This window comes from Luteimonas galliterrae, assembly GCF_023374055.1.
GTDB classification, from domain to species: Bacteria; Pseudomonadota; Gammaproteobacteria; order Xanthomonadales; family Xanthomonadaceae; genus Luteimonas_C; species Luteimonas_C galliterrae.
In genome coordinates this window covers 285,300-341,199 of sequence record NZ_JAMBEP010000002.1, presented here as the reverse complement: position 1 = coordinate 341,199, position 55,900 = coordinate 285,300, and the positions used below count along the sequence as shown (strand labels likewise).

The following is a 55,900-nucleotide window of genomic DNA, read 5'->3' as shown; positions in this document are numbered from 1 at the left end:
GAGCACCACCTACACCGGCGCTTCGGCGGCGGTGGTGGAAAGCCGCATCACGCAGGTGCTGGAGGACGCGATCAGCGGCATCGAAGGCGTCGACCTGATCACCGCGGACAGCCGCAACGGCCGCTCCAACATCAATATCGAGTTCAACCTGTCGCGCGATATCGAAGGCGCGGCCAACGACGTGCGCGATGCGGTCAGCCGCGTCGCCAACCGGCTGCCGACGGAGATCGATCCGCCGCAGGTGTCCAAGCAGGAAAGCGATTCCGCGCCGATCATGTTCTTCAACCTCAGCGATCCGGCGATGAGCGCCGAGGAGCTGACCGATTACGCGGACCGCTATCTTTCCGACCAGTTCTCCTCGATCGACGGCGTGTCCTCGATCAACATCGGCGGCGGCCAGCGCTACGCCATGCGCGTCTGGCTGGACGACAAGGCGATGGCCGCGCGCGGGCTGACCGTCGACGACATCAACGGCGCGCTGCAGCGCGAGAACGTGGAATTGCCCGGCGGCAGCCTGGAATCGACCGCGCGCGAATTCGCGCTGCGGGTGATGCGCGGCTACCAGACCCCGGAAAGCTTCGCGGGCCTGGTGGTCGGCAAGGGCAGCGACGGCCACGTCATCACCCTGGGCGAGGTGGCGCGGGTCGAGCTCGGTTCGGAGGACCGCCGCGCCTATTACCACGGCAATGGCGTGCCCCAGGTCGGCATCGGCATCGTCGCCACTTCGACCGCGAACCGGCTGCAGGTCGCGCACGACGCCAAAGCCTTGGCCGAACGCATGGCGACGACCCTGCCGCAGGGCATGCGCATCGCCCTCGCATTCGATTCCACGGTCTTCGTCGATGCGGCCGTGGAAGAGGTCTACAAGACGCTGGCCGAAGCGATCGCGCTGGTGTTGGTGGTGGTGTTCGTGTTCCTCGGCAGCGTGCGCGCGTCGCTGATCCCGGCGGTGACGGTGCCGATCTGCATCACCGCGGCCTTCATCGCGCTGTACGCGTTCGATTTTTCGATCAACCAGTTGACCTTGCTGTCGCTGGTGCTGTCGATCGGCCTGGTGGTGGACGATGCGATCGTGGTGTTGGAGAACTGCCAGCGCCGCGTCGATCTGGGCGAGCCGCCGCTGTTGGCCGGCTTGCGCGGCACGCGCCAAGTGGCGTTCGCGGTGATCGCCACCACCGTCGTGCTGATCGCTGTGTTCCTGCCGATCGCGTTCATGGAAGGCAACCAGGGCCGGCTGTTCCGCGAGCTCGCCGTGGCGGTGGCCGGTGCGGTGCTCATCTCCGGTTTCGTCGCGCTCACCCTGACGCCGATGATGTGCTCGGTGCTGCTGCGGCCGCATACGCACAAGCGCGGCTTCAACAACTGGGTCAACGATCGGCTCGGTACCCTGACGCGCTGGTACCGCAATCTGCTCGGCAAAGTGATCGGACGCGGGTGGCTGCTGGCGGCGGCGATGCTGACGACGTTCGCGATCAGCGGCCTGCTGTTCAAGCTCGTGCCGTCGGAACTCGCCCCAGTTGAGGACCGCGGCAACTTCACCGTCAGCATGACCGGACCGGAAGGCGCGGGCTACGATTACATGGTCGAGCAAGCAGCGCAGGTCGAGAAGCGGTTGCTGGCCTACACCGGCGACGACAAACCGGTCAACCGCGTGATCATCCGTGTGCCCGGCGGCTTCGGCGGCAGCGGCGGCGTAATGAACAGCGGCCGCGCCATCGTTTTCTTGAAGCCCTGGGACGAGCGCGAAATCACCACGCAGGACTTGGTGGAACAGGTGCGCAAGGATCTGGCGGACATCCCGGGCGTACGCATCACCACCGAAGTCCAGCAAGGCCTGGTGCGCGGCGGCGGCCGGCCGGTGCAGTTCGTGCTGCGCGGCCCCACCTACGAAACGCTGGCGCAATGGCGCGACCGCATGCTGCAGCGCATGGACGAGAATCCCGGGCTCGTCAACGTCGATTACGACTACAAGGAAACCCTGCCGCAGATCCGGGTCAACATCGACAAGGCGCGCGCCGCCGATCTCGGCGTACCGGTGGAGGCGATCGGCAACACGCTGCAGACCATGCTCGGCTCGCTGCGCACGGGCACCTACGAGAAGGACGGCCAAGAGTATTACGTGATGACCCAGGCCAGCCTGGAGAACCGGCGCAGCCCGAGCGACATCACCGGCTTGTACGTGCGTTCCACTACCACCGACCGGCTGATCCCGCTGTCGAACCTGGTGAAGCTGGAGGAGATCGCCGAGGCCGGCACGCTCAGCCGCTTCAACCGGATGCGCGCGATCACGCTCACCGCCGGCTTGGCGCCGGGCTATACGGTCGGCGAGGCGCTCGAATACCTGCGCGGCTTGGCCGCGCAGGAACTGCCGCCGGAAGCGCAGATCGACTACAAGGGCGAATCGCGCGAATTCCAGAAATCCAGCACCGCCGTGTTCTTCACCTTCGGCATGGCCTTGCTGGTGGTGTTCCTGGTGCTCGCGGCGCAGTTCGAGAGCTTCCTGCATCCGATCGTGATCATGCTGACGGTGCCGCTGGCGATGCTCGGCGCCTTGATCGGCCTGTCGGTGTGGAGCACCAGCTTGAACCTGTACAGCCAGATCGGCATCGTCATGCTGGTCGGCCTGGCGGCCAAGAACGGCATCCTGATCGTCGAATTCGCAAATCAGTTGCGCGACGAAGGCCGCAGCGTGGCCGAAGCGATCGTGGAATCCGCCACGGTGCGCCTGCGGCCGATCCTGATGACATCGGTGGCGATGATCTGCGGCGCGATGCCGTTGATGCTGTCGACCGGCGCCGGCGCAGCCAGCCGCTCGTCGATCGGCGTGGTGATCGTGTTCGGCGTCGCGTTCTCGACGCTGCTGTCGCTGTTCGCGGTCCCTGCGTTCTACAGCCTGCTGGCGCGCTTCACCCATTCGCCCGAAGCCGTGGCGCACGAACTGGCCAAGCTGGAAAAGGAAGTCCCGCCTGTCGGCGGCCATGCCTGACCGCATAATCCACCCATCGAAGCGGATGCAGGAGACGGGCGTGGATTGGCGCAGCGCCAAAATCGAAGTCGGCGACGGCATACGCCTGCGCGCCTGGCGCGCGGACGATCTGGACGCGCTGGTGCGCCATGCCGACGACGAACAGGTCTCGCGCGGCGTCAGCGATCGTTTTCCGTTCCCTTACACCCGCGCCGACGGCGAGGCTTTCCTGTCCGGGCGCGTCGTCGATTTCCACCATCCGGTGTTCGCGATCGAGATCGGCGGGCAGGCCTGCGGCGGGATCGGCGCGCGGCCCGGCCAGGGCGAACATGCGCACACCGCTGAGTTCGGCTATTGGCTGGGCCGGGAATTCTGGGGCCAGGGCCGCATGACCCGGGTCGTGTCGGCGTTCGCGCCGTGGGTCATGCGCGAGTTGCGGCTGTACCGGCTGCAGGCCACCGTGCTCGACTTCAACACCGGTTCCGCGCGGGTGCTGGCCAAATGCGGCTTTTCGGAGGAAGGTTTGCAGCACAATGCGGTCTTCAAGCGCGGCAGGCTGCACGACCTGCGCGTTTTCGCCAAAGTGCGGAGCGTTCTCGACGATGCCTAAGCCTCCTTCACCTTGGGACAAGCGCGGCGCGCGCCACAGGCCCGAGCGCGGCGACCGCGAACCGGCGTCCGCACCGGCCAGGCATGCCGGGGCCAAAGCGGAGTTGCGCATGTACGGCCTGAACGCGGTTCGCGCGGCGTTCGCGCGGCGGCCGGAAGCGATCCGCAAGGTGTATCTGGCCGAGACGCGCATTCCGCAGCTGCAACCCTTGTTGAAGTGGTGCGTCGCGCACCGCATCGGCTATCGGGTGGTCGACGAGGGCGACCTGCAAAAGCTCGCCGCCAGTTCGCATCATGAAGGCGTCGTGGCCGATGTGTTGCGCGAAGAGCCGCTGCCGCTGTCCGCATGGTTGCAGGGCCTGCCGGCAGGCAGGCAGTGCGCGCTGTGGCTCGATGGGGTGGGCAATCCGCACAATCTGGGCGCGATCCTGCGCGCATCCGCGCATTTCGGCGCGGCGGCGATCCTGTTGCCGGCGCATTCGACGCTGGCGTTGTCCGGCGCTGCGGCGCGCGTCGCCGAAGGCGGCGCCGAAGCGGTGCCGTTCGTGCGTCTGCCCGAAGCGGCAACTGGCATCGCTCAATTGCGCGACGCCGGTTTCGCGCTCGCCGCAACGGTAGTGGGCGGTGGCGGCGACCTTTTCGCGGCGGAGCTGCCGGAACGCCTGGTGTACGTGCTGGGCGCAGAAGGCGAGGGCATGGATCGCGAACTGGCCGCGGCGTGCGACCTACGCTTGTCGATTCCGGGCAGCGGCGCAGTCGAAAGCCTGAACGTGGCTTCGGCCACGGCCGTATTGCTGGCGCAGTGGGCGCAAGGCGGATGAACGCAGACGCGTGGCCGGCATGGCGCACGCTGGACGCGTGGCAGCAAGACGCCGAACGGATCGTCAGTGGCGAAGCCGCGACCCTGCCCGATGTCGCGGAGGTCGTCGCCGGCGAATGCGGCTTGTGCGGTTCCCGTCTCGGCTTTCGGAACGCTGCGGCCGGCGCCGATCTGCGCGAACGGCTGCATTGCCTGCACTGCGCCTGCAATTCGCGCCAGCGCGCGGCTGGCATGGCGCTGCGTGCGGCCGTGGCCGAGGCCCGGTCGGCGCGCGTCTATGCGACCGAACAGGCCAGCCCGTTCTTCATCGCGCTCCGAGGCCGGTTTCCCCGTTCGCGCGGCAGCGAGTTCGTATCCGGGCTGGAAAAGCGCCTGCGCCTGTCGCTGTGGCTGCTCAGGCAGGGCGCGCCGGGATGGGTCCATCGGCAGGACATCACCGCGCTGAGCTTCGCGGATGCGTCCCTGGATGCCGTCGTCAGCCTGGATGTGCTGGAGCACGTACCGGATTACGACAAAGCGTTGCGCGAGTTCGCGCGCGTCCTGCGCCCCGGCGCGATACTCGTGCTGACGGTGCCCTTCCACGAGCGCCATCGCGACAGCCGCGTGATCGCGCGCCTGCGCGACGACGGCGGCATCGACCACGTCGGCGAGCCCGAATTCCACGGCGATCCGCTCAGCGGCGGCGTGCTGTGTTTCCACCATTTCGGGTGGGGCCTGATCGAAAGGCTGCGTGCGGCAGGATTTTCGGACGCGGACGCGTGCCGCGTGCACGACCCGGCACGCGGCCTGCCGCAAGGGCAGTGGGTGTTGCGCGCGCGGCGTTGACGTCGCGTCGCGCTACGAAGCCTTATCTTTCGCGCGGCTCTGCAGCCTTGGGCGCACTGCCGAAATCGCCGTCCGACTGCGCCGTCAGATAGGTGAACACGGCGTACGCGGCCACGTTCTGCGCCAGCGCCTTCGGGTCGATCTTGTCGAGCGTGTCGTCGGCGTTGTGGTGCAGGTCGAAATAGTCGGTGCCGTCGTGTCCTAGGTAGCCCCAGGCCATGCCGCGCGCGGCCAGCGCGCCGATGTCGGATTCCGGGCCGCCCGTGCCGGGCGCGTATTCGATGCCCAGCGGCGCCAGCGCCTTGGCGATCTGCTCGACCGCGGGCTTGGCGTAATCGGGCGCGCTGCTGCTGAAGGCGTAGATGCGGCCGGCGCCGAAATCGCTTTCCGCCGCGATGTGGTGCTTGCTCACGTCCTTGAAGTATTTCTCGGCATAGGCGCGGCCGCCGTACAGGCCTTGTTCTTCGTTGGAGAACGCGACCACGCGGATCGTGCGCTTGGGCTTGAGCGGCTTGACCAGCACGGCGGCGGCCATGCTCAGGCCGATCCCCGCGCCGTCGTCGATGGCGCCGGTGCCGTGGTCCCAGGAATCGAGATGGCCGCCGATCAGCACGACCTCGTCGGGCTTGCCGCTGCCGCGGATTTCGCCGATCACGTTCTGCGAGGTGTATTCGCCGTCGAAACCGCAATCCAGCGCGACGCGCACTTTGGTCGGGCCGAGCGCGACCAGCCGCGCCAACTGGTCGGCATCGGGAATCGACAGCGCCGCGGCAGGAATCGGCTTCAGGCCATCTTCGAAACGCGTGGCGCCGGTATGCGGCACGCGATGGTTGTCGGTGCCGGCCGAGCGCATCAGGAAGGCGACTGCGCCCTTGCGCACCGCCGCCGACGGGCCGCGGCCGCGGATGCCGCCGCCGTTGCGGTAGTCGCTGCCGTCGCGCATTTTTTTCATCTGGTAGTCGACGAAAGCGATCTTGCCGGCCAGCGAACCGTCCGGCGCGGCCTGCAATGCCGCCAGATCCGGGAAACGCACGACTTCGGCCTCGACCGTGCCGCCGGGGCTGCCGCCTAGCGCGGTGAGATAGAGTTTCTGCGCATGCGCGCCGACTACTTCGCCGTGTTCGCTGCGGCGTACCCATTTGGGGAACGTGACCGGCTCGGTCCAGACCTTGTCGTAGCCCAGCTGCTTGAACTTGGCCACCGCCCAGGCGACGGCGCGCGCATCGGCTTCGCTGCCGGCCAGGCGCGGGCCGACTTCGGTGGTCAGCGATTCGGTGATCTTCCAGCCGAGATCGCTGGCCAAAGCTTTTTCGCGCAGCGTCGCGGCGTTGGCGACTGCGGATTCGGGGATCGTGGTCGCCTTCTGAGCGACGGCGGGAGTGGCGGCGATGGCAAGCGTCAACGCGGCGATCGACAGCGAAAAGCGCATTGCAGTCCCCCCGGACATGGCGAAACCCCGAGCTTAGCAGCCCGCGGCTCGGCGTCTTTGTGCCACTCGTCATGGCTGCTGCTTTTCGTAGGAGCGGCTTTAGCCTCGAGCTCTTCCTCGCACGCTTCATGTGCTGGAAAAAGCTCGCGGCTAAAGCCGCTCCTACAAAAGCGGAAGCGGCTCCTACGAAACCTGGGGACGCGAAGCGAATCAGCGCTTGAGGTTGTCGCGGATCTCGCGCAGCAGCAGCACCTCTTCCGGCGGCGCGGCGGGCGCCTCGGGCGGCTTGCGGTTCATGCGGTTGATCGCCTTGACCACCATGAAGATCGCAAACGCGACGATGACGAACTGGATGACGGTATTCAGGAACTCGCCGATGCCGAGCACCACCGCCGGGATCTCCTTGCCGGCCGCATCCACGCCGGCTTCCTTCAGCGTGATCGCCCATTTCGAGAAGTCGACGCCGCCGACCAGCAGGCCGATCGGCGGCATGATCACTTTGTCCACCAGCGCGGTGACGATCTTGCCGAAGGCCGCGCCGATCACGACGCCGACGGCCAAGTCGACGACATTGCCGCGCATCGCGAATTCCTTGAATTCACCGATCATGCCCATCGCGTGTCTCCTTTCCGCTGGCGCCGCCGATCGCGGCGGGTTTTAGCCTACACCAGTGCCGGTGGGCATCACGATCTCGCCGCGCAGCTCGGCGATGCCGTCCAGACGGGCGACGAACGCATCGCCGACCTGCAGCGGCCCGACGCCGGCGGGCGTGCCCATGAAGATCAGGTCGCCCGCGCGCAACGCGTAGAGCTTGGACAATTCGTGGAGGATGTCGCCGACGTTCCAGATCAGGTCCGACAGCGCGCCGCGCTGGCGGGGCTCGCCGCTCACCAGCAGCGTCAGCGTGAGCGTGTCGAGATCGCCCACGGCTGCGGCCGGCACCAGTTCGCTGACCGGCGCGGAGTGGTCGAAGGCCTTGCCGGTGTCCCAGGGCAAGCCTTTGGCCTTGGCCGCGGCCTGCAGGTCGCGGCGGGTCAGGTCCAGGCCGACGCCATAGCCGTAGACCAGCTTCTCGGCGTTGTGCGGATCGAGCACGCCGGCGGGGGCGTCGCGGCCCAGCGCGACCACCAATTCGATTTCGTGATGCAGGTCGTGCGTACCGTGCGGATAGGGCACCACGCCGTCGGTGACGATGGCGTCGGCGGGCTTGAGGAAGAACACCGGCTGTCCGCGTTCGGCTTTCGACGCCGGCGCGGCCGCGCCCATCTCTTTGGCGTGGTCGGCGAAATTGCGGCCGACGCAGTAGATGCGGCGCACGGGAAACATGCCGCCGCCACGCACGGGTATGCGCGATGGCGTCGGCGCGGGGATCGCGTCGGTCGTCGCGGGATCGGTCATCGCAAGGATCAGCGCAGCAGCGGTTTGCCGACGACGCGGTATTCGCCCTCGACCACGTTCTTCTCGGCCGCAATGGGCTTGCCGCGTTGGCGCCAGAACTTCAGCAGCAGGCCGGCGGCGACCATCGCCGCACCGACGAACAGGCCCAGCACCAGCAACACCACCAGCAAGGCCAGGCCGACCAGGCCGAACGCGATCCGCAACAGCGGATGGCGAGGTTTGCGCGGAGCGAAAGCCCAGCGCAGCGAATCGCGGTGAAAATGGAATGCGGGCATCGGCGGCGGTCGTGACAGAATGCAGGCCCAGGGTCGGGCCGGGGGGCAAGTATCGGACAGGCCCAGGACGCATTTGTAAGGAGTTCGTTAATGCGCGGTTACAGCCGGCAGCCGCTGATCGCGCTCGCCGATATCGCCGACGGCGGCTTCGCCGAAGTCGAAGCCGCGCTGGACGGCGATGCCGAGTCGCTGATCCTCTACCGCGACGGCCAGCGGGTGCGCGCATGGCTCAACGTCTGCCCGCACGCCGGCCGGAGGCTGGACTGGGCGCCGGGCAAGTTCCTCAAGAGCAAGGAAGGCCTGTTGGTTTGCGCGGCGCACGGCGCGAGCTTCGAGCTGGCCGAAGGATTATGCGTGGCCGGGCCGTGCCGGGGTTCGCATTTGCGCGTGGTTCCGGTATCTGTCGTCGACGGCGATGTCTGGCTCGGCTCTTGTGGGAGCGGCTTTAGCCGCGAGCTTTTGCAAGACTCATCTGATCCGTAAAAAGCTCGCGGCTAAAGCCGCTCCCGCAAAAGCGGCGGCTCACTTGCCCCAAAACATCACATTCACCGCAGCCACCGCGATGACCACGTAGATCAGCGACAACGGCCCGCCGATGCGCCACAGATCCCGGGAGGTATAACCCGCCGGCCCGGTGATCATCGACATCACCGGATTGGATGCGGTCATGAAGTTGTTGGACGCCGACAGTGCCACGATCAGCGCGAACGCCACCGGATTGCCGCCCGCCGCCAACGCCAGGTTGACCGCCATCGGCACCATCACGATGGTCGCGCCGACGTGGCTGATCACCAGCGAGAACAGCGTAGTCAATATCGCGACCGCCAATTCCAGCACCCAGATCGGCAAACCTTCCGGCAAGCGCGCCAACGTATGCCCGGCCACCCAGGCCGCGGCGCCGCTGGAATCCATCGCCCAGCCGAGCGGGATCAGGCAGGCCATCAAAAATACGGTTTTCCAGTTGATCGCGCCGTAGGCCTCGTCCATGTTCAGCACGCCTGCGATCAGCATGCCGGCCACACCGGTCATCAGCGCGATCGACACCGGGATGCGCGAGCTCAGCGCCAGCAGCATGGTGATGGCGAAGATGGTCATCGCGATCTTGAACTTGTGCGGCCGCTGCTCGCCTTTCGGATAGTCGGTGACGACCACGAAGTCCTTGGCCGACGCGGCCTCGCCCAGGTCCTGCCAGATGCTGTGCAGCACCAGCATGTCGCCGGCGCGCAGCGGCACCTGGCGCACGTTGTCGCGCAGCACTTCCTTGTCGCGGTTGATCGCCAGCAGGCTGATGCCGTACTGCTTGCGCAATTGCAGTTCGGCCGAGTTCTTGCCGATGAACTTCGAAGTCGGCGGCACCACCGCTTCGGAAATGCCGGCGCGGCTGGGGTTGAACAGATCGCGGAATTCGCGCAAGCGCGTGCTCATGCGCAGGAAGTTGTTCTGCGCGAAATCGGCGACCTGCTGGCGCGGGCCCATCGCGCCGAGCACGCTGCCGACCCAGATGCGCGCATCGGCCGGCGGCGCCAGCCGCGATTCGTTGCCGGTCTTCAGCGCCAGCAGCAGCGGCGCGCCGCGCAGGGCTTCGGCCTCGCCCAGCGCCATGCCCACCAGCGGACTGTCGGCGCTGACGGTGAGTTCGAACACGTCGCCTTCGATGCCGTAGGCGCGCGCGAAATAGCTTTCGGTGCGCGCCGGTGTGACGCCGCCGGCGACGTCGTCGCGCAGTTCCTTGTCGCCGAAATAACGGAAATACAAGAGCGAGGCGCCCAGCAACGCCAGGCCGATCGGCAGCGGGGCGAACATGCGCAGCGGCTCGATGGTGGCCGCGCCCGACGGCAGATTGCTGTTGGCCGAGATCAGCAGGTCGTTGAGCAGGATGAGCGGCGAGTTGCCGACCATGGTCAGCGCGCCGCCCATCACGATCGCGGCGGCGATCGGCAGCAGCAGCCGCGATAGCGCCAGGCCGGTGCGCGAACTCAGGCGCGAAGCGACCGGCAGGTACAGCGCCATCACCGACGGGTTCTGCATGATCGACGAGTTGAGGCCCGCCACTGCGGTCGTCAACAGCAATAATCGTTGTTCGACGCCGTGCGCGCGCCGCAGCAGCCACGCGGCCAGCCGGTTCAGCGCGCCGGTACGTTCCAGGCCCGCGCCGAGGATCATGGTGGAAATGACGCTGATCACCGCGCCGCCGGAGAAACCGCCGAACAGGTCTTCCGGCGCGACCAGGCCGGTCAGGCCCAGCAGCACCAGCACCACCAGCGCGACCACGTCGGCGCGGATGCGGTCGAACAGGAACAGCGCCATCGTCAGTCCGACCAGCCCGAGCACGAGCTTCATGTCGGAGGTGAGGGTCAGCGCGCTGTCCATGTGTCCGCGGTTATCTCAAGTCCGTTGTGGGAGCGATGCGTTCGTAGACCAAGTCGAAAACTTCGTGGCCCAGGCGCTGGCCGCGCGATTCGAAATGCGTTTGCGGCCGCCACGGCGGCCGCGGCACGTGCCCGCGCGGCCCGGCGGGGTTGCGCAGGCCGGCGGTGGCGTCGAGTACGTCCCACATCTGTTCGGCATAGTCCCGCCAATCGGTCGCCAGGTGCAAGCGGCCGCCGGGCGCGAGCTTGCGCGCCAGCAGGCCGGCGAACTCGGGTTGCAGCAGCCGGCGCTTGTGGTGGCGTTTCTTGTGCCAGGGGTCGGGGAAGTAGATGCGGATCTCGTCGAGCGAGCCGTCCGCTAGCTCCTGGGTCAGCACTTCGACCGCATCGTGATGATAGACGCGGACATGCTCGCTGCCGTCTTGCGCCAATGCGTTCAACAGCCGGCCCACGCCGGGCGCGTGCACTTCGATGCCGATGTAGTCGCGCGCCGCGTCGCCGGCCGCGGCGAAGCGCAGCGCCTCGCCGTTGCCGAAACCGATCTCGAGCACGCGCGGTGCGCTGCGGCCGAACGCCGCGTCGAAATCGCGCGGCCGGCCTTGGTAGTCCAGCCCGAAACGCGGCCACAGTTCGTCGAACGCGCGCTGCTGCGCCGGGGTGAAGCGTCCCTGCCGCAGCACGAAGCTGCGCACGCTGCGGCGGCCTTCCTGCTGGGTGTAGGGCTTCTTTTGCAGCGGCTCGGTCATCGGCGTCGCGCGGCCTAACCGATGAGCCCGTCGACCGGCGACGAAGCGCTGGCGTAGCGTTTGCGCGGAATGCGCCCGGCGCGGAACGCGGCGCGGCCGGCTTCGACGGCGAGCCTCATCGCCTGCGCCATCAGCACCGGATCCTTGGCCCCTGCGATCGCGGTATTCATCAGCACGCCATCGCAGCCCAGTTCCATCGCGATCGCGGCGTCCGATGCGGTGCCGACGCCGGCGTCGACGATGATCGGCACCTTCGCGTTTTCGACGATCTCGATCAGGTTCCATTTGTTCTGGATGCCCAGGCCCGAACCGATCGGCGCGGCCAGCGGCATCACCGCGACGCAGCCGATCTCTTCCAGGCGCTTGGCCAGGATCGGATCGTCGCTGGTGTAGACCATCACCTCGAAGCCGTCGGCGACCAGCTGTTCCGCCGCTTTCAGCGTCTGCACCACGTCGGGGAACAGCGTCTTCTGGTCGCCGAGCACTTCCAGCTTGGTGAGGTTGTGGCCATCGAGCAGTTCGCGCGCCAAGCGGCAGGTGCGCACGGCGTCTTCGGCGGTGTAGCAGCCGGCGGTATTGGGCAGGATCGTGTACTTGTCCGGCGGCAACACGTCGAGCAAGTTGGGCTCGCCGGGATTCTGGCCGATGTTGGTGCGGCGGATAGCGACGGTGACGATCTGCGCGCCGGCGGCGTCGGTGGCGCGGCGGGTTTCGTCGAGATCCTTGAATTTGCCGGTGCCCGTGAGCAGGCGCGAGCGGTAGGCCTTGCCGGCGATGACCAGGGCGTCATCGGGTGCGGTGAGGAGAGTCATCGCGGGATTATCGCAGGTTGAGCGACTGCGGCGAATGCGGCCGCGCATCCGCTTCGGCTCTGTAGAGCGCAGCTTGTTCCGCTGCTCTTCGGCCCGCCCGAGAAAATGCTGCGGAGCAAGCGCCGCTCTACAGATCGGGGCAGAAGCAGCGGAGCAAGCTCCGCTCTGCAAAGGCTAGCCGCCGCCGAGCGCATGCACGATCTCGACTTTGTCCCCGGCCTGCAGCCGATGCTCGCCATGCCGCCCGCGCGGCACGATCTCGCCGTTGATTTCGACCGCCACGCGGCGTTCGGCCAGGCCCTGGGCGGCAAGCAGGGCGGCGATGGTGGTGGAGGCGTCGGGCAGCGACACCGGGTCGCCGTTCAAGAGAATGTCCATGCCGCCATTGTCGCGCGGTCCGGATGAATACGCGTAGAGGCGGTTCGCAGCCCGCTTGTGGGCCATTGGTCAGGCTTGAGCGGGGTCTGGGTTCGTGAAACGATGCGGCACCATCCGGCGTGGTATTGAGCAGACGTGTCCACAGGGACGCGCTGATCGGGACCGGATCGATCATTTCAGGGAGAGTAGAAGCATGACGTCGTTCCGCCCCGTCCGCACCCTGCTGGCCGCCGCACTGGCGTTGACCGCCGCGCCGGCGCTCGCGCAGACCTATTCGCAGACCGTGTTCTTCGGCGACAGCCTGACCGACGCCGGCTATTTCCGGCCCTTGCTGCCGCCCGAGGCGCAGCCGGTCATCGGCCAATTCACCACCAACCCCGGCTGGGTCTGGTCGCAATACGTGGCCGATTATTACGGCACCGGCGCAACGCCCAACGGCAATGGCCAGAACGGCACCAATTACGCCGCTGGCGGCGCGCGCGTAGGCGTGGACACCAGCGGCGCATTGGGCCCGATTCCGTCGTTGGCCACGCAGACCACGCGCTATCTCGCCGCCAATGGCGGGCGCGCCGATCCGAACGCGCTGTACACCGTATGGGGCGGCGCCAACGATCTGTTCGCGGTGGCCGCCGATCCGTCGCAGGCGCCGGCCATCATCGGCGGTGCGGTGACGGCGCAGGCCGGCATCGTCGCCACGTTGAAAGGCGCCGGCGCGCGTTACATCGTGGTGCCGACCATTCCCGACATCGGCCTCACCCCGTCGTCGCGCGCCGGCGGCGCCGTCGGCATGGCGCAGGGCACCGCGCTCGCCACCGCTTACAACAATGCGTTGTTCGGTGCGCTCGGCGGCGCCGGGTTGCGCGTAATTCCGCTGGATACGTTCCACTTCCTGCAGGAAGCGGTCGCCAATCCTGGCCTGTACGGTTTCCGCAACGTCACCGATCCCGCCTGCGTCGTCGAGTCTTCGCTGACCTGCAGTCCGTTGGCTTATGTCAGTCCCGATGCGGCCAACGCTTATTTGTTCGCCGACGGCGTGCATCCCACCGTCGCGGCGCACCAGATCCTCAGCCAGCTCGCCGTATCGGCGCTGGAAGGCCCGCGCCAGATCGCGCTGCTGCCGCACTCGGCCGCCACGATCGGCCGCGCCCGCGCCGACCGCGTGTCCGCGCACCGGTCCGGCAAGCCCGATGCCGACGGCATGCGCTGGTGGGCCGACGTGCGCGGCGACAACCAGCGCTTCGACAAGGGCGGCACCGGCGCCGGCTTCGACGGCGGCGGTCCGACGCTGACCTTCGGCGTCGATTGGGCCAGCGGCAACCTGGTGTACGGCGCGTTCGCCGGCTATGGCCGGCAGAAGATCGACTTCGGCGGCCGCGCCGGCGATTTCGACCAGAGCGACACCAGCCTGGGCGGCTTCCTCGGCTGGCATGGCGAGCAAGGCCTGTGGGCGAATGCGCAGGTCAGCTACACCAAGCTGGCGTTCGACGTCGACCGCAAGGTCAATCTCGGCCCGGCCACGCGTACGCACAGCGGTTCGCCCGACGGCGACAACCTCAGCATCGGCATCGATGCCGGTTGGGAATTCGGCGACGGCGCGCTGCGCCACGGTCCGGTGATCGGCCTCCTGTCGCAGCGCATCGATGTGGACGGTTATGCGGAAAGCCAGCCGGCCCTGTCCAGTTCGCTGGCGTTCCCCGAGCAGAACTACGACTCGCTGATCGGCAGCGCCGGCTGGCAGGCCAGCTATGCGATCAACGACCATGTGAAGCCTTATGCCCAGCTGACCTACGACCGCGAGTTCGAGGATTACGCCGAAGAGGCGTTCGCGCGCGCGCAATCGCTGCCGGGCACCGGCACGTACGCGGTGCCGGGCCTGGATTTCGACCGCGATTACGGCACCCTGGTGCTGGGCGTGCAGTCGGCCGTGTTCGGACTGGACGCCAATATCGGCGCCAGCGTCACCGTCGGCCAGGAGGAGGGCAACAATGCCTCCGTGTTCGCCACGCTGGGCAAGGGTTTCTGATGTTCAGGCGGGCGACGGATTCACGTTGCCAAGCCTTGACGCGCAGGCATAGACTTTCGCCAGCGCGGGTGTAGTTCAATGGTAGAACTGCAGCTTCCCAAGCTGCTAGCGTGGGTTCGATTCCCATCACCCGCTCCAACCACACAGCGACGGCGACCACCAGGTCGCCGTCGCCTTCTGCGGAGACGTCATGCCCGATCCGCTGGTCACTCTGGGTTGGCGCGAATGGGTCGTACTGCCGGCCCTGGGCATTCCGCGGCTGCGCGCCAAGATCGACACCGGCGCGCGCAGTTCGGCCTTGCACGTAGATGAGCAATGGCGCTTCAGCCAGGGCGGCGCGCCGTGGGTGGGGTTCCGCCTTTCGCACGGCAAGGCGCGTGGCCTGTCGATCCAGGCGCAGGCGCCGATCCACGACGAGCGCGAAGTGGTCGATTCGGGCGGGCGCGGCGAACGCCGCATCTTCCTGCGCACCACGCTGCGCCTGGCCGGACTCGAGCGCGAGATCGAAATCAATCTGACCAATCGCGGCGCCATGCTGTTCCCGATGCTGCTCGGCCGCACCGCCATGACCGGTTTGTTCACCATCGATCCCGCAAGCTCGTTCCTGCACGGCCGCCCGCCGCGGCCCACTTTTCCCACAGGCGCCGCATGAAACTCGCGATTCTGTCCCGCAACGGCAAGCTGTATTCGACCCGCCGCCTGGTCGACGCCGCGCGCGAACGCGGCCACACCGTGCGCGTGCTCGATCCGCTGCGCTGCTACATGCGCATCGCCAGCGACGGCTTCCAGATGCACTACAAGGGCCGGCAACTGGCCGGCTACGACGCGGTGCTGCCGCGCATCGGCGCTTCGATCACGCGCTACGGCACTGCGGTGCTGCGCCAGTTCGAGCTGATGGGCAGCTACACGCCCAACCCCGCCGGCGCGGTGCTGCGCGCGCGCGACAAGCTGCGCACGCATCAGTTGCTCGCGGCGCAGGGCATCGACCTGCCGACGACCGTATTCGGCGACAACCCCGACGACACCGTCGACCTGCTGTCGATGCTCGGCCCGCCGCCGCACGTCATCAAGCTCAACGAAGGCACGCAGGGCGCAGGCGTGATGCTGACCGAGAAACCTTCGGCCTCGCGTGGCGTGATCGAAGCCTTGCGCGGCCTGTACGCCAATTTCCTGGTGCAGGAATTCGTCGAGGAGGCCAAGGGCGCGGACTTGCGTTGCTTCGTCGTCGGCGGCCAGGTGATCGCGGCAATGCGGCGCCAAGCCGAGCAAGGCGAGTTCCGTTCCAATCTGCATCGCGGCGGCACTGCGGTGCCGGCCATCGCCAATGCCGCGGAGCAGGCCGCAGCGGTACGGGCCGCCAAGGTCCTCGGGTTGGGGGTGGCGGGCGTAGACCTGATCCACTCCCATCGGGGGCCGCTGATCCTGGAGGTCAATTCCTCACCGGGCCTGGAAGGCATCGAATCGGCCAGCGGCGTGGATATTGCCGGCAAGATCGTCGAATTTATCGCCCGTAAGCAGAAGAAGCGCCCCGGCGAACAGCGTCGCAATGGCTTGGTTACGGGTGTGCTTAACAAATAATTAGCATCTGGTTTAACTGCGCTTTAATCGACCCCGGCGTAGCCTAGTCCGGACCGAAATCCTGCGTTCCTCTTGGTTGGACTATCCCTGTCGAGAAAGCAGATTACGGTAATCGGGGCAGTACTTTTCGCCCAAGCGGCCAACACCGCTTGGGCTTTTTTCTGGGCGCGACGCTTTCACCCTTAACATTCGGCGGCGTGTGCCAGAATGCCGGTCGATCGCCGGAACCGACCGCGTCGGTGACGGTCGAACCCCCATTCACTTCCGGACAGCCTGATGCGCATCCTCGTCATCGAAGACAACCAGGACATCGCCGCCAACCTGGGCGACTACCTCGAAGACCGCGGCCATACGGTCGACTTCGCCGCAGACGGCGTCACCGGACTGCACCTGGCCGTGGTCAACGACTTCGATGCGATCGTGCTCGACCTCAATCTGCCCGGCCTGGATGGCTTGGAAGTCTGCCGCAAGCTGCGCAACGAGGCGCGCAAGCAGACCCCGGTGCTGATGCTGACTGCCCGCGACAGCCTGGACAACAAGCTCGCCGGTTTCGATTCCGGCGCCGACGACTATCTGATCAAGCCGTTCGCGCTGCAGGAAGTGGAAGTGCGCCTCAACGCGCTGTCGCGCCGCGGGCGCGGCGTGCAGACCCGCGTGCTGGAAGTGGCCGACCTGGAATACAACCTCGATACGCTGGAAGTGCGCCGCGAGGGCAAGCTGCTGCAGCTCAACCCGACCGCGCTGAAGATCCTGCAGGCGCTGATGGAAGCTTCGCCGGCGGTGGTGACGCGGCAGGAACTGGAAACCCGCGTCTGGGGCGAGGAGCTGCCCGATTCGGATTCGCTGCGCGTGCACATCCATGGCCTGCGCGCCGTGGTCGACAAGCCTTTCCCCACGCAACTGATCCAGACGCGCCACGGTATCGGCTACCGCATCGCCGAGCCCGATGCCGGCGCCTGAGTCGCCTGCGCCCGCGCGGCACGCATCGCGCTACCGGCGGCGGCTGCGCAGCCGCATCATCCTCTCGTTCGTGCTGCTGGGCTTCGGCCTGACGGCGCTGTTCGCGTTCGCCACCAACTGGACGCGCGGCCGGGTGGAGAACGAGATCGTCGAAGACGTGATGAACCGCAACATCGACGAATACGCGCGCCAATACTTCACCGAGCCCAACAAGAAACCCGAATTCGGCGTGCAGCAGATGCTCGGCCGGGTGGTCAGGAAGGATCGCTTCGAGGAACTGCGCATCGAGCAGCCCGACTGGTACGAACTGGCCGACGGCATCCACAGCATCCAGGGCCGCAACGCCGACGGCAGCCCGTTCGCCTACAAGCTGGCGGTGCGCAAAACGCCCAACGAATGGTTCTTCCTGGCCTACGACATGACCCAGGCCACGCGCAGCGAGGCGCAGTTCAACCGCGCCATCTACAGCTCGGTGATCTTCTTCACCCTGTTGTCGCTGCTGGTCGGATGGTGGGCGGCGTCGCGGGTGATGAGCCCGGTGTCGGAACTGGCGCGGCGCCTGCAGGCTTCCGGCCGCAGCGCCGAGCCCGAAGCGCTGGCGGCGCATTTCCCCGACGACGAGGTCGGCCAGCTGGCCGAAGCGCTGGACGACTACGCCGAACGCCTGACCGAAGTGGTGCAGCGCGACCGCGAGTTCAACGCCGATGTCAGCCACGAACTGCGCACGCCGCTGGCGGTGATCAAGGGCGCGGTCGAGCTGCTGCTGTCGCGGCCCGACCTGGACGACAAGACCCGCGCGCGGCTGCAGCGCATCCAGCGCGCCGAGCAGCAATGCACCGACCTGATCAGCGCGCTGCTGTTGCTGTCGCGCAACGAACGCGGCCACGGCGCCACCGACGTCGCCAAACTGGCCGAGCAGCTGCTCGACGCGCATCGCACCCAGTTGGGCGGCAAGCCGCTGGAACTGCGGATGGAAGGCGAGCGCGGCCTGGTGGTGGATGCGCCCGAATCGGCGGTCAACGTCGCGCTAGGCAACCTGATCGGCAACGCGGTCAAGTACACGAACTCGGGCGAGGTGATCGTGCGGCTGCTGCCGGGCGAGAAGGCGGTGGAAGTGATCGACTCCGGCCCGGGCCTGAGCGCGGAAGATGCGGCGCGCCTGTTCGAACGCGGCTACCGCGGCACCCACGCCGAACATTCGCAGGGCGGCGGCATCGGCCTGTCGATCGTGCGCAGGCTGTGCGCGCTGTACAACTGGCAGGTGCGCGTGGTGCCGGGCGAGGAGCGCGGCGTGATAGCGACCCTGACCTTCTCCGCGCCGCGCGAAGGGTAAGGCATCGTTGTGGGAGCGGCTTCAGCCGCGATCTTTTGATCTTGGCTTCAGCCGCCGAAAAAGCTCGCGGCTGAAGCCGCTCCCACGAAAAGCTATACGGCTTCGAGCCAGCCGTACTTGTCCGGCGTCTTGCCGTCGAACAGGCCGAAGAACAGTTCCTGCATCTTCTTGGTGACCGGGCCGGGTTTGCCGGCGCCGACCTGGCGGCCGTCGACGGAACGGATCGGCGTGATCTCCGCCGCGGTGCCGCACATGAAGAGCTCGTCGCACAAGTACAGGTATTCGCGCGGCAGGTCGCGCTCGAACACGGCGATGCCGGCGTCGCGCGCCAGCGTGATCAGCGTGTTGCGGGTGAGGCCGTTGAGCAGCGCGGCGCTGACCGGCGTGGTATGCAGCGCGCCGTCGAATACCAGGAACAGGTTCTCGCCCGCGCCCTCGCTGAGCAGGCCGGTAGAGGCCAGCGCGATGCCTTCGCCGAAACCGAGCCGGCGCGCTTCGCGCGCGACCAGCTGGCCGGAAAGATAATTGCCGCCGGCCTTGGCGCCGGCCGGAATGGTGTTGGGCGCGAAACGCTGCCAACTGGACACGCAGGCGTCGATGCCTTGTTCGACCACGCTGGCGCCCAGGTACTGGCCCATCTTCCACGTCGCGACGGCGACGTCGGTCGGCGTATCGGCCGACAGGCCGAAGCCGCCCAAGCCGCGATAAGCGACCGGCCTCAGGTAATCGGTGGTGTGGCCGTTGGCCTTGATCACGTCGCGGCAGGCCGCGTTGATGTCGTCGACGGTATACGGAATCGCCATGTCGTAGATCTTGGCGGATGCGAACAGGCGGCGGTTGTGGTCGGTCAGGCGGAAGATGGCCGGGCCGTTCGGGGTGTCGTAGCTGCGTATGCCTTCGAACACCGACGAGCCGTAGTGCAGCGCGTGCGACATCACATGCGTAGTCGCTTCGGCCCACGGTTTGATGGCGCCGTTGTGCCAGATCCATTCGGGGTACTGCATGGCCGGAATTCCTCGAAAAACGCGAAAGTCAGGAGCGGTATTGTGCCTGAAGCCGGAATTGAAGGTCTTTTCTTTGTGGGAGCGGCTTTAGCCGCGAGCTTTTACGCATGCTCGCGCGCCCTCGCTTGAAAGAGCTCGCGGCTAAAGCCGCTCCCACAGGATCAGAGGCGTATCCACCAGCAACCGAGATGCCGCGTCAGCCCGAACACCGTGCGCGACGGCGTACTGCCGTTGGCCATCGTCTGTTCGATGCGCAGCGCCACCGGCGGACGGTTGCGGGTGGTCTGCGGGTAGATGTCTTCGACCGTTTCCTGCGGCGCCGGCGCCGGTTCCGCATCCGGCACGTCCTGGCCGTGGCCTTCGAGACTGAAAGGAAAGGCGGCGTCGGTGTTGCCGGCGGATACCGGGTCGGCGGGCACCACGACGCGCATCGACGGATACACCGGCACGATGTCCAGCAGCGGCCGCTTGGCGATGGCGTCCAGGCGACCCATTTGCGCGTAGGCGTTGCGGGTGGACATGCCGACCCAGTGCACCACGCCGGCCAAGCGGTTGGCGTCGTGCCCGTCGAAAGCGGCCGTGAGTTCGTAGACCAGATCGCGCACCGTGCGCGCGCAGCCGCCGTAGCGCGCGGCGCCCGCCTGCGTGGCCACCTGCGCGCGCGGCAGGCGTTCGACCGCGCCTATGTATTCGCAAGGACGATCGGTGTAGACAGGGTTGCCGTCCGCGCCCGTGCAGCGGCGCACCTGCGCCTGCGCATGGGAGGGCCACAACCACACGGCCGCCATCAGCGCGGCCGCCAGCAACGGCGTCAGGGGTCGGATCGGAAGCAAGGACGGCATCGCAGCAGACTAGCGCCCGCCGCGATCACCGGAAAGGGCCACAACGCCCGGATTCAGAATTTCACGAAGAAGCAGCCGGCATGGCGCTCGACATCGAAATCGACGAACGAGGCCGCGGTGCCTTGGCCCAATACCAGCTGCAGCACACCGGCATTGCCGCCCATGCCGCCAGGCGACGAGTCGGGGGTCCACGCTTCGTCTTCGTCGGGGGATGGGGGCGCGAACGAGATTTGCGCATTGTAATAGTGAGCCTCGACCGTCGGCTCGCCGATCAACCGTTGCAACCTGTCGAGCGTGCGCCGACCCTGCCGGCTCGACATGCCCGCCCAGTGATAACTCTCGGCGACGCGGTTCACGTCGCCCAACGTCACCGCCGCACGCAGATCCATCGTCAACTGCATGGGCGTGCGTGCGCAGCCGGCCGCGAGCGGGCGGCGCGAGGCCGGCGCAGCGACGGCCAGCGGCTCGGCGTCGGCCGAACCGGTCACCGATGCCGCTGCATTTTCGCGCGAAGCTTCGCTCGCGATCCGGAAGCGCAAGTCGCTCGATATCGCCACGGATTTGGCAGCGAAGGCGGCACAAGCCTTGTCGGTGTAGATCGGCACGCCGTCCGCGGACTGGCAGCGGCGCAGCGCACTGGATGCCGCGACTGGCGCGAACACCGGAGTGGCGGACAGCGATAGCGCGACTGTGGCTGTAGCGAGCAGCGTCCTATTCATTTCGGCGCACGTCAAACATGTGCGCGCATGGTTCTCTTGTCGGCGTGACCGAAGCGTGTGAAAAGGCGTTGGAACTGAAGCGCAGCCAACATGAATAAGGCGACTGCGGTTCCCGTACAGGCCCTTTTAATTTCCGCGAAGGAATAGTGCAGGGCGACGGCTCGAATGGAACGACGCCGCGCGTTCAGGCGATCCTGGACAGAACGCCCAAAGTCGGCTTGGACATATTCAGCGTGTAGAAGTGCAGCGCCGGCGCGCCGCCCTCGACCAGGCGCCGGCACAGGTCGGCGACGAAGTCGGTGGCGAACTCGCGGATGCTGTCGACGTCGTCGCCGTAAGCCAGCATGCGCTTGCCGATCCAGCGCGGGATCTCGGCGCCGCAGGTTTCCGAGAAGCGACGCAATTGGCTGAAATTGGAGATCGGCATGATGCCGGGCACGATCGGGATCGCGATGCCCATCTTGCGGGCGTCGTCGACGAAGCGGAAATACGCGTCGGCGTTGTAGAAGTACTGGGTGATGGCGCCGTCCGCGCCGGCGTCGACCTTGGCCTTGAAGTGCTTCAGGTCGGCCATGGCGTGCTCGGACTGCGGATGCGTTTCCGGATAACAGCCCACTTCGATGTGGAAGAAGCCGTCGTGCTCGCGGCGGATGAATTCGACCAGATCGGTCGCGTAACGGAAATCTCCGGTGTGGCCCATGCCCGAGGGCAGGTCGCCGCGCAGCGCGACGATGCGCTTGCAGCCCATGCCTTTGTAGCGTTCGAGCAGCGCGCCCAGTTCCGCGCGCGTGCCGCCGACGCAGGAAATGTGCGGCGCGGCATCCAGGCCGTGGATGCCGTGCAGGCGGTGCACGGTTTCCGGTGTGTAGTCCAGCGTCGAGCCGCCGGCGCCGAAGGTGCAGGACACGTATTCGGGCGAGAGCTTCTTCAGCCGCAACGCGACCTTGTCCAGCTGCGCGCGCTGCTCTTCGGTCTTGGGCGGGAAGAATTCGAAACTGATCGGTGTCCGCATCGCTTGCTCCGGAACCGACCCGGCCGTGGCCGGGTCTGTTTTTTTGCTTTTAGCTTTAGCCGTCATCCCCGCGAAGGCGGGGATCCAGCGACTTTGACGCCATTCCAATGATTATGCGAAAGCTAAAGTCACTGGATTCCCGCCTTCGCGGGAATGACGGCTTTTTAAGGCTCAGTAGCGGTAGTGATCCGGCTTGTACGGACCTTCCACCGCCACGCCGAGGTAATCGGCCTGTTCCTGGGTCAGCTTGGTCAGCTTCACGCCGATTTTCTCCAGGTGCAGGCGCGCGACTTCCTCGTCCAATGCCTTGGGCAGGCGGTACACGGTCTTCTCGTACTTGTCCTTGTTCGCCCACAGATCGATCTGCGCCAGCGTCTGGTTGGAGAACGAATTGGACATCACGAAGCTCGGGTGGCCCGTTGCGCAGCCCAGGTTCACCAGGCGGCCTTCGGCGAGCAGGAAGATTTCCTGGCCCGGAGCGATCACGTACTTGTCGACCTGCGGCTTGATGTTGATCTTCTTGGCGCCCGAAGCGTTCAGCGCATCGACCTGGATCTCGTTGTCGAAGTGGCCGATGTTGCAGACGATGGCCTGGTTCTTCATCGACTGCATGTGCTTGAGCGTCAGCACGTCCTTGTTGCCGGTGGTGGTGACGTAGATGTCGGCGGTGCCTAGCGTGTCCTCGACCGGCGCCACTTCGAAGCCTTCCATCGCCGCCTGCAGCGCGCAGATCGGATCGATCTCGGTGACGATCACGCGCGCGCCGTAAGCGCGCAGCGAGTGCGCCGAACCCTTGCCGACGTCGCCGTAGCCGCACACGACCGCGACCTTGCCGGCCAGCATCACGTCCATCGCGCGCTTCAGGCCGTCGGCCAGCGACTCGCGGCAGCCGTACAGGTTGTCGAACTTGGACTTGGTGACCGAATCGTTGACGTTGATCGCCGGCACCAGCAGCTTGCCCTGTTCGGCGATCTGGTAGAGGCGGTGCACGCCGGTGGTGGTCTCTTCCGACACGCCCTTCCAGTCCTTGACCACGTTCGTCCAGAAACCGGGACGCTCTTTGGCGACGCGCTTGAGCAGGTTCTTGATGACGCCTTCCTCATGCGAGGAGGCCGGCTCGTCGACCCACTTCGAACCCTGTTCCAGCTCGTAGCCCTTGTGGATCAGCAGCGTCACGTCGCCGCCGTCGTCGACAACCAGCTCCGGGCCCTTGCCGCCCGGGAAGGTCACCGCATCGAGCGTGCAATCCCAATATTCTTCCAGCGACTCGCCCTTCCACGCGAACACCGGCGTGCCGGTCGCGGCGATCGCAGCGGCGGCGTGGTCTTGGGTGGAGAAGATGTTGCACGAGGCCCAGCGCACGTCGGCGCCGATGTCCTTCAGCGTCTCGATCAGCACCGCGGTCTGGATGGTCATGTGCAGCGAGCCGGTGACGCGCACGCCCTTGAGCGGCTTGGTCGCGGCGTGTTTCTTGCGGATCGACATCAGGCCAGGCATCTCGTGCTCGGCGATATCGATTTCCTTGCGGCCCCAATCGGCCAGGGTGATGTCGGCGACTTTGTAATCGCCTTCGGTCGAGAAGGTTTTGACGACAGCGTTCATGGTGTTGCTCCGTTGTTGGGAGTCCGCCTTCTTTCGAGAGGGCTTGGACTCGCATTAACGGGCGCCGTTGAAGTGGAACCTCGCCGAGCCTGGCTGTTTTTACGGGCCCGCGGGGCCCGCCAACAGTCGCAGCGCCCCTCGGCGGGGCAGGGGCGTAATTCTATCGCTTTCTCGCGATGGAAGGATATGTCTGAGGACGCCGGTGCACGGCCTCTTTTGCCTGTTCAGCCTTTCGGAACAATGCCTTACGCGGGTTTGCCCTAGCTGATGGTGTGCGCAGCGTCGACCTAAGATCGGGCCGTCCCTCCGTCGAGGATCGCCGTCATGCCCGAACTGAATCCGAATATCACCGCTTTCGAGCGTCATTTCGACGTCTTCGACACCGCCGCCCACGGCGGCAGCACGGACGGCAAAGTCAGCCGCGAGGACATCGAGGCGGTCGCCAACGGCGATCGGTTCACCGCCGAGCAGCGCGCTGCCGCGCAATATTTGCTCGATCATCCGGACCAATACGCTTTATTGGATACCGGAAAGGACGGCGGCGGCCTGTACGCGGCGGACGGCGACATCTCGCGGGAGGACATCGACGCGGTCGTCGCCGACTCGCCTCTCTTCAACGACACCGCGACCTTCGTCAGCGATGCGCCGGCGATCCCGGCGGGCACGCAAGCGGACTTCGACGACCCCGCCGCGGCCGCCGCGCAGACCGAGCATGTCGCGCAGGGCGGCATGGGCGATACCGAGGCCTCGGCCACCACCCAGTTCATGCATTTCGTGCGCGAGCACCAGGACGATCCGCAGTGGCTGCAGGATTACTTCGCCGCGCTCGGCGCGGAGAAGACCGCGCAATACCTGAGCAACGTCGCCGATCCCAACCGCTACAACGACCTGTCCGCCGAATACGCCAACGGCGAGATCGATGCCGCGCGCAACGCGCTGCAGAACATGTACGAGAGCGGCGCGCTCAACGATGCCGACATCGCGCGCATGGTCGAGCACTGGGCCATGGAAGGCGGCGACCTCAACACCGGCGTGGCGCAATTGTTCGGCGGTCTGGAAGGCCGCCGGGCGCAGGACATGCAGAACGCGTTCTTCCGCGCCGCCAGCGAGTTGGCGCTGGCCGGACAGGATGTAGCGAACCGGCAGTTCCAATTCTCCGACGACGCCATCGGCCGGCTCAGCGACGGCGACCGCGAAAGCCTCGCCGCGGCCGCGGCTTATGTGCTGAGCGGGACCAGCACCGAAAACCAGGTCAGCCGCATGATCGACCTGCAGGCCGACGGCGGCGCCGAGGGCGGCACGATCGACCGGTTCATCAGCTTGGCGATGGCCAATCCCACCCAGGTCGCGTCGTTCGACGCCTACACCTACGACGCGGACAACCAGCGGATCCAGGATCCGGATGCGCGCGGGCCGGTCGGCCAGGAAGTCGCGTACGACGGCGTCGCCCGGCTGGTCAACACGCTCAGCGTCGACAGCACCTATCGCGGCGGGCCGGACCGCTTCCTGCCGCCGCCGCCGTACAGCTACGCGGCGCTGCAATCGGTGCGCGACGACGTGTTCTACAGCGCCTCGAACGGCTTGGACGCGAATCGCGACCAGTGGCAGGACAACACGATGCTCAAGGACGGCCTGTCGCGCATCCTGATGTCCGACTTCGATCGCATGGTCAGTGAGGCGACCAGCACGAACGGCGCGCGCTTCGACGACGAACATCCGTTCCCGAAAGCCTTGGAGAACTTCGCGCAGAATGTGTTGTTCACCGACCCCACCGGCGCGTCGCGCGACGCCACCAGCCAGTTCCTGGTCGACAAACTGAGCACGATCATCAACGACGTCAATACGCTCAGCGACGCCGACTTCGCCGACAAGTACGGTCGCAATCAAGCCGAAATGACCCATATCGCAGGCAGCGTGCTGGGCCATATCGACAACGGGCTGGAGCAGGCCACTCAGGTCGCGAGCGACAAACATGCCGCGCAGCAGAAAGGCCTGGAGTTCGGCCTCGATCTGGCCTGGGCGCTGGGACAGGACGGCTTGAAGCTGTTGCCGGGAGGCAATGTGGTGTCGACGATCCTGCCCGACTCGATCACCGGCTCGGAAACCTTCGGCGCGATCAAAGGCGAGATCGAAACCATGATGCGCGAAGGCCTGAGCGACCAGGCCGCGGCGCTGCTGCTGGAGAAATTCCCCGATTTGCACGCCGATGGGGCGTTGTCGGGCCTGACCCAGGAATTGTCGGAAGTCATCGCCGTCGACAACGAACGCGATTATCTGGCGTCCCTGTTGGCCAGCTACGAGAACGTCGACAGCAATCCTGCCGCGCAATAGGCGCCTGCAGGGGACGATGCGCCGGGTGGAGGCCCGGCGCATTTTTCATTTGGACCGACGGCGGAACCGTTCCGCGCATCGGAGCGGCATGCGGTGGAGCCAATGGCGCCATGCTGCGCATTCATCATCGCAGGCGATGCTTTCGTCACTCGCTAGGGTTTTCCCCAGGCCGCCACTGCGCGCATCCGGCGCTACCCTGCGTTCCGACATGAGACTGCAACAAGGAAGGGAATCGATTCAATGGTCAATCTCGCTTACATCGACGGCGGTGGCGGCGTCGCTTCGCCGCAGAACCATCCGCAGACCCATACCGTCGCCTCCGGCGAAAAGCTCTCCGACATCGCCGACCGCTACGGCGTCACGCCGCAGGCGATCCGCGACGCCAATCCGGACATCTTCCAGGACCCTTCCGCCCGGCGGCGCGACAACGCGCAGAGCGGCGGCGAGCTGATATGGTCGGGCGACACGCTGAACATTCCGGCTGCGCCGCAAAGCGTGACCGAGGAGCCGGTCGACAGCAGTTCGGTCAACCCGGGCTTCCCGTCGCCGGATAGCGAATACAAGGCCGGCAACATCACTTTCAATCCGGCCGACGGCACCATAAAGCTGACCCAGGAACAGCAGGCCGAACTCGCCAATAGCCGCAAGGAAGATCCGTTCGGAATCGAAAAGCCCGGCACCGGCGGCGTGCAGTTCGAGCTGACCAACAAGCGCGAATACACCGCTGGGTTCGCCAACAAGAACGGCAATACCGAAGTGTCTGTGGAGTTCGTCGCCGATGTGGGCGTCAAGGGCACGGCCGAAAGCGGCAAGAAGGGCGGTCTGGAACTCGAAGCCAGCGCCAGCGCCGGCACGCGCTTCAAGTACAAGGTGATCCTGCCGGGCGAGAACCGGGATCCGGCGATCGCCGCGACGATCGATCCGACCGATCCGAGCACGATCCCCGACGGCGCCACGATCACCATGGACGGGCAGAGCTTCGCCAATACGGCATTCGCCGGTTCGTTCAAGCACGTGGCGGTGCAGTCCAATCGTCTGGAAGCCAGTGGCGTCACCTACAGCGTCACCCGCCACGGCGACAGCGTCACCGTGCTGACCGGTCCGACCGAGGTGATCGAGTCGTTCCAGGGGATGGGCGGCAAGTGGGGCGACATCACCGCGATCGTCGGCCGCCAGGACATCCTGTCCGATGCGAAGCTGCAGGCGGCGACGTTCGACCTGTCCAATCCGGACAGCCAGGCGGCATACGAGCATTTCCTGTGGAGCGGCCAGGTCGCGCACGAAACGCCCGGCGTCACCGACGCGCAGACCGTCGAACGGGTGGACGTGTCCTCGCAGACGCGGCTCAAGCTCGAAGCCGGCCCGTTCGGCGTGGATCTCGCAGGCCAGCGCAACACCGGCGCGTTCGTGAAGACGACCTTCCCGGACGGCTCTTACACGTACGCGATCAACCTGCAGTATTCGGACAACGTGCCGTTGCAGGTCGTGCAGCGCTTCGATGCATCCGGTAATGAGATCGTGTCCGAACGCACTTACTCGTTCACGATCGAGGCGGGCGAGACCGAGGCGTTCTTCCTCAACGAAGCGTGGTCCGGACAGTTCCGCGGCGATGGTCCAGCAGAGGCCGGCAAAGTAACGGTCACCTTTACCGAGGCGCAGTTGCAAGATCTGATGACGCAGACGCACGGTGCGATCCAGGCCACCGCGGTCGACGGCCAGCCGACTTCGGCGTCGCACGATCTGCAAAGCTTGGTCGGCGGTTATGGCGGTATGCCGTCGCAGACCACGCTCGATTTCGCCATCAACTTGGTGCGCAATCTGGGCACCGGCGATCCGCGGCTGTTTACGGAGACGTTGAGCCGCATCTCCGACGGCGCCGATGGCAAGCTGGCGGTAGATTCGCACGGCGAGCCGATCGCGATGGAGATCAAGAACGGCTGATCGGCTGCAAGCGCATGGAGCTTTAGCCCTCTCCCGCTTGCGGGAGAGGGTTGGGTGAGGGCGCGCGGGGTACTAATTCGTTTCGCGGCGGTCTGGAGCAGAGCTTTGCTTGAAACCGTTTGTTCGCCGCAATCTTGCAATGGCGCGCGCCCTCACCCCAGCCCTCTCCCGCTTGCGGGAGAGGGGGCCAAGCCACAGCAAGAAAAAGCCGCGCAATGCGCGGCTTTTTCTTTAATGCGAAACAGCAGCCTTACTTGATCCCAGCCGCCTTGCGCAGCTCGTCGGCCTTGTCGGTCAACTCCCACGAGAACGCGGTGGCGTTGTGCTTCTTGCCGGCCGCATCGGTGTAGCTGATCTGCTTCGGCTTGCGGCCGAAGTGGCCGTAAGCAGCGGTGTCCTGGTACATAGGATGGATCAGGTCCAGCATCTTGATGATGCCGTACGGACGCAGGTCGAAATGCTTGCGGATCAGCTTCTCGATCTTCTCGTCGGCGATCTTGCCGGTGCCGAAGGTGGTGACCGAGATCGAAGTCGGCTCGGCCACGCCGATCGCGTAGCTGACCTGCACTTCGCAACGGTCGGCCAGGCCGGCCGCGACTACGTTCTTGGCGACGTAACGCGCGGCGTATGCGGCCGAGCGGTCGACCTTCGACGGATCCTTGCCCGAGAACGCGCCGCCGCCGTGGCGCGCCCAGCCGCCGTAGGTGTCGACGATGATCTTGCGGCCGGTCAGGCCGCAATCGCCCACCGGGCCGCCGATCACGAACTTGCCGGTCGGGTTGATGTGGAACTTGGTGCCCTTGTGCAGCCACTTGGCCGGCAGCACGGGCTTGAGGATGTGTTCGCGTACGGCTTCGACCAGGTCTTTCTGCTTCACGTCCGGATCGTGCTGGGTCGACAGCACCACCGCATCGATGGCCGAGGCCTTGCCGTTCTCGTAGCGCAGCGTGACCTGGCTCTTCGCGTCGGGGCGCAACCAGGGCAGCTTGGAGTTCTTGGCCTTGCGCACCTTGGCCTGCTGTTCGACCAGGCGGTGCGACAAGTGGATCGCGGCCGGCATGTAGCTGTCGGTCTCGTTGGTGGCGTAGCCGAACATCAGGCCCTGGTCGCCGGCGCCTTGTTCTTCGGGCTTCTTGCGGTCCACGCCCTGGTTGATGTCGGGCGACTGCTTGCCGATCAGGTTCAGCACGCCGCAGGTGGCGCCGTCGAAACCGACGTCGCTGCTGTCGTAGCCGATGTCCAGGATCACCTTGCGGGTCAGCGCCTCCAGGTCGATCCAGGCGCTGGTGGTGATTTCGCCGGCGACGATCGCCACGCCGGTCTTCACCATCGTCTCGCAAGCCACGCGCGCGCGCTTGTCCTGGGCCAGGATCGCGTCCAGCACGGCATCCGAAATCTGGTCGGCGACCTTGTCCGGATGGCCTTCGGAGACCGATTCGGAGGTGAACAGGTAATTGGACATCGGCACAGGCTCCTGAAGGGACGCATCCCTTTATTCGGATGAAAAGATGGCCGCGAATGATACACGGCCGGGCGGGCAGGTGCATTGTGCCGTGCCCGGAGTTGGCTTGCAGTAAGCATCCGGACGCGCCGGCGCTGTCATTTCCCTGCCGTAAAACCGCCATTTCGCTGTCGCTGGACGGGCGCAGGCTGCCGGCCAAACGGGCCGTCCAAAGCCGCCATGCTCCAGCTCGAACAACGCCTGCAGCAACGATTCCCGACCTGGTTCCGCGGTCGCCGGGCCGGCATCGCCCGGCCTTTGTTGCGCACGCTGGGGCGGTGGTCGCGCTTCGACACCATCGACGGCTTCCTGGCGCGAAGCGGCCATCTGCGCGATTTCGCCTTCGTCGACGCCGCGCTCGAACACCTGCAGGCGCGCTACACGGTCGAGACGGGCGGGCGCATACCCGAGCGCGGCCGGTTGCTGATCGTCGCCAACCACCCCTCCGGCGCGGTCGATGCGCTGGCGCTGTTGCACCACATCGGCAGCGTGCGCCGCGACGTGCGGATCGTCGCCAACGACCTGTTGTCGATGCTGCAGCCGCTGGCCGGTCTGTTGCTGCCGGTGCGCATCCTCGGCGGCCGCGCCAGCGCCGACAGCCTGCGCGCGATCGAGCAGGCGCTGGCGCAGGAACAGTGCGTGATCGTGTTCCCGGCCGGCGAAGTGTCGCGGCTGGGCCTGCGCGGGGTACGCGACGGTCGTTGGCAGCGCGGCTTCGTGCGCTTCGCGCGCAAGAGCGGCGCGCCGGTGCTGCCGGTGCGCATCCAGGCGCGCAATTCGGCGCTGTTCTACGGCGCTTCGGCGCTGTTCAAGCCTGCGGGCACGGCCTTGCTGGCGCGCGAAATGTACGCGCGCGGCCACCGGCCGCTGACGCTGCGCATCGGCGAGCCGATGGCGATCGCCGCCGATACCGATCCGACCGCGGCGCTGCGTGCGGTGCGCAAGGCGCTGTATGCGCTCGGCAAGCGCCGTGCGGCGCCGGGCCCGGAACCGTTGGCGCCGCCGGTGCCGGTCGAAGCGCTGCGGCGTTCGGTCGAAGCCACCGAACTGCTCGGCGAAACGGCGGACGGCAAGCAGATCCGCGCCGCCAGGCTGCAGGCCGGATCGCCGCTGCTGCACGAGCTGGGCCGCCTGCGCGAACTCACTTTCCGCCAGGTCGGCGAAGGCACAGGCCGCAGCCGCGACCTCGACGCCTACGACGCCCATTACGAACAGATCGTGCTATGGGACGCGCAGGCGCAACGCATCGCGGGCGGTTACCGGGTGATGCGCGGCGCGCGCGCGCTGGCCGAACGCGGCTTGGCCGGCTTATACACCGCCTCGTTGTTCCGTTATGCCGACGAGGCTTTGCCGCGCCTGGCCGAAGGCATGGAGCTGGGCCGCAGTTTCGTGGTGCCCGATTATTGGGGCAGCCGCAGTTTGGATTATTTGTGGCAAGGCATCGGCGCCTATTTGCGCCGCCATCCGCACGTGCGTTACCTGTTCGGCCCCGTTTCGATCAGCGCCGCGCTGCCGTTGGCGGCGCGCGAGCAGTTGGTCGCGTACTACCAGCGCTACTACGGCAGCCCGCATGCGCTGGCGGCGTCGAACCAGCCGTTCGAATATTTCGCCGCGCCGCCGTCGTTCGGCGAGATGGATGCCGACACCGCATTCAACGTGCTCAAGGGCAACCTAGCGGCGCTCGGCACCGCCGTGCCGACGCTGTACAAGCAGTACACCGAGCTTTGCGAGCCGGGCGGGGCGCGTTTCCTGGCGTTCGGCGTCGATCCGCAGTTCAGCGATTCCATCGATGGCCTGATCGAGGTCGACATGCACCTGCTGCGTCCGAAGAAACGCAAGCGCTATCTGCTGACCGACGAGGTCGCCGCATGAGTCCGGCGATCGCCTCCGGCGGGCGTCGGCGGGCGGTCTTCCTCTCCGACGTGCACCTCGGCGCCAAGCATTGCCATGCCGACGAGTTGGCGACCTTCCTGTCGACGCTGGAATGCGGACGGCTGTACCTGGTCGGCGATATCGTCGATTTGTGGTGGATGGCGCAGCGGCGCGCTTCGTGGGGGCATCACCACAACCGCGTGGTCGAGATGCTGCACAAACTGCGTCGCGCCGGCACCGAAATCATCTATATCCCCGGCAACCACGATCGCCCGATCCGCAAGTTCTGCGGCTTGGCGCTGCCGGCGATGCAGGTGCGGCGCCGCACCATCCACGTCACCGCCGATGGCCGCAGATTGCTGGTCACGCACGGCGACGATTACGACAGCGTCACCCATTTCGGCGGGTTGAAGGAAAAGTTCGGCGACTGGCTGTATTACCGCATCCTCACCGGCAACCAGTGGCTCAATCGCCTGCGCCGGCGTTTCGGCCGCCGCTACTGGTCGCTGTCCGAATATCTCAAGCGCCAGAGCGATACCGCCGAACGCTTCATCGCGCGGTTCGTGCAGGCGGGATTGGACGACGCGCGCCGGCGCGGGCTCGACGGCATCGTCTGTGGGCATATCCATCGCGCCGGTTTGGTCCAACGCGACGGCTTGATCTACGCCAACGACGGCGACTGGGTCGAAAGCCTGACCGCTTTGGCCGAGGACATGGACGGCACGTTGCGGCTGCTGTCGCATGCCGGCGAAACGCTGGCGATGCTGCCGCCGCGATTGCGGTTGGTTTGCGAAGGCGAAGAAAAGGCGCTGCCGCGCGCCGCTTAGCTCCTGTTGTTCTCCCCCTTTGAAAAAGGGGGATGCAGGGGGATTTGCTTTTAAGGCAAGATCAAGAGCAAATCCCCCTCAGTCCCCCTTTTTCAAAGGGGGAAGAACAGCTAAGGCCGCATGGACTCCATCACTCACCTGTTCTACGGCGGCGCCATCGCCGCTGCGATCGCTCCGGCTAAGCACCGGCGCGCCGCGCTGCTGGCGGGCGCGGCGCTGAATACGTTGCCGGACTTGGATGTATTTCCGCTGCGCTTCTGCGATCCGGTCACCGAAATGACCTGGCATCGCGGCATGACCCATTCGTGGTTCGTGCTGCCGTTCGTGGCCTGGGCGGTCTGGGCGTTCTTCCGCCGCCGCGGCGGCCGCGTCGCGCAAGAACCGCAACGCTGGTTCTGGGCGATCTTCGTCTGCCTGACGGCGCATCCGCTGATCGATTCGTTCACGGTGTACGGCACGCAGCTGTTCTGGCCGCTGCCGATGAAGCCGCTGATGTGGTCGAGCCTGTTCATCATCGATCCCTTGTTCACGCTGCCTTGGTTCGTCGCCTGCGTGGTGGCATGGTTCGCGTTGCAACGGCCGCTTGCGGACAAAGCGTTGTGCGCTGGAATCGCGCTTGGCGTGGCTTATGTCGGTTGGTCGTTGACGGCCAAGGCGCTGGTCGAGCGCCAGGCGCGCCCTGCGCTGGCCGCGATGGGCCTGAGCCAGGCGCCGCGTTTTTCGGTGCCGATGCCGTTCAACACGTTGTTGTGGCGCGTGGCGGCGATGACGCCCGACGGTTATGTCGAAGGCTACCGTTCGCTGGCCGCCGATCGCGGGCCGATGGTGTTCAAGGCCCATACCTCTGACGTCCAGGCCTTGCGCGAGGCCGAAGGCATCGAAGCCGTCGATCGGTTGGCTTGGTTCAACCATGGCTTCATGCAAGCGCGCGAAGAAGGCGGCCGGCTGGTGCTCGCCGATTTGCGGATGGGCGCCGAGCCGGATTATTTCTTCCGGTTCGCCGTGGCCGAGCGCGATGCGGACGAATGGCGAGCCATCGTTCCCGAACAAATCATGCTGCAGCGAGATGTCGGCGCGGCCTGGTCCGCCACCTGGCAACGGATCCGGCATACCGGAGAGGGTAATTTGCCGACGGGCGAGGGCGCGCGGAGTTCCAGCCGATGAAGCATGCCTTCAAGATCGCCGTCGCCGGCATGCCGTATTTCGCCCTGCGCTGACCGCGCGGCTCAGGAAAAATAGTAGCGGGTCAGATGGAAGAAGATCGGCGCCGCGAAACTGACCGAATCCATACGGTCCATCATCCCGCCGTGGCCTTCGATCATGCTGCCCCAGTCCTTGGCGCCCAAGCTGCGCTTGACCGCCGAGAGCACCAGGCCGCCGACCACGCCCGAAATCACGATCGCCGTCGACATCAGCGCCGACTGCAGCGGCGTGAACGGCGTGATCCACCACAGGGCGGTGCCGATGCCGATCGCCGCCAAGCCGCCGCCGACCAGCCCTTCGACCGTCTTGGACGGGCTCACCGCCGGCGCCAGCTTGTGCCGCCCGAACAGTTTTCCGAATACGTACTGCATGACGTCGCTGATCTGCACCACCAGCATCAGATAGAGCAGCAGCAGCGCGCCCTGGCCGCTGAAATCGCGCAGGTCCAGGATCATCAGCGCTGGCGCGTGGCTGATGCAGTACACGGTGATCATCACGCCCCACTGGATCTTGGTGGTGCGTTCCAGGAAGTGCTCGGTATCGCCGCCGAACACAGCCAGCGCCGGCAGGGTCAGGAAGGCGTACACGGGGATGAAGATCGCGAACAGCCCGTACCAGCCGTCGCCGATCAGCCAGTACTGCACCGGGATAAGCACATAGAAGGCCACCGCCAGCGGCATGTGGTCGCCGGGGCGTGTAGGCGTGAGCGTGATGAACTCGCGCAGCGCGAAGAACGAAATGAAGGCGAAGATCACCAGCGTGGCGATCGGACCCAACAGGAAGCTCGCGGTCAGCACCGCGACCATGCTCCACCAGGCGCGGGTACGGGCGTTGAGGTTGCGCACGGTGTCGCCGCCGCCGTCCGGACCGCGGCGCGACAGCCACCAGCCGATCAGCGAGGCCACGACCAGCAGGGCGACGATGCCACCCATCACCGCCAACAATTTCTGTTGCGGCGTCACGACAGCGCCACCACGGCGTCGCGGGCGCGGGCGAGAAAGGCGTCGCGCGGTTCGCCGGACATCCGCGGCAACGCCGCGCCGAAACGCACCGTGCAGTACAGCGGCAACGGGATCAGGCTGCCTTTGGGCATGCTGCGGTGGAGCGTATCGAGATAGGCGGGCACCAGGTTCAGCTCCGGAAACGTTTCGGCCAGCCTGTGCAGGCCGCCGCGGAAGGGTTGCGGCAGGCGCTCGGCGGTGCGGGTGCCTTCCGGGAACAGGATCAGCGAATCGCCTTGCGCCAATGCTTCGAACACCGGTGCCAGCGGGTCGCCGTCGCGCGCTTCGCGGCGCCGCTCGATCAGCACCGCTCGCAGCACGTTCTGCGCGAGATAGCCGCGCAAACCCGGGCTGTCCCAATAGTCGCGCGCTGCGACCGGGCGCGTCGCGGCGCGTACGGGTGCGGACAGCGCGGACCAGATCGCGAGCGTATCGAGATGGCTGCTGTGGTTGGCGAAATACAAAGTCTGCCCGGCCGGCGGCGGCGCGCGCCAATCGGCGCGCGCGCCGACCATCAGGCGGGTGAAGCCGACCAGGCCGGCAGCGGCGGCGCGTTCGATCATGCTTGCGTTGCCATGCGCTTGCCGATCGCGCGCAGCCTGGTCCAGCAAGTCAGCGCGGAACCGGCGGCGATCGTAGCCGCTGCGATCAGCAGCGCATACCTCGATCCGGACAGCGCCAGTTCGATCGGCGCGATCAGGCAGGCGAGGGTCATCAGCGCCATGCGATGCTGCTTGGCCATCGGCCCGCGGAAATCCTGGGCTTGCCCGAGCGCGCCGCCAAGCGTGCGCACATAGGCCGTCAAAGCCGCCAGCAGCGCCGCCAGCCATCCGAGCCAGCCGATGCCCGCGGCATAACCCAGCGCGATCAGCAGCGCGCTGTCGGCGATGCGGTCGGGCACTTCGTTGTACAGCGTGCCGGTAGCCGAAGCCTTGCCGCCTTCCACCGCCACCATGCCGTCGAAGAGGTTGCACAGCAGGCGCGCCTGGATGCCGGCGGCGCAGAGCAGGGCACCCCAGGGCGTCGTCAGCCAAAGCAGCGCCGCGGCGCCCGCAGCGGCAAAGACGATGCTCAGCACCGAGATCGCATTGGGCGTGATGCCGCTCTTCGCGAGCCAGGCGGCGGAATGCCGGGCGAAAGCGCTGCCGCGGGCGGCGATGGGCCGTCGGCTGTCGTGCGCAATGCTTTGCGGATCGCTGTTGCGCGATTCGTTCATGCCCCAGCCCCTCTTCCCCTTGCGCTCTAGATAGCCTTCCTGCCTCGCCTCGTCAAGGCGCCGCCGCTTTTGTGTAGGAGCGGTTCTGTGGGAGCGGCTTTAGCCGCGAGCTCTTTGTTGGGTTCGCAGTCGAAGGTAGGAAAGAGCTCGCGGCTGAAGCCGCTCCCACAAGGTCGAGAGCTCGCGGCTCAGGCCGCGAGCGACAGCGGCTCGCCGGCGATCAGCGCATCGAAATACTCGCGGGTCAGCGCCATCTGTGCGGTCGCAGTCTCCGCGCGGTTGACCACGGCCCTGAAAGCCGCATTTTCCGGCCGGTCCTTCGCGTACCAGCCCAGGTGCTTGCGCGCGATTCGCACGCCGGCCGGTTCGCCGTAAAACGCGTGCAGATGTTCGAGGTGGCCGAGCAGCACGTCCCGCACTTCCGTCAGAGAAGGTTCCGGCAATAGTTCTCCGGTACCCAGGAAGTGCGAAATCTCGCGGAAGATCCATGGCCTGCCTTGCGCGGCGCGGCCGACCATCACCGCGTCGCAGCCGGTGTGCCGCAGCACCTGCGCCGCTTTCTGCGGCGAGTCGATGTCGCCGTTGGCGAACACGGGGATGTCCAGCATCGCCTTGATCGCGGCTATCGTGTCGTACTCGGCGGCGCCGGCGTACTGCTGGTCGCGGGTGCGGCCATGCACGGCGAGCGCGGCGATGCCGGCGTCCTGAGCGATGCGGGCGATGGTTGGCGCGTTCTTGTTGTCGGCGTTCCAGCCGGTGCGGATCTTCAGCGTCACCGGCACATCGACCGCACGCGCCACTGCGGAAAGGATGCGCGCCACCAGCGCCTCGTCGCGCATCAGCGCGGAACCGGCCCAGGCGTTGCACACCTTCTTCGCCGGGCAACCCATGTTGATGTCGATGATCTGCGCGCCGTGGTCGACGTTGTAGCGCGCCGCATCGGCCAACACCTCGGGCACCGTGCCGGCGATCTGGACGCTGATCGGATCCGGTTCGCCGAGGTGGTCCATGCGCCGCAACGACTTCTCGGTGTTCCAGAAGCGCGGATCGGAAATGGTCATTTCGGACACGGCCAAACCCGCGCCAAGCCGCTTGCACAGCTGGCGGAACGGTTTGTCGGTGACGCCCGCCATCGGGGCGAGGATTACGGGCGGGTCGATGCGGTGGTGGCCGATCTGCATGCGGCATTGTAGATCGGCCGATGGGTCCGCGCCGTGCGTCGGCACGGAGCCGCGGTTTCTGCGCCCGGCCGGCGGCCGGACCGATGCCGCCACGCATCAAGCGCGGCAACGATGTCCGAAAATGGCGCGCAATTCTCCGCTCCGTTCCGAAAGCTATCGCGACTTTCACAGGAGCCAGAAGCATGGACAACAAGACGGCGGCGATAGCGGGCTTGGCGCTCGCCGCGGCGCAAGCCACAGCCTTCGCGGCCTGCCCCAAAAGCGGAGCCGCGATCAAAGCGCTGGACACCGAATATCAGGCTGCGGTCCAGAAGAACGATGCCAAAGCCATGGATAGACTGTTGCCGGACGATTTCGTACTGGTGACCGGCAAAGGCAAGGTGATCGGCAAGGCCGATCTTCTGGCCGAGGCGCGTGCCGGCGAAATCGCTTATCAGCGCCAGGACGATTCCCGGCAGACCGTGCGTTTCTTCGGCGATATCGCGGTGATCACGGCCTTGCTGCACGCCAAGGGCAACGAACGCGGCAAGCCGTTCGACTATCGGCTGTGGTTCAGCGACGTCTACCTATGCACGCCAGCCGGGTGGCGTTATGCGTTTGCGCAATCTTCGATCCCGTTGCCGGACTGAAGATTTGCGGTTCGACAGCTATGGCCCGAAACGGGCCTGGACGTCTGCGGCCTGCGGCATCGACGCAGCCGCGCCCTGCCGCTCGGTCGACAACGCCGCGTAACGGCCGGCGCGGCGGATCGGTTCGGCGAAAGGCGCGTCTGGAGCGGATGCGATGGCCGCCGCCAAGGCGCCGTTGAAGGCATCGCCGGCGCCGGTGGTGTCGATCGCACGCACCGGCTCGGCGGCGATCCGGTAATAGGCGTTGTCGTCGCCGCGCCGAACGTCTTCCGCATGCGAGACGAAGCATCCGCTGGCGCCCAGGGTGACGACCACGGTGCCCGCCGGCGAAAGTTCGCGGCACAACGCATGCAAACGTGCCTGATCCAAGGCAGCGACGGCATCGCCTTCGATGCGTTCGCCGACATGGCGCGCAAGCAGGGCGGAGAATTCGGTTTCGTTCGGCGTCAGGATATCCGTCGCGGACAACAGTTCGGCGGTCACTACCGCATTCGCAGGAGCGGGATTCAATAGCGTAATCACGCCGCTTGCGCGGGCGGCGCGCAACGCCGCCAGCACCGCTTCGGCTGGCGATTCCAATTGCGCCAGCAGCACGTCGGCGGCGGCGATCAGATCCCGCCGGCTTGCGATGAAGGCGGGCGACAGATCCGCATTCGCGCCGGCGCCGATGACGATGCTGTTGCGGCCCTCGCCGTCGACATAGACGCCGGCGGTGCCGGTGGACCGCTCGCTGCGCTGGCCGCGAAGATCGATGCCGTCGGCCGCGGCGAGCGCGCGGGCGAGCTGTCCGCCCATGTCGTCGCCCAGTGCGCAGACGAAAGCGGTGTCCGCGCCCGCGCGCCGCGCCGCCACGGCCTGATTGAAGCCCTTGCCGCCGGGCCCCGTCGCGTATTCGCCGCTCAGCGTTTCGCCGGCGCGCGGCAATGCAGCGGTGGTCCAGACGTGGTCGACGTTGAACGAACCGACGACGACGACCTTGCCCACGCCGCCATCGACCATGTCACGCGCCGATCCAGGTCAGCACGCCGGCGATGGTCGCGGTCATGAACGTAGCGATGGAACCGCCCAGCACCGCGCGCAAACCGAACTTGGCCAGGTCGTGGCGCCTCTCCGGCGCCAGGCCGCCGATGCCGCCGATCTGGATCGCGATCGAGCTGAAATTGGCGAAGCCGCACAAAGCGTAGGTGGCGATCAGCCGCCCCTGTTCGGTGAGCGCGACGCCGGGCACTTGCCCGGCGATGACCTTGCTCAGTTCGCTATAGGCGATGAATTCGTTGAGCACGATCTTCTGCCCGATCAGGCCGCCGACCGTCACCGAATCCTGCCACGGCACGCCGATCACCCATGCGATCGGGGCCATGATCCAGCCCAGGATCACGCCCAGGTCGAGTGGCCGGCCGATCGCACCGGCGATGCCGGTGACGTCGCCGAGCCCCTGGATCGGCCAGTTGAGCAACGCGATCAATGCGGTGAAGGCCAGCAGCATCGCGCCGACGTTCAACGACAGTTTCAAGCCGTCGGCAGCGCCGGCGGCGGCGGCGTCGATGACATTGGTCGTGGTTTTTTCCACTTCCATCTTCACCGTGCCGCGGGTCAGCGGCTCGCCGGTTTCCGGCACCAGGATCTTGGCGATTACCAGCGTCGCGGGCGCGGCCATGATCGAAGCGGTCAGCAAGTGCTTGGCGAAGAACGCCTGCTGCACCGGATCGCCGCCGCCGAGCATCAGCACGTAGGCGCCGAGCACGCCGCCGGCGATATGCGCCATGCCGCCGATCATCACCGTCAGCAGTTCCGACTGCGTCATCTTCGGCAGATAGGGGCGGATGGTCAGCGGCGCCTCGGTCTGGCCGATGAAGATGCTGGCGCAGACGCTGGTGGTCTCCGCGCCCGATACCCGCATCACTTTGGTGATCGCCCAGGCCATGCCGCGCACCACCAGCTGCATTACGCCCAGGTGATAGAGCACGCCCATCAGCGCAGCGAAGAAGATGATCGTGGGCAGCACCTGGAACGCGAACACGAAGCCGATCTTGGCCGGATCCGACAGCCCGCCGAAGATCAGGCTGGTGCCAGCGGCGGTAAAGCTCAGTATCTTGACGAAGCCTTGCGACAAGCCGTCGAAGATCGTCGCGCCCCAAGGCGTCAGCAGCACGAACGCGGCGAACAGGATCTGCAGCGCGATGCCGGTCAGCACCAGACGCCAATCGACCTTTCTCTTGTTGCTGGAGAACAACCAGGCGATGCCGATCAGCACCGCGAGTCCGAACAGGCCGAAGCCGACCCGCGCCAAACCTTCCATTCAGTATTCCCCAGCCTGCGTTAGCGTCGGCGCAGCGTAGAGCAGGGCCCCGCACCGGGCAACCGTCGCAGGCCGGATCGGGCTCAGTCGTCGCGCGCTACGACGCGGTTGCGGCCTTCGCGTTTGGCCTGCTGCAGGCGCCGGTCGGCGCGCTTGAGCAAGGCCGAGGTGTCGCTGCCGTCGTTGGGGAAACTGGCCAGGCCGGCGCTGAAGGTGATCCGCTGCGGCTCCGCGCCGCGTTCGGCGGTGAAGCGCGATTCGGCCACGGCACGGCGCAGGCTGTCGAGCCGTTCCCAGGCATTGCCGATCGGTTTGCGCAGCACCAGCACGAATTCCTCGCCGCCCAGGCGGATCAGCCATTCGTCGGGCCCGATCAGGCCGGACAGCACGGCCACCACATGGCGCAAGGCGCGATCGCCGGCCAGGTGGCCTACCTCGTCGTTGATGCGCTTGAAGTAGTCGATGTCGATCAGGGCCAACGTCACCGTGGCGCCGTCGTGGCGCGCGGCGTCGAACAGGCGCGGCATGCGGTGCAGCAGCCAGGTGCGGTTGGGCAGCTGGGTCAGGCCGTCGGTGCCGGACATCTCCACCAGCCGCTGCATGCGGTAGACCACGGTCGAGACGATGATCGTCATCAACGCCAGCAGCATCAGCCGCTGGATCTGGTTGGCCATGGTGACCGCGCCGTATTCCACCGACATCAGGTTTTCGGGGCTTTGCGCGGCCGCCAGCACCGCCCATACCAGCGAGGCGTACTGCACGATCGACAGCAGGCCCACGTACAGCACCAGGCGGCCGTCGTTGCGCAAGGCGGTCATCGCGATGCCGATCGGATAGAAGCCCCAGACCACCATGCTGTTGACGCCGGCCGGCAATTCGCCCATCGACAGCAGCGCCAGTACCAGCGTGGTGGAAGTGATGTCGTAGGTGCCGGTGGCATAAGGCAGCCAGGGATAGCGTTGCCGGCTGCGCGCGAGCGCCAGCCAGATCTGCGATACCGCGATCACGAAGACGGCGGCGCCCAGCCCGATCATCGCCTCGTCGATCGGGCTGCCGACCATGATGCCGACCAGCGGCATGATCAGGATCAGCAGCGACAGCGCGGCGCGCAGCCGCGCCACCAGCAGTTCGCCGCCGGCGCCGACCTCGAGCATGATTTCGTCGGGGCGCGCGAGCAGCGTCTTCAGGAACTCGACGAATTTCTGGACCAGCTCGCGCATCCGCATCCCCTGCGGCCGGAGACCGCGCGCGCAGGATAGCCGCAACCGGCCCTCAGCGGCCGATCCCGTGCCAGGCGACCCATCCGGCCAGCGCCAGGAATGCCAGCGCCGCCACGATGCGTGCGGCGCGCAGCGGCAGCCGATCCGCGAAACGGCTGCCCAGCGCCACCACCGGCACGTTGGCCAGCAGCATGCCCAGCGTCGTGCCGGCGATCACCTGCCACAGCGGCGCATATTTGGCGGCCAGCAGCACCGTGGCCACCTGGGTCTTGTCGCCGATTTCGGCCAGGAAGAAGGCCGCCGAAGTGGCGATGAAGGCGCCGCGCGCGGGGAGTTTCGCTTCGTCGCCTTCCAGCCGGTCCGGCTTGAGCGTCCACAGCGCCACGCCCAGGAAACTCGCCACCACCACCCAGCGCAGTACCTGCGGCGACAGCCACTGCGACACTGCCGCGCCGAACCACGAGGCCAGCGCGTGGTTGAGCAGGGTCGCGGCCAGGATGCCCAGCACGATCGGCACCGGCTTGCGGTAGCGCGCCGCGAGCAGCAGGGCGAGCAATTGCGTCTTGTCGCCGATTTCGGCGAGCGCGACCGTGGCGGTCGAGACCAGCAGGGATTCCATCGACACTCCGGGCCGGGCGATCGCGGCGAACGCGAAGGCCGACGCCACGCGGCCCGGCCTGGGTGCGCGTTGCGCCTGCCTTCGGTCTTGCCCGTGCCGCCGGCGTCGTGCGACGCCGCGCATCCACATCGCGCGCCATGGCCGGCTGGCCAAGTGTGTTGACGCGCGTCCCCGCGGTGGCGCTGCGGGTGGGCTACTCCCCGGAGGAGGAAAGTGCGCGCATTCTAGCGGACCGGATCCGCGCTTGCCGCAATGAGAACCATTCCAGCGCGGTTCTGTAGGAGCGGCTTCAGCCGCGAGCTCTTCCCACATGTTCGCGCCGATTTGATGGGAAGAGCTCGCGGCTGAAGCCGCTCCTACAAAGAGCGAACAGGCGCCGGAGTAGGATGTATACAAGTCCATTTCCGGTTCGCAGTCATGCAATACCGCCGCCTCGGATCCTCCGGCTTGCAGTTGTCCGCGCTGTCTTTCGGCGCCTGGGTCACCTTCGGCACCCAGGTCGGACGCGGCGAAGCGCGCGAACTGATCGCGGCGGCGTGGGACCACGGCATCAATTTCTTCGACAACGCCGAAACCTACGCCAACGGCGAAGCCGAGCGGGTCATGGGCGATGCGATCGCCGATCTGCGCCTGCCGCGCGACGGCTACGCGGTGTCGAGCAAAGTCTTCTTCGGCGCGGTCGACGGGCCGCGGCCCATGCAGAGAGGCCTGTCTCGCAAGCACGTGCACGACGCCTGCCATGCGGCGCTCAAGCGCCTGCGCGTCGACTATCTCGATCTGTACTACTGCCATCGGCCCGATCCGGAAACACCGATCGCCGAAACCGTGGCCGCGATGGACGCGCTGATCCGGCAGGGCAAGGTGATGTATTGGGGCACGTCGGAATGGCCGGCCGCGGCGATTCGCGAAGCGCACAAGATCGCTCGTGCGCAGCACCTGCATGCGCCGACGATGGAACAGCCGCAGTACAACCTGCTGCACCGCGAACGCGTCGAACTGGAGTACGCCGCGCTCTACGCCGAATTCGGCTTAGGGACGACGATCTGGTCGCCGCTGGCGTCGGGCCTGCTCACCGGCAAGTACAACGACGGCGTGCCTACCGATTCGCGGCTGGCGCAATCCCGCTACACCTGGCTGCAGCGCGGCGTGTTCGGCGACGAGGCCTCGCGCCGCACGCAACGCGCCCGCGCGTTCACGAGCGTGGCCGAGGAGTTCGGCGTGCCGCCCGCGCCGCTGGCCATCGCCTGGTGCCTGCGCAATCCGCACGTGTCGTCGGTGATCCTCGGCGCCAGCCGGGTGGCGCAACTCCTGCAGAACCTGGAAGCCCTAGATCTCTCCGAACGCCTCGACCAGATCGCCTGGGACCGGATCGAGGCCGCTACGGCATAAATTCGCGATTGGGACTTGACAGACAAATGAGAATCATTAGCATTTGAGTCTGTCGCCGCCAGGGAGTCGCCCATGCCCACGCTAAGCCCGTCACCCGTACGCGTCCTGCACGTGCCGCAAAGAAACTCGATCGCACCGACTGCTACGGCCTCCGCGCCCGAAGTCGACAGCGACCGGCTGTTGCAAGGCCAGCGCGAAATCCTGATCCGTCACGGCAACGAGTGCTACCGCTTGCGCCATACGCGCAACGACAAGCTCATCCTGACCAAGTGAACGCCCACGTGTGCGCAGGCACCGGTCGCCGACGGCCGGTGCCTGCGTGTGCGTTCTCCGCCTGCGCACGGTTCGAGCCGGATGCGGTGCGCCCATCTTCCCTTCACCGCGAGTACTTATGCGTCCGTCTCTGCTTTCGTTCGCCCTCTGGCTGGCGCTGCCCGGCATGGCCGCCGCGCAATCCGCGTCCCCCGGCCCTTCGGGCGAAGAAAAAAGCGCCATCGAGCTCGACCCGGTCGTGGTCACCGCCACGCGCACCGAGCGCGCGATGTCCGACGTGCCCAATACGGTCGACGTGATCGACCGCGAACGGATGGACGACACGCTGGTGCGCGACCTGCGCGACCTGGTGCGCTACGAACCGGGCGTGTCGGTCACCTCCAGCGTCGGCCGCTTCGGCCTGGGCGACATCCGCATCCGCGGCCTGGGCGGCAACCGCGTGCGCATCCAGACCGACGGCATCGCGGTGTCGGATGCGTTCGCCATCGGCAGCTTCTCCAACGCCAACCGCAATTTCGTCGACATGGATACGCTCAAGCGGGTCGAGATCGTGCGTGGTCCGACCAGTTCGCTTTACGGTTCCGATGCGCTCGGCGGCGTGGTTTCGTTCATCACCAAGGACCCGTCCGATTATCTGGACGCGGGCAAGGATGCCTACTTCGGTTTCAAGCTCGGCGCCGAAGGCGAATCCAGCGGCTTGTTCGCCGGCGCGACCTCGGCCTTCGGCGGCGAGCGCTGGTCGGGCCTGGTGACCGTGAGCCACCGCCAGGGCCAGGAAACCAAGAACATGGGCGAGAACGATGTTCTGGGCGCGGCGCGCACCACGCCCAACCCGCAGGATCGCGACGGCCGCAGCTTGCTGACCAAGCTCGTCTACGCACCCAGCGCGAACCAGCGTTTCAAGCTGACCGTCGAAGGCAACGAAGACGACACCGATACCGATGTGCTCAGTTCGCTCGGGCTGCAATCGCTCACTCGCGCCACCAACCTGCTGGTCGCGGGCGACGACCATCAGTCGCGTGCGCGCGTTTCTTTCGGCCATGAAGCGGACGCGCTCGATGCTGGTTTCGCAGACCATTTCGATTGGCAGGTCTACCGTCAGGACAGCGAAACCACCCAGGACACGCGCGAGGTGCGGCGCACCGCCGCAGGCGTGCCCGAGCAGCGTGACCGCAGTTTCGATTTCGACCAGCGCCAGTACGGCATGCAGGCCAACTTTTTCAAGTCGCTGAGCGGCGGCGGCATCCAGCACGACCTCGCCTACGGGCTCGACGTATCGCGCACGCAGACTCGCCAGAAGCGCGACGGCCGCGTCGCCAACCTCGATACCGGCCGGGTGAGCAACGCGATGCTGCCTGACGTGTTCCCGGTGCGCGATTTTCCGATCAGCCGCACGACCAACGCCGCGCTGTACCTGCAGGACGAGATGAGTTTCGCCGACGGCGCCTTCCGCCTGACGCCCAGCGTGCGCGTGGACCGCTACGAGCTGCGGCCGGAGGTGGACAACATCTTCGCCGAAGACAATCCCGGCGTGGCTGTCGTCGAACTCACCGACACCAACGTGTCGCCCAAGCTCGGCGCGGTCTGGCATTTCGCGGAGGAATGGTCGTTGTACGGCGGCTACTCGCGAGGCTTCCGCGCGCCGCCGTACAACGACGTCAATATCGGTTTCACCAATCTGATGTTCGGCTACACGGCCATCGCCAATCCGGATCTGAAGCCCGAAACCAGCAACGGCTTCGAGGCGGGCGTGCGTTTCGTCGGCGATGCGGCCTACGCCAGCCTGTCGGGCTACCACAACGACTACAAGGACTTCATCGAATCGTTCCGCTTCATCGGCCTCAACGAGGAAGGCTTGCAGGTATTCCAGTCGCAGAACATCGCCGACGCGAAGATCTACGGAGCAGAATTGAAAGCCGGCATCGATTTCGGCCGCGTCTCGGATCGTTTCGCGGGCTGGTCGCTGCGCGGCTCGGCGGCCTGGTCGCGCGGACGCGACGAAACCGACGATGTGCCGCTGCAATCGGTCGATCCGCTGACCGCCGCGATCGGCCTGGCTTACGACCGCGATACCTGGGGCGCCGAGCTCGCCGGCCGCTTCGCGCAGCGCAAACGCGACTTGGAGCAGCTGGGCCTGTACGCCACGCCCGGCTACGGCGTGCTCGACCTGCTCGCCCACTGGAATTTCGCGCCCGGCGCCAAGCTCAACGTCGGCGTATTCAACCTCGCCGATCGTAAATACTGGCAAGGCGGCGATCTGCCGGACGGCATCGCCGTGGCGACGCCGGCATCGGTGTTGGACCGCTTCACCAGCCCCGGCCGCAACCTGTCGGTCAGCGTGAGCGTGAATTGGTAAGGGCGTTCCGCATCAGCACCGCTCTACAAGATCCCCGCAATAGCGAATTTCCGCGGCCACGGCCGCCAGCCAGGAGTTATCCTATGAAATCGCGCTCCCAGCCCATCGAATCCGATATGAAAACCCTATTCGCCATAGTGCCGCTGGCGCTGCTCTCCTTGCCCGCCGTCGCGCAGGACACCGCGCAGGACCGCAAGTCGATCCTGGCCATGCAGGGCGAGTACATCGTCGATTTCGCCTTCGACGAAACCGTGCTGCTCAAGCCGGGCTACGAGCGCGGGCCGGCCCAGCGCAGCGGCGGCAACGAGACCGTGATCGTGGTGGAAGACACCCCGACCAAGGTCGTGTTGCAGCACATCCTGGTCGACGAGAAGAGCGGCCACGTCACCAAGCACTGGCGCCAGGATTGGGTGTACGAAGCGCCGAGCCGCTTCGAATTCAGCGCCGACCAGACCTGGCAGGTGCGCACGGTCCCCGCCGAGGAAACCCGCGGTGCATGGACGCAGTGCGTGTTCGAGGTGAGCGACGCGCCGCGCTACTGCGGCACCGGCCGCTGGACCTACGACAACGGCGTGGCCACCTGGACCAGCGATCAGACCTGGCGCCCGTTGCCGCGCCGCGAGTACACCAAGCGCAGCGACTACAACGCGGTGTCGGCGATCAACCGCCACACGCTGACGCCGGGCGGCTGGACGCACGAGCAATTCAACACCAAGGTGCTGCGCAATCCCGACGGCAGCCAAGTGGAACTGGTGCGCGAATTCGGCTTCAACGACTACCAGAAGACGACCGAAGTCGACTTCAAGCCCGCGTACAAGTACTGGGATGCGACCAAGGACTATTGGGCCCGTGTCCGCTCGCGCTGGGACGGTTTCCTGGGTAAGCCCCCGGGCGTGCATCTGAAGACCAAGATCGACGGCATGGCGATGATCATTCCGCTGTTCGAGCAGGCCGAGTCGCTGGAGCAGGGCAAGAAAGTGTCCGACAAGCAGATCGACGATGTCTTCGCGAAGTGGGTCGAACCGGCGAAGCCGGATGCGGTCGCCAAACGCTAAGTAAAGAGGCGAAGAGGCTGCGTCTGTTTTTCGCCGTCATTCCCGCGAAGGCGGGAATCCAGCGACTTTGCTTCACCTCCTTTGTAGGAGCAGGTTTGGGCGCGAGCCTTTGTCAGACAATCGCGACCCGAAAGAGCCCGCAGCCAAGCCGTTCCTGCAAAAGCAAAAAAAGCCCGGGCTTGGCGGCCCGGGCGAGGGGGTTTTCAGAATGAGGTTCAGCGTATGTTGACTTCGACCTCTTCGATGACCTTTGGTTCCGCATCGTCGGAACTCCAGGAATAGGAATGCGTTTTGCCGTCCTCCGAAACGAAGACGTAACTTACGTCTCCTGCCGCGGTCACCCATGACGGCGGCTCCGGTGGCGCGGGAGGCGCAGGCGGCGTGGGTATGGCCGCAGCGGGCGGTGCCGGTGGCGCAGGCGGAGCCGGGGACTTGGGCGGCTTAGGCGGTTTCGGCGGTGCGGGCGGTGCCGGTGGAACCGGCGGGAACGCCATCAGCCGCGGCACCTTGACCTGCGTGCTGGCGGTTTTGCGATCCCGCAGATAAGCGATGGCGGCCGTGGCGTTGGCGGGTTTGTCGCGCAGCAAGTCCATGGCTTCGCGCGGGCTGTTCACGGCCTTGCCGTCGATCTTCTGGATCACGTCGCCCGCCTGCAGGCCGCTCAACTCTCCGTTCGACAACACCAGCACGCCCTTGTCGGTGCCGAAATAGCGGCCGAGCTGCGGGTCGACGGCGGCCAGGTTCAGGCCGTTCCAACGGAATGCCGACAGCATCATCGGCGCCTTGCAGTCCTTGCCTTTGCATGCGGGCGAGATGCGGCGCAGTTCTTCGCGGATCTCCGGAGCGATGCCGGGCGGCGGATCGAAATCCATTCCTTCGAAGTCGAAATCGAAGTCGTAATCCAGATCTTCGGTTTTGATCTTGACATTCTTGACGATCTCGTTGATGCGATCGGTATTGATGACCACGTCATGCATGACCGTGCCCGGTTCGCCGTCGTCGAATACGAGGGTGTAGGCGCCGCTGACTTGCGGCGTGACGCTGACCACCGCATTGCGGCCGCCACGCTGGTAACCCAGTTTGGCGGCCGACTTATCGTCCAGCTTGTCGAGCAACTGGCGTGTGTTGCGCAGCCGCAGGTCGCTGGTATTGCCGAGCACTTGTACGCCGTTGACGCTGACGATCCGGTCGCCCGCTTGCAGCCCGGCCTTGGCGGCGGCGCTGTCGGGGGTGACGCCGGCGATGCGCACGCCTGCCTGGTCGTCCGGCGCCAGCAATACGCCGATCACCGGCTTGCGCGCTCCTCTGACCAGTTCGATCTGGGCGCGGTGCGCCCGCGCTTCGGCAGAATTCTGCGACAGTTCGGCGACGCGTTTGGCCGCCCGTGCGAGTTCGGCGCGCGCTTGGGCGAGTTCCTTCGCGTTGGCGGCGTCGCGTTTGGCCGATGTCTGCGCGCAGACGCCGCCGGTCGCCAGCGCCAGCGCCGCGGCGAGCAAGGTGGTGCGATAGGCGAAAATTTTCATGGGACAACCCCTGTGGGAGAGTTCTGGTTCAATCGACGCGCGCGATCGCGCCGTCGTAACGTTCGCCGTTGGCGGCCAACCAGCGGCGGTTGCTTTCGAAACCGGTGAGCGAGCGCAGGGCTTCGACGCGGCCGCGCCACAGCCACAGCTGCCGTTCCGGCGACAGCCCAGGCTGCATCAGCGCCGAATCGATGGCGGCGATGCGCGCATCGAGTTCGCTGGACATCGCCGCGGCCGTCGCGCTGGAAACGCGATCGTCGCGCGCGACTTGCAGCAGCGATTCCAACTGCGCCGATTCGGCGTACAACTGCTCGAGCGTGGCGGGCTTGGGCTGCGACGGCGAAGCGGACGCGATCGGAGCCGTACTCGCCGGATCGGCGCCCGGCATATCCCGCGAGTGGTACAGCTTCAAAGGCAGCGCGACCGCAGCCACCAATGCCGCCGCGGCCGCGAAACGCAGCGGCCACTGCGGCCGGCGCCGTGCCTGCAGGCGCGCGCTCAAACGCGACCAGCCGTCGGCCGGCGCCTGTTCCAGCGGCAGCGCCGCGAACGCGTCGTGCCAGCCGTCGGGAAGCGGACCGCGCTGCGAGTAGGCATCAGGCATGGATGGCGCCCTCCACAGAATGGGGTTCGGCCTGCAGCAGCGCGCGCAAGCGGCGGGTGCCGCGCGCGAGTTGCGACTTGGAGAAACTGGGCGTGCGTTGCATCAGATTTCCGATTTCTTCGTGCGTATAGCCTTCGGCGTGGTACAGCCACAGCACGCTGCGCGTGGCTGCCGGCAGCGTGGCCAGCGCGCGCTGCAGTTGCGCGGCGTCGGCAGCCGCCGGCGGCAATGGGCCGTTGTCTTCGGCCAGTTCGCCGACCAGGTCGTCGGAAACCTCCTGGGACAGCTTGCGGCCGCGGCGCAGGCGCATCAGCGCCTCGTTGACCGCGATCTGCCGCAGCCAGCCCCAGAACGGGCTGTCGCTGCGGCCGCTCTGGCCGCGGAAATCGGCGATTCGGTCGATCACTTTCAACATCGTCTCCTGCAGTACTTCGGCGGCCTCGTCCCGGTCGCCGCCGATCCGCAGCGCCAGGGTGAATACCGGTCGCTCGAACCAGCGGTACAGCTGCTCGAACGCCGCACGGTCGCCCGCCCGCGCCCGGACGAGCAGGGCGTCCGGAACGTCGATCGCGAAGCTGGACGGGCGTATCGGTTCGGGCGGCATTCCTCATCCTAGATGCGGGACCGGGCGAAAGGGTCGCAGGCCGTCGGGCGGTCATGGCCAAGCCCTATACTGGGCCGGTCAACTAAGGGAGGGGTCGTCACATGTCCATGGGTACGCTGCTCGCCGTCGTGCTGCTGTTCGCAGGCGTCGTGATCCTGTTCAAGGCCGTACGGATGGTGCCGCAGGGCTACGAATGGACGGTCGAAGCCTTCGGCAAATACACCCACACCATGACACCGGGGCTGCACTTCCTGATCCCGATCTACCAGGGCGTCGGCCGCAAGATCAATATGATGGAGCAGGTCCTGGAGGTCCCGTCGCAGGACGTGATCACCAAGGACAACGCCGTGGTCAAGGTCGACGGTATCGTCTTCTTCCAGGTGCTCGACGCGGCCAAGGCCGCCTACGAAGTCGCGCAGCTGGAAATCGCCACGCTCAACCTGGTGATGACCAACATCCGCACCTCGATCGGTTCGATGGACCTGGACGAGTCGCTGTCCAAGCGCGACGAGATCAACGCCAAGGTGCTGGTCGCCGTCGATCAAGCCACCCATCCGTGGGGCATCAAGGTCAACCGCATCGAATTGAAAGATATCCAGCCGCCGCGCGACCTGATCGAGTCGATGGCGCGGCAGATGAAGGCCGAACGCGAGAAGCGCGCCAACATCCTCGAAGCCGAGGGCTTCCGCCAGTCCGCCATCCTCAAGGCCGAAGGCGAGAAGCAGTCGACCATCCTCGAGGCCGAAGGCAACCGCGAAGCCGCCTTCCGCGAAGCCGAGGCGCGCGAACGCCTGGCCATGGCCGAGGCCAAGGCGACCGAAGTGGTCTCCAACGCGATCGCCTCGGGCAACGTGCAGGCGATCAACTACTTCGTCGCGCAGAAGTACATCGAAGCGTTCAAGGCCCTCGCCGAAGCGCCCAACCAGAAGTTCGTGATGATGCCGATGGAATCGGCCGGCGTGATCGGCTCGCTTGCGGGCATCGGCGAACTCGCCAAGGAAGCGTTGAACCAGCAGCCGGGCCGCGCCGTCGCGCCGGCGCCGCGCACGGGAGGCTGAGCCATGCGTTGGGACGTCTTTACCTGGGCGGCGCTGGCTTTGGTGCTGTTCGCCGCGGAAACGATGGCGCCCGGCGCGTTCATGCTGTGGCTGGGCTTCGCGGCGGTGGTGGTCTTCCTCGGCGTGTTGCTGATTCCCGGCATCCCGTTGCTGGCGCAAGCCGCCGCCTTCATCGTGCTCAGCTTCATCTCGATCCAGGTCTACCGCAAATGGTTCCGCGGCCGCGAGCGGCAGAGCGACCAGCCGGCATTGAACCGCCGCGCCGCCGCGCTGGTAGGCCGGGTGGTGCCGCTGGAGCGCGGCATCGTGCAGGGCCACGGCCGCGTGCAGATCGCCGATGCCTATTGGGATGTGGCCGGTCCCGATCTTCCGACCGGCGCGACGGTGCGCATCGTCGGCGCAGAAGGCATGACCCTTCAGGTCGAGGCCGTCTAATCGTAGGAGCGGCTTTAGCCGCGAGCTCTTCCAGTCATACGCTGCTGGCCGAAAAGCTCGCGGCTAAAGCCGCTCCTACAAAGGCAGAGCAGCGGGGCAAGTCCCGCTCTGCAGCGCAAAGCAGGCGGCGGCCGGCGCGGTCTGGGATAATGGCGTTCTTTGCCAGAGACCGCCGCAATGACCCAGAAGACCATTCTCAACGACGCCCACCGCGCGCTCGGCGCCAAGATGGTCGACTTCGGCGGCTGGGACATGCCGCTGCATTACGGTTCGCAGGTCGAAGAACACCACCAAGTGCGCCGCGATGCCGGCATGTTCGACGTCAGCCACATGACCGTGGTCGACCTGCGCGGCGCGCGCGTCCGCGAATTCCTGCGCTACCTGGTCGCCAACTCGGTCGACAAGCTGCAGAAGCCGGGCAAGGCGCTGTACACCTGCATGTTGAACGCGCAGGGCGGGGTGATCGACGACCTGATCGTCTATTACCTGGCCGAGGATTTCTTCCGCCTGGTGGTCAACGCCGCCACGCGCGACAAGGATCTGACGTGGATCGTCGAGCAGGCGGCGCCGTTCGCGGTCGAAGTCGCCGAACGTCCCGAGCTGGCGATGATCGCCGTGCAGGGCCCGACGGCGCGCGAACGCGTGATCGGCCTGTTGTCGCCCGACACCGCCGCCGCGGCCGGCAAGATCGGCAAGTTCGTCGCCACCGAAGCGGTCACGAACGATGGCGCGCCGCTGTTCGTCGCGCGCACCGGCTACACCGGCGAGGATGGCTTCGAGATCGTCGTGCCCGAAGACCGCGCCGTCGCCTTGTGGGACGCGTTGCTGGCCGCGGGCGTCAAGCCGGCGGGCCTGGGCGCGCGCGACACGTTGCGCCTGGAAGCCGGCATGAACCTGTACGGCCAGGATATGGACGACACCGTATCGCCTTACGAGGCCGCGCTGGCCTGGACCGTCGCGCTCGACGAGGGCCGCGATTTCATCGGCCGCAGCGTGCTCGAAAAGCAGAAAGCCGCCGGCGCGCCGCGGCAGATGATCGGCGTGGTGATGGACGAGAAGGGCGTGCTGCGCCACGGCCAGAAAGTGCTGACCGCCAACGGCGACGGCGAGATCCTGTCCGGCACGTTCTCGCCCACGCTCGGCAAGGCGATCGCGTTCGCGCGCGTGCCAGCCGGCGCGCCGGGCGACGTGCGCGTGGACATCCGCGGCCGCGAAGTGCCGGTGCGGGTGGTCAAGTTCCCGTTCGTGCGCGACGGCAAGCCGCAGGAAGGCATCTGACGGCGCCGGCGCCATGGCCACCGTCGACTACTACTTCAGCCTGCTGTCGCCGTACGCCTACCTGGGCCACGCGGCCGTGACGGCGATGGCGCGCGACACCGGGGTAACGCTGGCCTACCGCCCGGTGCGCATCTTCGGACTGTTCGCCGCCAACGGCGGCTTGCCGCTGGGCCAACGCGCGCCGGCGCGGCAGCGCTACCGTCTGGTCGAACTGCAGCGCTGGCGCGAACAGCGCGGCCTGCCGCTCAATCTGCAGCCGCGCTACTTCCCGGTGGATCCGTCGCTGGCCGATCGCGCTGCGATCGCGCTGGCGCAAGCCGGCGCCGATGCGTCGCGTTATGTCGATGCCGGCTTCCGCGCGGTCTGGGCGCAGGACCGCGACATCGCCGACCGCGCCGTGATCGCCGAACTGTTGCGCGACGCCGGCCACGATGCGCCGGCCGTGCTCGCGGCCGCCGATGGCGAGGCTGCCGCCACGCGTTACCAGACCAACACCGCGGACGCCATCGCCGCCGACCTTCCGGGTTTGCCCGGTTACGTCCACCAGGGCGAAACGTTCTGGGGGCAGGACCGGATCGAGCAGCTGCGCGATGCCATCGTCAGCGGCCGCGCGCCTTACCTTTCACACTGACGGCCGTTCTTTCTGTGTGGCGACGGCCGATTCCTTCGCTAAACTAAAGCCCCACCCGACCCCCGACCGAACTTTCCGGTTGACAGCACCACGGAGCCACCGATGAGCGAGATCCCCGGCGATCTGAAATTCCTGAAGTCCCACGAGTGGGCCCGCGTCGAAGGCGACGGCAAGATCACGGTCGGCATTTCCGACCATGCGCAAGGCCTGCTCGGCGATCTGGTCTACGTGGAGTTGCCCAACGTCGGCGATCGCGTCGAAGCCGGCACCGCATGCGCCGTGGTCGAGTCGGTGAAGGCTGCTTCGGACGTCTACACGCCGGTGACGGGCAAGGTGGTGGAGGTCAACAGCGCGCTGTCCGACAAGCCCGAGACGATCAATGAGGACGCTTACGGCGACGGTTGGATCTTCGTCATCGAGGCCGAGGAACCGGACCAGCTCAACGAGCTGCTCGGCCCGGACGACTACGCCGAACTGCTGGAAGAAGACGACCACTGAGCGCGCTCGCCGGTCCGGATGCGTTGCGTCCGCGACCTGCGCGAACCGACGAACCCGCGGCGGCGACGCTGCGGGTTTTCTTTTTCCGTCACGCCGCGCAGACGTGCGCGGTCCGGAAAAAGTTCGCGCAATTTCGCGCAAATCGACTTGTGCGGGGCAAAAAATCGGCCCGTCGCGAAAATTTTTTTAGGGGTGCGCAGGAAGGGTTGCGGCGGTTGCGCGACGCGTTCCGAGCAATCGCGGTCCGAGCGCCTCGCCACGCGCGCGGCTGCGGTGCGTGCGAAGCAGAGCGCTTAAAACAAAGCATTTTTGTTACAAGCGATCGGCGCGCGGCGGATCGACGCGACCGAAAATGCAATCGTGCGGCGCCCGATCGGCGCCGCGAGCGGGCGAGCGGGGCGGCCGGGGAGGCGAAAAAAATTACGCAGGGGGTGTTGACAGTGGAAAAAACCGTGATTAGGTTTCGCCCAGCAGACGTTGCCTGCCGAAGCGAGTGAGTCGAATTAAATCGAAAACACGAAGCAAAACACAGTGCTCCGCCCGGACGTTCTATACGGTGGACTCAGGCTTCGTCTCCCCGCGAAAACGTATTGCACCCGATCCCGACACCCGCGCCGCCAGCCGCGCCGCGGGTGTTTTTGCGTCAGGCGGAACCTTCCGCCGGGGTCTGCATGTAGCGATGCAGGCTCTTAACAAATCCGTCCCGTTGCGCCTGGCGCAGCGGCGGTTGGTCGCGGGTCCGACTCCCGCGATGTTGTTGTCCCTGGGCAGTTGTATCCGATAGTCCACTGACGAGGAGCCATCCCATGGCTATGAAGAAAGCTGCTAAGAAACGCCCCGCCAAGAAGGCGGCGAAGAAATCCGCTAAGAAAGCTGCACGCAAGACCGTCCGCAAGGCCGCCAAGAAAGTAGCCCGCAAGCCGGCTAAGAAGGCTGCCAAGAAGACGGCCAAGAAGGCTGCGAAGCGCCGTCCGGCCAAGAAGACCGCGAAGAAGGCCGCCAAGCGCCGTCCTGCCAAGAAGGCCGCGAAGAAGGCGACCAAGAAGGCCACCAAGAAGCGCGCCAAGAAGGCCGCCAAGAAGAAGCCGGCGAAGAAGGCTGCCAAGAAGGCCAAGCGCAAGCCGGCCCGTCGTTCGAAGAAGGCTTCTCCGGCCACCATGCCGGCCATGCCTGCTCCGATGATCTAAGCAGATCCAATAAGAAAACCCGATTAGCCGTAATACAGACTCTCCTCCGCGCCCAGGCGGGGGAGAGTTTTTTATTGGCGGATCTTTGTAGGAGCCGGCTTTTGTAAGAGCGGCTTCAGCCGCGAGCTTTTGCCCGCAGCGACGAAAACAGAGCAAGAGCTCGCGGCTGAAGCCGCTCCTACGAAGAGCGAGCGGAGCGGGTCAGTCGGGCGCGGCTTCGGAAGTGGATGAGTCCACGCCGGCGGCCGGCGCCGGCCGGCCGGCGATCATCGTGTCGGGCCGCTGCGGACCCAGGTCGATCCAGGCCACGGCCGGCAGGCCGATCGCGCTGTCCAGAATAGTCGGCAGCAAGCCTGACGGCAGCGAGCTCTCGCTGTTCCAGAGGATCGCGATGCCCAGATCGCGCTCGGGCAGCAGCGCCATCATGCCGCGATAGCCCTGCACGGCGCCGCCGTGGAAGACCACTTCGTGGCCGGCGTAGTCGTACACGCGCCAGCCCAGCGCGTAGCCGGCCGAGAACACACGCTCGCGGCGCCAGGGCGAACCACGCAGCTCTCCCGGAGTATCGATCAGCGGCGCATGCAGCGTCGCCAGCAGCGGTGCCGGCAGCACGTCGGGGCGGTGCCCGGTCTGCGCGAGCAGCCACTGCGCCATGTCGCTGATGCTGGCGTTGACGCCGGCCGCGGGCGGCACGCGGTAATAGGTGGGCTTGGGCGTCAGCGACACCCAGCCGCCGCGCGCGCGCACGTGCGGCCGCGCCCAGCGCGCGCTGGCTTCGATGCCCTCCAGGCCGTAGCTGGCGTCGTTCATGCCCAGCGGCTTGAAGATGCGGCGCTGCACGGTCTCGCTATAGAAATTGCCGGTGGCGGCGAAGACGATATCGCCGATCGTGCTGAAGGCCACGTTCTGGTACGCATAGCATTCGCCCGGCGCGCACTTCATCGGCGCGTAGGCCAGCTTCTGCAGCAGGCTGCGGTAGTCGGCGTCGCGCTCGATGTCGCGGTCGTAGGCGTTGTGGGTGAGGCCGACGCGGTGGCTGAGGATGTCGGCCACGGTCAGCCGCTGCGCGGCCGTCGGATCGGCCAGCCGGAACTCGGGCATATAGTCGATCAGCTTGCTGTCCCAGCGCAGCGCGCCCTCGGAGACCAGCATGCCGGTGATCGAGCCGGCGAAGGATTTGGACAACGACGCCAGCCGGAAAACGGTATGCGCATCGACCGGCTCGGCCGCGCGCACGTCGGTGATGCCGTAACCGCGCGCGGACAGCACGCGGCCGTTCTGGACGATCGCCAGCGCCAAGCCGGGTACGCGCTGGTTGGCGACCAGTTCCTGGGCGATGGCCTCGAACTGGCGCACGTCGAAGCCCGCTGCCAGCGGCACGGCGGGCACCTGCGAAATCGGGGTCGCGAATGTCGGCTGGGTCGTTTGCGAGCCGACCGTCAAGGTCGTGGCTTGCGGCGGCTGCACGCC

Annotated in this window: 52 protein-coding genes, 1 tRNA gene and 1 riboswitch (2 of these 54 only partly in view); of the genes, 27 read left to right on the top strand and 26 right to left on the bottom strand. The window is 66.4% G+C overall.

Features of this window, described 5'->3' with window-relative positions; genetic code table 11:
• The 4 genes in view from M2650_RS12180 to M2650_RS16440 are tightly spaced (at most 40 nt apart) and all read left to right on the top strand, a layout consistent with a single transcriptional unit that may run on beyond the window.
• Nucleotides 1-2,986: the 3' portion of an efflux RND transporter permease subunit gene (locus tag M2650_RS12180; protein WP_249474855.1), read on the top strand. Its footprint begins 140 nt before the window's first position; only the last 2,986 of its 3,126 coding nucleotides appear in the window; its start codon lies beyond the left edge, outside the window; the stop codon is at nt 2,984-2,986.
• A 40-nt stretch (nt 2,987-3,026) separates the two neighbouring features.
• Nucleotides 3,027-3,575: a GNAT family N-acetyltransferase gene (locus tag M2650_RS12175; protein ID WP_425602546.1), complete on the top strand. Its 549-nt coding sequence runs from the start codon at nt 3,027-3,029 to the stop codon at nt 3,573-3,575.
• On the top strand, nt 3,568-4,395 hold the full coding sequence (locus M2650_RS12170; protein ID WP_345779861.1) for a TrmH family RNA methyltransferase: 828 nt from the start codon (nt 3,568-3,570) through the stop codon (nt 4,393-4,395). Before M2650_RS12175 ends, M2650_RS12170 begins: the two co-directional genes overlap by 8 nt.
• Nucleotides 4,392-5,219, top strand: a complete 828-nt coding sequence (locus tag M2650_RS16440) for a class I SAM-dependent methyltransferase (protein WP_283254765.1) — start codon at nt 4,392-4,394, stop codon at nt 5,217-5,219. The genes M2650_RS12170 and M2650_RS16440 overlap by 4 nt, the downstream gene beginning before the upstream one ends.
• 22 nt (nt 5,220-5,241) lie before the next feature.
• On the opposite strand, the gene M2650_RS12160 is transcribed toward M2650_RS16440, so the two are convergent.
• The 4 genes from M2650_RS12160 to M2650_RS12145 form a co-directional block, all read right to left on the bottom strand.
• Nucleotides 5,242-6,648 (bottom strand): M20/M25/M40 family metallo-hydrolase, encoded by a 1,407-nt coding sequence (locus tag M2650_RS12160; protein ID WP_249474854.1) that lies wholly within the window; start codon nt 6,646-6,648, stop codon nt 5,242-5,244.
• A gap of 210 nt (nt 6,649-6,858) precedes the next feature.
• Nucleotides 6,859-7,263, bottom strand: a complete 405-nt coding sequence (gene mscL, locus M2650_RS12155; protein ID WP_249474853.1) for a large-conductance mechanosensitive channel protein MscL — start codon at nt 7,261-7,263, stop codon at nt 6,859-6,861.
• Between the two features lie 42 nt (nt 7,264-7,305).
• Nucleotides 7,306-8,046 carry a fumarylacetoacetate hydrolase family protein gene (locus M2650_RS12150; RefSeq protein ID WP_249474851.1) on the bottom strand — a complete coding sequence of 247 codons (741 nt, stop codon included), beginning with the start codon at nt 8,044-8,046 and terminating at the stop codon, nt 7,306-7,308.
• Nucleotides 8,047-8,054: 8 nt separating this feature from the next.
• A complete protein-coding gene (locus M2650_RS12145) occupies nt 8,055-8,321 on the bottom strand; it encodes a hypothetical protein (protein ID WP_249474849.1) in 267 nt (88 codons plus the stop codon).
• Between the two features lie 90 nt (nt 8,322-8,411).
• On the opposite strand from M2650_RS12145, the gene M2650_RS12140 reads away from it, so the two are divergent.
• Nucleotides 8,412-8,804 carry a Rieske (2Fe-2S) protein gene (locus M2650_RS12140; RefSeq protein ID WP_249474848.1) on the top strand — a complete coding sequence of 131 codons (393 nt, stop codon included), beginning with the start codon at nt 8,412-8,414 and terminating at the stop codon, nt 8,802-8,804.
• Between the two features lie 39 nt (nt 8,805-8,843).
• On the opposite strand, the gene M2650_RS12135 is transcribed toward M2650_RS12140, so the two are convergent.
• The 4 genes from M2650_RS12135 to thiS form a co-directional block, all read right to left on the bottom strand.
• Nucleotides 8,844-10,691 carry an SLC13 family permease gene (locus M2650_RS12135; protein WP_249474847.1) on the bottom strand — a complete coding sequence of 616 codons (1,848 nt, stop codon included), beginning with the start codon at nt 10,689-10,691 and terminating at the stop codon, nt 8,844-8,846.
• 10 nt (nt 10,692-10,701) lie between these two features.
• The gene (gene trmB / locus M2650_RS12130; RefSeq protein WP_249474846.1) at nt 10,702-11,436 is read right to left on the bottom strand and encodes a tRNA (guanosine(46)-N7)-methyltransferase TrmB; all 735 of its coding nucleotides are present in this window, start codon (nt 11,434-11,436) and stop codon (nt 10,702-10,704) included.
• Between the two features lie 14 nt (nt 11,437-11,450).
• Entirely contained in the window at nt 11,451-12,248 is a 798-nt protein-coding gene (locus M2650_RS12125; RefSeq protein ID WP_249474844.1) for a thiazole synthase, read from the bottom strand.
• Nucleotides 12,249-12,422: 174 nt separating this feature from the next.
• A complete protein-coding gene (thiS, locus tag M2650_RS12120) occupies nt 12,423-12,626 on the bottom strand; it encodes a sulfur carrier protein ThiS (protein ID WP_249474842.1) in 204 nt (67 codons plus the stop codon).
• A 223-nt stretch (nt 12,627-12,849) separates the two neighbouring features.
• On the opposite strand from thiS, the gene M2650_RS12115 reads away from it, so the two are divergent.
• The 6 genes from M2650_RS12115 (at nt 12,850) to M2650_RS12090 (ending at nt 18,520) form a co-directional block, all read left to right on the top strand.
• Nucleotides 12,850-14,649: an autotransporter domain-containing protein gene (locus M2650_RS12115; protein WP_249475057.1), complete on the top strand. Its 1,800-nt coding sequence runs from the start codon at nt 12,850-12,852 to the stop codon at nt 14,647-14,649.
• A gap of 64 nt (nt 14,650-14,713) precedes the next feature.
• A tRNA-Gly gene (locus tag M2650_RS12110) sits at nt 14,714-14,787 on the top strand.
• A gap of 52 nt (nt 14,788-14,839) precedes the next feature.
• Nucleotides 14,840-15,301, top strand: coding sequence for an ATP-dependent zinc protease family protein (locus M2650_RS12105; protein ID WP_249474840.1), 462 nt, complete (start codon nt 14,840-14,842; stop codon nt 15,299-15,301).
• Complete coding sequence (gene rimK / locus M2650_RS12100; protein ID WP_249474839.1) at nt 15,298-16,227, top strand: 30S ribosomal protein S6--L-glutamate ligase; 930 nt, start codon at nt 15,298-15,300, stop codon at nt 16,225-16,227. Before M2650_RS12105 ends, rimK begins: the two co-directional genes overlap by 4 nt.
• A gap of 276 nt (nt 16,228-16,503) precedes the next feature.
• A complete protein-coding gene (locus M2650_RS12095; RefSeq protein ID WP_144898066.1) occupies nt 16,504-17,187 on the top strand; it encodes a response regulator transcription factor in 684 nt (227 codons plus the stop codon).
• Nucleotides 17,174-18,520 carry a sensor histidine kinase gene (locus M2650_RS12090; protein WP_249474837.1) on the top strand — a complete coding sequence of 449 codons (1,347 nt, stop codon included), beginning with the start codon at nt 17,174-17,176 and terminating at the stop codon, nt 18,518-18,520. Before M2650_RS12095 ends, M2650_RS12090 begins: the two co-directional genes overlap by 14 nt.
• A 92-nt stretch (nt 18,521-18,612) precedes the next feature.
• On the opposite strand, the gene M2650_RS12085 is transcribed toward M2650_RS12090, so the two are convergent.
• From M2650_RS12085 to ahcY, 5 genes are all read right to left on the bottom strand, one after another.
• A complete protein-coding gene (locus M2650_RS12085; RefSeq protein ID WP_249474835.1) occupies nt 18,613-19,524 on the bottom strand; it encodes a branched-chain amino acid transaminase in 912 nt (303 codons plus the stop codon).
• A 161-nt stretch (nt 19,525-19,685) separates the two neighbouring features.
• Nucleotides 19,686-20,366 carry a DUF4124 domain-containing protein gene (locus M2650_RS12080; RefSeq protein ID WP_249474833.1) on the bottom strand — a complete coding sequence of 227 codons (681 nt, stop codon included), beginning with the start codon at nt 20,364-20,366 and terminating at the stop codon, nt 19,686-19,688.
• 53 nt (nt 20,367-20,419) lie between these two features.
• Nucleotides 20,420-21,085 (bottom strand): hypothetical protein, encoded by a 666-nt coding sequence (locus M2650_RS12075; RefSeq protein WP_249474832.1) that lies wholly within the window; start codon nt 21,083-21,085, stop codon nt 20,420-20,422.
• Nucleotides 21,086-21,269: 184 nt separating this feature from the next.
• Nucleotides 21,270-22,097: a methylenetetrahydrofolate reductase [NAD(P)H] gene (gene metF, locus M2650_RS12070; protein WP_249474830.1), complete on the bottom strand. Its 828-nt coding sequence runs from the start codon at nt 22,095-22,097 to the stop codon at nt 21,270-21,272.
• 171 nt (nt 22,098-22,268) lie between these two features.
• The gene (ahcY, locus tag M2650_RS12065; RefSeq protein ID WP_249474828.1) at nt 22,269-23,699 is read right to left on the bottom strand and encodes an adenosylhomocysteinase; all 1,431 of its coding nucleotides are present in this window, start codon (nt 23,697-23,699) and stop codon (nt 22,269-22,271) included.
• Between the two features lie 52 nt (nt 23,700-23,751).
• Nucleotides 23,752-23,845: riboswitch (S-adenosyl-L-homocysteine riboswitch) on the bottom strand.
• A gap of 178 nt (nt 23,846-24,023) precedes the next feature.
• Here ahcY and M2650_RS12060 point away from each other — a divergent pair.
• Both M2650_RS12060 and M2650_RS12055 read left to right on the top strand, forming a co-directional pair.
• A complete protein-coding gene (locus M2650_RS12060) occupies nt 24,024-26,030 on the top strand; it encodes a hypothetical protein (protein ID WP_249474826.1) in 2,007 nt (668 codons plus the stop codon).
• A 240-nt stretch (nt 26,031-26,270) separates the two neighbouring features.
• The gene (locus tag M2650_RS12055) at nt 26,271-27,971 is read left to right on the top strand and encodes a LysM peptidoglycan-binding domain-containing protein (protein WP_249474824.1); all 1,701 of its coding nucleotides are present in this window, start codon (nt 26,271-26,273) and stop codon (nt 27,969-27,971) included.
• Nucleotides 27,972-28,221: 250 nt separating this feature from the next.
• On the opposite strand, the gene metK is transcribed toward M2650_RS12055, so the two are convergent.
• On the bottom strand, nt 28,222-29,433 hold the full coding sequence (gene metK, locus M2650_RS12050) for a methionine adenosyltransferase (protein WP_249474822.1): 1,212 nt from the start codon (nt 29,431-29,433) through the stop codon (nt 28,222-28,224).
• Between the two features lie 219 nt (nt 29,434-29,652).
• On the opposite strand from metK, the gene olsF reads away from it, so the two are divergent.
• The 3 genes from olsF (at nt 29,653) to M2650_RS12035 (ending at nt 33,335) form a co-directional block, all read left to right on the top strand.
• On the top strand, nt 29,653-31,344 hold the full coding sequence (gene olsF / locus M2650_RS12045; RefSeq protein WP_249474820.1) for a bifunctional ornithine lipid synthase OlsF: 1,692 nt from the start codon (nt 29,653-29,655) through the stop codon (nt 31,342-31,344).
• Entirely contained in the window at nt 31,341-32,171 is an 831-nt protein-coding gene (locus M2650_RS12040; protein WP_249474818.1) for a UDP-2,3-diacylglucosamine diphosphatase, read from the top strand. The genes olsF and M2650_RS12040 overlap by 4 nt, the downstream gene beginning before the upstream one ends.
• A 120-nt stretch (nt 32,172-32,291) precedes the next feature.
• On the top strand, nt 32,292-33,335 hold the full coding sequence (locus tag M2650_RS12035) for a metal-dependent hydrolase (protein ID WP_249474816.1): 1,044 nt from the start codon (nt 32,292-32,294) through the stop codon (nt 33,333-33,335).
• Between the two features lie 62 nt (nt 33,336-33,397).
• On the opposite strand, the gene M2650_RS12030 is transcribed toward M2650_RS12035, so the two are convergent.
• From M2650_RS12030 to dusB, 4 genes are all read right to left on the bottom strand, one after another.
• A complete protein-coding gene (locus M2650_RS12030) occupies nt 33,398-34,306 on the bottom strand; it encodes a phosphatidate cytidylyltransferase (RefSeq protein WP_249475055.1) in 909 nt (302 codons plus the stop codon).
• Nucleotides 34,307-34,332: 26 nt separating this feature from the next.
• Entirely contained in the window at nt 34,333-34,938 is a 606-nt protein-coding gene (locus tag M2650_RS12025; RefSeq protein WP_249474814.1) for a lysophospholipid acyltransferase family protein, read from the bottom strand.
• Nucleotides 34,935-35,591, bottom strand: coding sequence for a CDP-alcohol phosphatidyltransferase family protein (locus M2650_RS12020; protein ID WP_249474813.1), 657 nt, complete (start codon nt 35,589-35,591; stop codon nt 34,935-34,937). Before M2650_RS12020 ends, M2650_RS12025 begins: the two co-directional genes overlap by 4 nt.
• 188 nt (nt 35,592-35,779) lie before the next feature.
• Nucleotides 35,780-36,772, bottom strand: coding sequence for a tRNA dihydrouridine synthase DusB (gene dusB / locus M2650_RS12015; RefSeq protein ID WP_249474811.1), 993 nt, complete (start codon nt 36,770-36,772; stop codon nt 35,780-35,782).
• Between the two features lie 182 nt (nt 36,773-36,954).
• On the opposite strand from dusB, the gene M2650_RS12010 reads away from it, so the two are divergent.
• Complete coding sequence (locus M2650_RS12010) at nt 36,955-37,401, top strand: nuclear transport factor 2 family protein (RefSeq protein ID WP_249474810.1); 447 nt, start codon at nt 36,955-36,957, stop codon at nt 37,399-37,401.
• 18 nt (nt 37,402-37,419) lie between these two features.
• Here M2650_RS12010 and M2650_RS12005 read toward each other — a convergent pair whose 3' ends face one another.
• From M2650_RS12005 to M2650_RS11990, 4 genes are all read right to left on the bottom strand, one after another.
• Entirely contained in the window at nt 37,420-38,385 is a 966-nt protein-coding gene (locus M2650_RS12005; protein ID WP_249475053.1) for a ribokinase, read from the bottom strand.
• Between the two features lie 16 nt (nt 38,386-38,401).
• Nucleotides 38,402-39,700 (bottom strand): NupC/NupG family nucleoside CNT transporter, encoded by a 1,299-nt coding sequence (locus M2650_RS12000; protein ID WP_249474808.1) that lies wholly within the window; start codon nt 39,698-39,700, stop codon nt 38,402-38,404.
• 83 nt (nt 39,701-39,783) lie between these two features.
• Nucleotides 39,784-40,920 carry a GGDEF domain-containing protein gene (locus M2650_RS11995; protein WP_249474807.1) on the bottom strand — a complete coding sequence of 379 codons (1,137 nt, stop codon included), beginning with the start codon at nt 40,918-40,920 and terminating at the stop codon, nt 39,784-39,786.
• A 52-nt stretch (nt 40,921-40,972) separates the two neighbouring features.
• Nucleotides 40,973-41,539 (bottom strand): TMEM165/GDT1 family protein, encoded by a 567-nt coding sequence (locus tag M2650_RS11990; RefSeq protein WP_249474805.1) that lies wholly within the window; start codon nt 41,537-41,539, stop codon nt 40,973-40,975.
• Between the two features lie 417 nt (nt 41,540-41,956).
• Between M2650_RS11990 and M2650_RS11985 the strand changes: the two genes are divergently transcribed.
• From M2650_RS11985 to M2650_RS11970, 4 genes are all read left to right on the top strand, one after another.
• Nucleotides 41,957-42,928 (top strand): potassium channel beta subunit family protein, encoded by a 972-nt coding sequence (locus M2650_RS11985; RefSeq protein ID WP_249474803.1) that lies wholly within the window; start codon nt 41,957-41,959, stop codon nt 42,926-42,928.
• Between the two features lie 72 nt (nt 42,929-43,000).
• Complete coding sequence (hemP, locus tag M2650_RS16615) at nt 43,001-43,201, top strand: hemin uptake protein HemP (RefSeq protein WP_425602545.1); 201 nt, start codon at nt 43,001-43,003, stop codon at nt 43,199-43,201.
• Nucleotides 43,202-43,319: 118 nt separating this feature from the next.
• Nucleotides 43,320-45,557, top strand: coding sequence for a TonB-dependent hemoglobin/transferrin/lactoferrin family receptor (locus M2650_RS11975; protein WP_249474801.1), 2,238 nt, complete (start codon nt 43,320-43,322; stop codon nt 45,555-45,557).
• 116 nt (nt 45,558-45,673) lie between these two features.
• The gene (locus M2650_RS11970) at nt 45,674-46,612 is read left to right on the top strand and encodes a DUF6607 family protein (RefSeq protein WP_249474799.1); all 939 of its coding nucleotides are present in this window, start codon (nt 45,674-45,676) and stop codon (nt 46,610-46,612) included.
• A 215-nt stretch (nt 46,613-46,827) separates the two neighbouring features.
• Here the strand turns inward: M2650_RS11970 and M2650_RS11965 are convergent, their stop codons facing one another.
• Genes M2650_RS11965 through M2650_RS11955 form a run of 3 tightly spaced genes read right to left on the bottom strand, consistent with a single transcriptional unit; the run spans nt 46,828 to nt 49,343 of the window.
• Nucleotides 46,828-48,135: a PDZ domain-containing protein gene (locus M2650_RS11965; RefSeq protein WP_249474798.1), complete on the bottom strand. Its 1,308-nt coding sequence runs from the start codon at nt 48,133-48,135 to the stop codon at nt 46,828-46,830.
• Between the two features lie 28 nt (nt 48,136-48,163).
• Nucleotides 48,164-48,739 (bottom strand): hypothetical protein, encoded by a 576-nt coding sequence (locus tag M2650_RS11960; RefSeq protein ID WP_249474797.1) that lies wholly within the window; start codon nt 48,737-48,739, stop codon nt 48,164-48,166.
• A complete protein-coding gene (locus M2650_RS11955; protein ID WP_249474795.1) occupies nt 48,732-49,343 on the bottom strand; it encodes an RNA polymerase sigma factor in 612 nt (203 codons plus the stop codon). Before M2650_RS11955 ends, M2650_RS11960 begins: the two co-directional genes overlap by 8 nt.
• A gap of 101 nt (nt 49,344-49,444) precedes the next feature.
• Here M2650_RS11955 and M2650_RS11950 point away from each other — a divergent pair, with 101 nt between their 5' ends.
• The 6 genes from M2650_RS11950 (at nt 49,445) to M2650_RS11925 (ending at nt 54,430) form a co-directional block, all read left to right on the top strand.
• A complete protein-coding gene (locus M2650_RS11950) occupies nt 49,445-50,401 on the top strand; it encodes an SPFH domain-containing protein (RefSeq protein WP_249474793.1) in 957 nt (318 codons plus the stop codon).
• A gap of 3 nt (nt 50,402-50,404) precedes the next feature.
• Nucleotides 50,405-50,836, top strand: a complete 432-nt coding sequence (locus tag M2650_RS11945) for an NfeD family protein (protein ID WP_249474791.1) — start codon at nt 50,405-50,407, stop codon at nt 50,834-50,836.
• Nucleotides 50,837-51,013: 177 nt separating this feature from the next.
• On the top strand, nt 51,014-52,114 hold the full coding sequence (gene gcvT, locus M2650_RS11940) for a glycine cleavage system aminomethyltransferase GcvT (RefSeq protein ID WP_249474789.1): 1,101 nt from the start codon (nt 51,014-51,016) through the stop codon (nt 52,112-52,114).
• Nucleotides 52,115-52,127: 13 nt separating this feature from the next.
• Nucleotides 52,128-52,745 carry a 2-hydroxychromene-2-carboxylate isomerase gene (locus M2650_RS11935; protein ID WP_249474787.1) on the top strand — a complete coding sequence of 206 codons (618 nt, stop codon included), beginning with the start codon at nt 52,128-52,130 and terminating at the stop codon, nt 52,743-52,745.
• A 102-nt stretch (nt 52,746-52,847) separates the two neighbouring features.
• Nucleotides 52,848-53,243, top strand: coding sequence for a glycine cleavage system protein GcvH (gene gcvH / locus M2650_RS11930; RefSeq protein WP_249474785.1), 396 nt, complete (start codon nt 52,848-52,850; stop codon nt 53,241-53,243).
• An 806-nt stretch (nt 53,244-54,049) separates the two neighbouring features.
• Entirely contained in the window at nt 54,050-54,430 is a 381-nt protein-coding gene (locus M2650_RS11925) for a hypothetical protein (RefSeq protein ID WP_249474783.1), read from the top strand.
• 201 nt (nt 54,431-54,631) lie between these two features.
• On the opposite strand, the gene M2650_RS11920 is transcribed toward M2650_RS11925, so the two are convergent.
• Nucleotides 54,632-55,900 carry the 3' portion of a serine hydrolase domain-containing protein gene (locus tag M2650_RS11920; protein ID WP_425602544.1) on the bottom strand. It continues 123 nt past the right edge of the window, so the window shows 1,269 of its 1,392 coding nt (coding positions 124-1,392); the start codon falls outside the window, past its right edge; it ends in the stop codon at nt 54,632-54,634.

Excerpts from the sequence above, each read along its gene's own strand:
- hemP (WP_425602545.1), top strand. The coding sequence starts at position 43,001 with ATGCCCACGCTAAGCCCGTCACCCGTACGCGTCCTGCACGTGCCGCAA.
- M2650_RS12060 (WP_249474826.1), top strand. The coding sequence starts at position 24,024 with ATGCCCGAACTGAATCCGAATATCACCGCTTTCGAGCGTCATTTCGAC.
- M2650_RS12170 (WP_345779861.1), top strand. The coding sequence starts at position 3,568 with ATGCCTAAGCCTCCTTCACCTTGGGACAAGCGCGGCGCGCGCCACAGG.
- M2650_RS11985 (WP_249474803.1), top strand. The coding sequence starts at position 41,957 with ATGCAATACCGCCGCCTCGGATCCTCCGGCTTGCAGTTGTCCGCGCTG.
- gcvH (WP_249474785.1), top strand. The coding sequence starts at position 52,848 with ATGAGCGAGATCCCCGGCGATCTGAAATTCCTGAAGTCCCACGAGTGG.
- M2650_RS12160 (WP_249474854.1), bottom strand. The coding sequence starts at position 6,648 with ATGCGCTTTTCGCTGTCGATCGCCGCGTTGACGCTTGCCATCGCCGCC.
- mscL (WP_249474853.1), bottom strand. The coding sequence starts at position 7,263 with ATGGGCATGATCGGTGAATTCAAGGAATTCGCGATGCGCGGCAATGTC.
- thiS (WP_249474842.1), bottom strand. The coding sequence starts at position 12,626 with ATGGACATTCTCTTGAACGGCGACCCGGTGTCGCTGCCCGACGCCTCC.
- rimK (WP_249474839.1), top strand. The coding sequence starts at position 15,298 with ATGAAACTCGCGATTCTGTCCCGCAACGGCAAGCTGTATTCGACCCGC.
- M2650_RS11975 (WP_249474801.1), top strand. The coding sequence starts at position 43,320 with ATGCGTCCGTCTCTGCTTTCGTTCGCCCTCTGGCTGGCGCTGCCCGGC.
- M2650_RS11970 (WP_249474799.1), top strand. The coding sequence starts at position 45,674 with ATGAAAACCCTATTCGCCATAGTGCCGCTGGCGCTGCTCTCCTTGCCC.
- M2650_RS12025 (WP_249474814.1), bottom strand. The coding sequence starts at position 34,938 with ATGATCGAACGCGCCGCCGCTGCCGGCCTGGTCGGCTTCACCCGCCTG.
- dusB (WP_249474811.1), bottom strand. The coding sequence starts at position 36,772 with ATGCAGATCGGCCACCACCGCATCGACCCGCCCGTAATCCTCGCCCCG.
- M2650_RS11965 (WP_249474798.1), bottom strand. The coding sequence starts at position 48,135 with ATGAAAATTTTCGCCTATCGCACCACCTTGCTCGCCGCGGCGCTGGCG.
- M2650_RS11960 (WP_249474797.1), bottom strand. The coding sequence starts at position 48,739 with ATGCCTGATGCCTACTCGCAGCGCGGTCCGCTTCCCGACGGCTGGCAC.
- M2650_RS12095 (WP_144898066.1), top strand. The coding sequence starts at position 16,504 with ATGCGCATCCTCGTCATCGAAGACAACCAGGACATCGCCGCCAACCTG.
- M2650_RS12085 (WP_249474835.1), bottom strand. The coding sequence starts at position 19,524 with ATGCAGTACCCCGAATGGATCTGGCACAACGGCGCCATCAAACCGTGG.
- M2650_RS11995 (WP_249474807.1), bottom strand. The coding sequence starts at position 40,920 with ATGCGCGAGCTGGTCCAGAAATTCGTCGAGTTCCTGAAGACGCTGCTC.
- M2650_RS11955 (WP_249474795.1), bottom strand. The coding sequence starts at position 49,343 with ATGCCGCCCGAACCGATACGCCCGTCCAGCTTCGCGATCGACGTTCCG.
- olsF (WP_249474820.1), top strand. The coding sequence starts at position 29,653 with ATGCTCCAGCTCGAACAACGCCTGCAGCAACGATTCCCGACCTGGTTC.
- M2650_RS12145 (WP_249474849.1), bottom strand. The coding sequence starts at position 8,321 with ATGCCCGCATTCCATTTTCACCGCGATTCGCTGCGCTGGGCTTTCGCT.
- M2650_RS11925 (WP_249474783.1), top strand. The coding sequence starts at position 54,050 with ATGGCTATGAAGAAAGCTGCTAAGAAACGCCCCGCCAAGAAGGCGGCG.
- metK (WP_249474822.1), bottom strand. The coding sequence starts at position 29,433 with ATGTCCAATTACCTGTTCACCTCCGAATCGGTCTCCGAAGGCCATCCG.
- M2650_RS11935 (WP_249474787.1), top strand. The coding sequence starts at position 52,128 with ATGGCCACCGTCGACTACTACTTCAGCCTGCTGTCGCCGTACGCCTAC.
- metF (WP_249474830.1), bottom strand. The coding sequence starts at position 22,097 with ATGCGGACACCGATCAGTTTCGAATTCTTCCCGCCCAAGACCGAAGAG.
- ahcY (WP_249474828.1), bottom strand. The coding sequence starts at position 23,699 with ATGAACGCTGTCGTCAAAACCTTCTCGACCGAAGGCGATTACAAAGTC.
- M2650_RS12080 (WP_249474833.1), bottom strand. The coding sequence starts at position 20,366 with ATGCCGTCCTTGCTTCCGATCCGACCCCTGACGCCGTTGCTGGCGGCC.
- trmB (WP_249474846.1), bottom strand. The coding sequence starts at position 11,436 with ATGACCGAGCCGCTGCAAAAGAAGCCCTACACCCAGCAGGAAGGCCGC.
- M2650_RS11990 (WP_249474805.1), bottom strand. The coding sequence starts at position 41,539 with ATGGAATCCCTGCTGGTCTCGACCGCCACGGTCGCGCTCGCCGAAATC.
- M2650_RS12075 (WP_249474832.1), bottom strand. The coding sequence starts at position 21,085 with ATGAATAGGACGCTGCTCGCTACAGCCACAGTCGCGCTATCGCTGTCC.
- M2650_RS12135 (WP_249474847.1), bottom strand. The coding sequence starts at position 10,691 with ATGGACAGCGCGCTGACCCTCACCTCCGACATGAAGCTCGTGCTCGGG.
- gcvT (WP_249474789.1), top strand. The coding sequence starts at position 51,014 with ATGACCCAGAAGACCATTCTCAACGACGCCCACCGCGCGCTCGGCGCC.
- M2650_RS12000 (WP_249474808.1), bottom strand. The coding sequence starts at position 39,700 with ATGGAAGGTTTGGCGCGGGTCGGCTTCGGCCTGTTCGGACTCGCGGTG.
- M2650_RS11945 (WP_249474791.1), top strand. The coding sequence starts at position 50,405 with ATGCGTTGGGACGTCTTTACCTGGGCGGCGCTGGCTTTGGTGCTGTTC.
- M2650_RS16440 (WP_283254765.1), top strand. The coding sequence starts at position 4,392 with ATGAACGCAGACGCGTGGCCGGCATGGCGCACGCTGGACGCGTGGCAG.
- M2650_RS12150 (WP_249474851.1), bottom strand. The coding sequence starts at position 8,046 with ATGACCGATCCCGCGACGACCGACGCGATCCCCGCGCCGACGCCATCG.
- M2650_RS12020 (WP_249474813.1), bottom strand. The coding sequence starts at position 35,591 with ATGAACGAATCGCGCAACAGCGATCCGCAAAGCATTGCGCACGACAGC.
- M2650_RS12030 (WP_249475055.1), bottom strand. The coding sequence starts at position 34,306 with ATGGGTGGCATCGTCGCCCTGCTGGTCGTGGCCTCGCTGATCGGCTGG.
- M2650_RS11950 (WP_249474793.1), top strand. The coding sequence starts at position 49,445 with ATGTCCATGGGTACGCTGCTCGCCGTCGTGCTGCTGTTCGCAGGCGTC.
- M2650_RS12055 (WP_249474824.1), top strand. The coding sequence starts at position 26,271 with ATGGTCAATCTCGCTTACATCGACGGCGGTGGCGGCGTCGCTTCGCCG.
- M2650_RS12090 (WP_249474837.1), top strand. The coding sequence starts at position 17,174 with ATGCCGGCGCCTGAGTCGCCTGCGCCCGCGCGGCACGCATCGCGCTAC.
- M2650_RS12040 (WP_249474818.1), top strand. The coding sequence starts at position 31,341 with ATGAGTCCGGCGATCGCCTCCGGCGGGCGTCGGCGGGCGGTCTTCCTC.
- M2650_RS12010 (WP_249474810.1), top strand. The coding sequence starts at position 36,955 with ATGGACAACAAGACGGCGGCGATAGCGGGCTTGGCGCTCGCCGCGGCG.
- M2650_RS12105 (WP_249474840.1), top strand. The coding sequence starts at position 14,840 with ATGCCCGATCCGCTGGTCACTCTGGGTTGGCGCGAATGGGTCGTACTG.
- M2650_RS12140 (WP_249474848.1), top strand. The coding sequence starts at position 8,412 with ATGCGCGGTTACAGCCGGCAGCCGCTGATCGCGCTCGCCGATATCGCC.
- M2650_RS12125 (WP_249474844.1), bottom strand. The coding sequence starts at position 12,248 with ATGACTCTCCTCACCGCACCCGATGACGCCCTGGTCATCGCCGGCAAG.
- M2650_RS12035 (WP_249474816.1), top strand. The coding sequence starts at position 32,292 with ATGGACTCCATCACTCACCTGTTCTACGGCGGCGCCATCGCCGCTGCG.